Genomic DNA, 57,671 nt, shown 5'->3' on the forward strand with positions numbered 1-57,671 from the left:
CATTTCCTGTTGTGTCCCATTCCATTCCGGCAGACCTCCCCAAGATGAATTACTAAATTCTTCAAGCCCATCTTGCACAAATTCCTTTAAGCTGGCAAATTCATTTAAAACGTGATTATTATTTAATATGGCGGCCAGTTTTTTCTGCGCTTCCTCCTGAACCTCCCAATCTTCTGCATATCCTCCCACACATCCCCAAATATAAGTCTGAACAACTGCATAGCACACAGGATCCCGAAGATTAGCAATACGCTGGATCCACTCATACGCAAGGGTTATTGGAACAAACTTGTCAGAATCACCAACTCCTGGAATCGTTTCATCTCCTGTAGCGGTGTAGATCCTATATGTCGCCTTAGACCCGTCCGGGAGTTTTTTCCCGGGTTCCAGGCAAAATGTCGGCTGCGCATTCGAGCTTACCCCCTCTTGATAGTAACTCATCATATGATGCGTTTTTCCAAAAACTGTAAAATTTTTATTTGCGAATATTATTTGGCGCGGCCAAATTTCAATCGTACCATCATCCGCATATGATGGTATATAAAATACAGAGGCTGAAAATATAATCATCGCCAACAAAAATGAAATTGACCGTTTAAATCGTCGTAAATATTGCATGCGTTCCCCCTTTCTGAAAGTCAAGACCACCGGCTTAGCCGGTGGCTTGTTCTGCCCCTATAAGGGGCTGTTACCTGCTTGCGCCCGGAAGGCGCACTGAAAAGTCTGCCAGCTGCACCACATTCTCAGCTGCCCTTAAAAGGGCATATTCAGTGCTTCCTTACTCCGGCTTTGCCCCAAAAGGGGCTTGCTGGTTTGCTTTGACTCCCTACTGACTCTTAAGAGTCCTACTTCTTGTTTTTCTTCACCGGCTCACCCGTAAACGGGTCTATGTACTCTACTAACGACATCTGGTCATATTCCAAGTCCTCTTTTATCTGATTTTGGATGTATGCCTTTATTGCCGCCGTATTCTTTCCTACTGTGTCCACGTAATATCCACGGCACCAGAAATGACGGTTTCCGTACTTATACTTTAGGTTCGCATGCTTCTCGAATATCATGAGTGAACTTTTTCCTTTGAGATATCCCACCACCTCTGATACTGAATATTTGGGTGGAATGCTTACCAGCATATGAATATGATCTGGCATGCATTGTGCCTCGATTATCTCGATTCCTTTTCTTCGGCATAATGTCCCAAGGATTTGTCCTACATCTGCCTTGATATCTTTATAGATTACCTGTCTACGATATTTTGGTGCAAAAACCAGATGATACTTGCAATCCCATTTTGTGTGCGCTAAACTATTATTGTCCATTTTGGACCTCCTGTGCTTTTTATTTGTGGTTTGCAGACCTACATCTAGTTTAGCACAGGAGTTGCTTTTATCTGAAGATATTCCCTCCACCTGCAGAGCAGGTGGTTTATTTTTACTGTGACACAACAAAAAGAACTATCGGCGTATCTTTATCTGATTCGCCAATAGTCCCTTGATTCTTAATCCAATTACTTGTTCTTTATAAACAGCTGGACAACGCTTACTTGTGTACCATTTACATAAACTCCTACTCCAGTTTCCTCCCATTTTGACTGTATCATCGCTACATGATGACCCGGAGACTTTATCCAAGCCTCCACCGCATTCTGGGCTACATCTTCCATCGTATATCCATATATATGCGCAGCATTCTCCGAAGCCGCCGCATACTCCAAATTAATCGCAGTCAAACAACTCGTCCCATCCGGCCGCGTATGCGAGAAGTTCTCGCTCACCTCCTCTGCCCTCACCCGCGCGCTCTCCATCAATTCATCATTGATTTCCAGCTCCGCCTTTCCTTTTCGAACCCGTTCCTCATTGACCAGCTCTATGATCCGCAGAGCCAGCTCGGAGGGATCGATGTCCTCGCGTTCATTCGCCGCTCTCTCCCGGGCCTCACGCTCCGCCGCCAGCGCGGCCTCCACGGCGTTGACTTCCGAGCGGTCGGCTTCTGCCACAAACATTTTCCCATTGACCGCGACGCCCGGGTACCAGTCTCCGCCGCCGGGAATCTGCGCAGTGCACACCGCTCCGTTTATCAGCAGAGCACCGTTTTCATTTACCTGCAATCCCTGACTGGCGGTGTCTGTGGAGAGATATCCATTCTCATCAAAATAGTAGTTTTCCGCAATCCCATCATGGTTGCCGTCGATCCAGGCCCACATCCAGTATGGATAACTGCCGTCGTCATTCTGCCACCACCAGCCGTTCCCGTCCTGCTGCCACTGGCCCGCATAGGATGGTACCGCAGCCAGCGCTGCCAGCGCGCCGGCTGCAGCAATGGCCATCACTGCTTTTCGATACGTTCTCATAGCTCCTCTTTTCTTTGGCCGGGCTTCGCGCTGCCCGGCCATATTCCGACATTCATAAACACATTATACTACATAATCTTCTCCCTTACAATTTATTTAATAACCCCCGTCAAACTATGGCGTTTCTTATTCAATTTCCAAGGTACATCCCCTTCCGGGGCCATCCCCGCGGGCCCGGAATACCGGTGGGGCCCAGCGCCAGGCATAAGCCCCGTTCCTCTCTTATCTTCCGGTATCTCTTGCAATTCCATTTTCATCCAACTGGTAACGTTTTCCCTCCCAGACGATGGACTCCCGCACCATCCGTCCTTCCCCATCCAGGAAATACCAATTTCCATCTACTTCGTTCCACTGATTCCGCAAAATCCAGCCGCCGGCGCCGGCGTAATACCGCGCTCCGCCCCGGTCTACCCAGCACCCGGTCATCACCCGTCTGCGTTCGTCCAGACAATAGGTGTAAATCCCTACATTGACCCAGCTGTCGGCGTCCGGTCCCACATAGACCAGATCCCGGCCGCTCAGCCGGAAGCCGTCCCGCGCCTCAACATCCGGAAGGCTTTGCCCATTCTGATCAAAATAGCGCCACTGGCCGTCCACATGACCCCAGCAGCCCCGAATCATGGCCCCGTTGTCGCTCAGATAATACTGTTTCTCACCATCACGGAACCAGCTGTTATTTAACATCACACCGTCCGCTCCCAGCCGGTACCATTGATCCAGGTACAGAACCCAGCTGTCCGCGGCCATGGTTCCATCTGCCCTGTAGTAGTACCATTTTCCGTCCCTCAGCCGCCAGAATGTGAAGACTTCCGCGCTGCTTCCACGTGAAGCCCCGCCATACCCTCCGGCTGAAGTTTTGTCGCTGCGGTCTGCCTCGCTGCCGCCATTTCCGTCAGTTTCCCCGCTGTCGCCATCTCCGTCCGGCACTGTTTCTTCCTTCTTTTTCACGATTACTTCCACCGTGTCCTCACACGCCCGGTTGTCCTCCGAAATAACCGTCAGGGTAACCTTTCCAGGTCTGCGGGCGTAAAACCACCCATCCCGAAACGCTCCGGCCTCCGGGTTGGACACCAGCATTTGGTACTCCTTGTTGCCGGCATTCTCCGGCAGCACGATCACCTCCACCGGCAGCCGCTCTCCCTCCATAACTTCCCCGGCGCAGCTGATGTGTATCTCCGACACTCCGATCACCTGACCGGATACCAGGATCGTACAGTTTTGGGAAATGTACTCCCGTCCGGATTTCCGGTCCAAAACAGCGCATTTCACTGTCACCAAACCGTCCGCCGTCCCCTTTGCCGCCAGGAGCCCGTCGCCGTTTATCTCCGCAATATCCCGGCCGGATTCCACCGACCACACGATCTCGTCCTCCTCCCGCAGCTGCGGCACAAGCCGGTAACGCAGCCTTACATTCCCCGCCTGTTCCGTGATCTGGTACGCATCCTGTTCCGGCCAAATCTCCAAAAATTGGTAGTAATTTCCGTCCATCACCGTTACCTGTACGGTATCACGGACGGCAAACCCTTCCACCTCCCGGCTTACCTCCACGGAATAATCACCTGCCAAAAGTCCATGGACACAGCCCGCTCCGTCGATTTTCAGCCCGCCTGCATCCGGTTTGACCAGCAGGACGCAGTGATTTTGTTCCAGGTAAGAACCGGTGGCGCGGTTTCCGTTCACATACAGATAGGCCGGATCCCCGCTGCCCTGTATTTCCCCCTTGACCGCACCGTCCGCTCCGCGGATCTCCGCTCTCAGCTCCGGCAGTTCCCTTCCAAGCGCGAGCTCCCGCTCTGCGCTGATATCCGTTCCATCGATCACAGCGCGCACCCGCGCCTTTCCGATCCCCTCCTTACACGTCAACAGACCGTTACCGGATATCTCAGCCAGGTCCCCGCCTTCAATCAGCTCCCAGGTAATTCCCTGGTATACCGCATCGGATGGAAAAACAACGGTCCAGAGCTGGGCGGGACAGTCCTCAGTGGCACAGGACGGCCCCAAAATCTCAAGGCGCTCGGACCGTACCTCCACATGGACCACAGCGGTTCCACAGACAGCGGGGTCCTCCGCCAGGGAGCAGCGCACAGTGTAATCTCCGGTCCTCATCCCCTGGAAAACGCCCGAGCGGCTGATAGAACACGCGCGGCCATCCGCCTCAACCTCCCACACCACTTCCCGGTCCCCGGCTTCTTCCGGCCGGACAAGCGCCGTAAACTGCACGTTTTCCCCGCCTCCGGCCTGCGCGCTGGCGGGACTCACCTCAACCGCCTCCGCCTTCACCTGCGCCTCTTCCACATGGAACGAATACTCCGCGCTCAGACTCCGCTCCGGCAGGTCCCGGAGCACAACCGTGTAATCTCCGGCCGCCTCAGCCGTTACAGTCCCATTCTGGTCGACCTGAGCCCCTTGCGCGTCTCCTTTCATTTCCCAGGCGTAGCCCAGGACATTTCCGGCGTCCGCCGGGCTGTACCCCGGAACCAGATAAAGCTTCTCTCCCACCGCACAGCCGGTGCGGCCGTTCCGCTCGGCCACGGTCAGCTCTTGGGCGGGATTGCGGGCCGTCACCCGGAACTGGCAGACCACATCATAATACGCCAGATTGTAAAAACGGACCGTAGCCTGCATCAGCCATTCTCCGGCTTCCAGAGCCATAATCCGGGTATGATTGATCCGCACCGGCTGACTGCCCGCGGGAGCGTTCAGCACCTTGTACGCGATGATTTCTCCCTCGGATGCCTCGTCCCCCAGGCCGCAGTGAATCACCAAAGAGGCGGTTTCCCCCACGTCCAATACCACATTCTCCACCTCCCCGCGGGCTTTACCCAACACATGCAGCCTGCACGCGGCCTCCACCGGCTGTTCGCCGCGGTAGGACGGATCGCCGGTATTCTGAAAAATCTGCTCGCCGTCCACATAAACCCTCAGCTCCACTTCCCCCGCCGGTTCCCGTTGGCAGATCAGCCCCAGCTCGCCGTCCCGCAGACCGGTAATCACAAAATCTCCGCATTCGCCGGTCCCGGTCACAGGCCGTCCGTCCAGAGTCAGTTTAACCGTCCCCTCCTCAATGTCCCTGAGCTCCACAATACCGCGCTCATTCCTGTATTGGCTCTGATAATACAATGGAATTCTACACTCCCTCCCCACCGCCAGATACCACTCCTTCGGCAGTTCCAACGTGGGCAGCTGCCACTGTACCTGATACCTTCCGTACAGAACAGCCACGGTCTCCCCCTCCCGTTTCACCGTTACCCTGATATTCTCCGAAGGCGGCGCGGTTTGGGTATCCGAGGTGTATCCCCTGGCGGTGACCGCATGATCAGAATACTCCGCCCGCAGTCCCCCATCCGGGTCGGTCATCAGTTCATATGTCAACTCATAGCCGGGGACATCGTCCAACCGGACGGCATTTCCGTACTGCACCCCATATCTCACGGTGACCGGATCACTCTCCCGGGAAAACGGCGCCTTATAGGTATAAATACTCCGGCTGCCCCGGAACTGTTGAAGGGTGCAGATCTGATCCACAAGCTGAAATTCCGCAGCAGGGCATTCCAAAAACAGATTGTAGAAACTTCCCGCATTCTCTGCCGTCACCTGCCGGACTGCCGCAGCGCCTGTATTCACGCCTGATACGATGATCGTGAAAACGCCCTGGTCCATCAGCAGAACCTGCGGCCTGCCCTGTCCGTCCACCTGCTTCAACATTCGGCCGGTTACGTTTTCCTCTCCACAGTAAATCAGGATGTCGTACCGTTTTTCACAGGCTTCCAGGGATGGAAACGTCTCTCCGTTGATGTCCAGATATACCTCCCCCTGCTCGCTGTTGGCGGCCGTATAAAAAATCTGATCCCCGCCGCCGCAGTGAAACTCCGGTATCCCGCCCTCATACAGGCTCAGATCATACCGGTAGCGTTCATTTCCCGCCCGGTCCAGACAGCGCAGATTCACAGTTTCAGGCAGCGGCCAGTCCGAGCAGATCCGGTACTCTTTTCTGGACAACTCGCCGCCCTCCACCGCCCAACGAGGCCCGGAACTCAGAAAATGGATATCGGTGAACGTGCCGGACAGGCTGTTCAGCTGGTCCTCGGCCTGCGCCCTCAACTGCAAAAGCCCATCCGCTTCATCGGCCACCCGTATCGGCAGCTGGTCCTCCTCCCCATAGCCCCCGCAGCGTTCAAAGACCGCGGGCCAGGAGATTCCGCTTCGCTCCCCGCTCTTCAGATATCTCCCCCGCTCCTTGTCATAAATGCGCAGTGAAAAACCATTTTGATCGTCCAAATCCGACGTATATACCGTATAAAGCTCCTCCGCGTGGGAGCTGTGCAGCTCATACCGCCGCTCTACCTCCTGGGACTGGAAGATTCCCGTCCGTCTGCTCACATCCTCCACGGTCGGCTGCCCCGTACAGGTGGAAAACTCCAACAGGTGTTCAATCCGCTCCAGCGTATATTCCCTGCCCGTGATGTCATGAAACGCCTCCCCGGCGCTTTGATCCCGGCAATAAATCCGGTCCGGGCTGGCATCCTCCGGCCATACCGACGCTGTCAGCACATACTGCCCCCAATTCCGCTCCACCGCCCTGTAGCGGATCTCGGTCGCCACCGTGCGGATCTCCACCTGATACCCGGCCGCCGCCTGGGGATAGGCGCAGCTGGCCGCCGTCACCACCACCATGCCGTTGCCCAGCGGTCTCAAAACACCGTTCTCGTCGATTTCCGCCAAGTCCGCCCGGTCCACGCTCCAGCGCACCGATTGGTCGGCGGCGTCGGTAAGAATCCGGCAGGCGAATTCAACCTCCCTTCCCCCCGGAAGGTTCTTGTAAATCACCGGTTCCCCGTTCCGCTCCCAGAGCGGACCGGCCGGATATACCTCCAAAACCGCCGTCTGATTGGGGATCACCGTGACGTTCCGTTCATCCTCCGCCAGGTCCTTGCCGTCCGGGTCTACGGTTTCCCGGGCCGTTACCTTTGCCGTCCCCGGAGCCACGGCCTTTATTTTCCCACCGTCCAGAACCTCCAGCACCCCGGGATCGGACGATGTGACGGACCAGGTGCCGGAGGTGTACTCCGGCTCCACCAGAACCTGGTATCCGCAGACCTCCCCCTCATGAAGCACATCCCGATCCAGCGTCAGCCGGATATTGAAAATATCCTTCTCCTCCGGTTCCGACACCCGCACGGAAATACTTCCGGACGCTCCCCCATAACCGGCCGTCACAGTGATCACCGCCTCCCCAGCCTTTTTCGCCGTCAGCTCCCCGTCCTGGGAAACTTCCAAAATATCCGGGGCCGACGAGGTGTAGCGCAGCGCTTCATCCGACTCCACATCCTTCACCACCTGGGTCTTTGCCTGGCTTCCGGCCGCCATCTGCTCCGGGCCGGTCAATTTGATGGAGCGGATATAGGGCTTCCATGTAATTGTGCACTGTCCGCGCACCTCATGGTTGGACTTGGCTCGGAGCGTCAGTTTTGTGGTTCCCCACGCCCCCTCCTCACGGAGCCTGACTTCCCCGCGGATCAAACCCACCCCCTGTTCCACGATGCGCCAGTCCACCGGAATCCCCTCCTGTACGACCTCCGGTTCCGCCGTCCCAGGCGGCCCCCAGTTACAGGTCACATGAAGCGTCTCCCCGCTGTACAGTTCAGCGTTCCCCGGTTCCAGTTTAATCCAGCCCGGATCCCCCCTCACCTGAACGGTTATCTGCCCCGCCGCTGATGGATCCACGATAGACCTCGCCTCCAACACCGCCGTCCCCTGCCGCAGCCCGGTGACAGTTCCTTCCCGGTCATCCAGCCGCAGAACCGTGGCATCCGATACAGAAAGCTGGTACCCCTCCCGGTCCGCCGGTATAATGGAAACCAGCGCCCGATCGGTTTCACCGATTCCCAGAATTCCGTCCGGGTGTGTTTCCAGCGCCACGGAAACCGACTGCACCGGACTGACAAAGGAAAATGTGTGTTCCGCCGCAGCTCCGCCTTTGTCATTGGCGGTTACACGGATCGTAACCTGGCCGTAGCCGCTGTTGCCTATGCTCCAATTCCCGCCCTTCTCCTGCCATACCCGGGCAATTCCGTCCGGATCGCCAGTGATTTCCACCCGGTAGGTTTTGTCCCCGGCATCCGCCTCAGACAGCCGGCAGACAATGGGAATGCATTCATGAATTCCCGTATAGTCAACCGGATTCTCTACCTCAATTCGCTTTACATAATCCGGCAGACGCAGAAGTGCTGCGTCCGACACCGCGCCCCAGTCCGCAACAGCGCTCACCGTCTGTCCACAGTGGGCGCGCAGGTGCCCAAAATTCTCAATGGATTTCCACGGTCCACCGTCGATCCGGTAGTTCAACTCCAAGCGCTCAAGACTGCGCAGCCAGGGCCGATACATAACGGTGACGTCATACTCGCCGCCTCCCATATAGTTCCAGTCCAAAACCGGTACGTCCGGCTGCTGCACGCGCACCGTTTTTTCCCGCACATCCGTGACAATGGTTTCCGTCCCGTTGTAAGTCCGAATACTGCGGATTTTCCTTGCCTCCACCAGGGCGTCCTCATACAGATACACCGGATTTCCATCCCAGTCCTGAAACTCCCCGGCTCCCCCGATCCGGTATTGGATCACATCCTCGGGATAATAGTCCGGCGGAGCTTTGTAGCGTCCCAAAATCCCCCGGAAGGTAACGGCCTGCGCGCGCTTTCCGCCCTCAAGAACCTGCTCACTGTCAATATAGGGTCCTATTGTCACAAGCTCCATGGCGCTCAACCCAATGGGTTCCCTGAACAGGTTGTAGTCGCCGTACGCGTCCCGCGACTCCTCCCCAGGCTCCTGGTCAAACGCGTTTTGGTAAATGATCTCCCACTGGCTCTCATCCCACAGGTACAACAGCTCGCTGTCCCTCCCGTAAGCATCCGGGCTGCCCGCGGTGCGATACGCACCGGCAAACATTCGGTCCGCGTTGGCCAGCGACTTCGGAGCCGCTACACTGACATTTTCCCCGTCCCCGAACCGCAGACCCGTACAGTGGTCAAAGGCCTGGTTGGCCGACTCGATGCTGTCCGGCAGAAGTGGAACCTGGACCAGGCCGGTACACCTCATAAAACAGCGGTCAATAGTTTTCACCGCCTCCGGCAGTCTGGGTGAAACCGCCAGATTCGAGTCGAAAAAGGTGTCCTCCATCTCCGTCACGGAATCCGGCAGCTCTGCCTCCCCCAGGTCCGCGCCCGCTGCCAGCGCGCCCCAGAACGTTCCTTCCAGATTCTGCGCCTGCTCCGGCAGCGATCCCAGCCGCTCCAGCCAAATGCAGTCCCTGAACGTAAACCGCAGCTTCCGAATACGGCTCCCCTGGGCAAACTCCGGCGTCTCCCGGATTCCTGAACCGCTGAATCCATAATCGATGTTTTCCACCGACTGGGGGATCCGGACAGTTTCCTCCAGCTCCGAACAGCCGGCAAACATGTATTCCATGCTCCGCAGCCCTTCCGGCAGTTCCGGCATGGCGGTGATTTCCGAGTTCTCATAGCAGTGGTTTGCGCTCACCACCGTGTCCGGAATGGTTCCGGGACTTCGCAGCGGCATAGCCCAGGCAGAGAAACAGCCGTCCATGGATACCACGGGCTTCCGGTCAATCATTGCGGGAACTTCCGTGGTCAGCGCGCCCTCCTCATCCAGAATAAAGTACCGGTATTCCTCATGGTCCAGAGAATACTGGGTCGGCTTCGCCTGGATGCGCCAGCCTCCCAACTCCTCGTCCCACCAATAGTTCCACCACGTCTGATCCACTTTTTCACCGGATTGGTCCAGAACCTCATAAGCGTAGCTTTTGTCCGGCGAGTCCTTGATGTAGTTCAGATACCAAACCGATTCCCCGTCCACCTCCAGCTTCCCTCGGGTATTTGCCCGGGGATTCCGGACAAAAAAACGGCTGATTCCCTGCGCCTCCATATCCGGCGCATACCATTCCGCCTCGCCGGGCGTCCCGTTCCCGGGTCTTTCTCCCCCGAACGCCTCTCCTCCGGCTGTCTCTCCTCCGACTGTCCCACCTCCGGGTCTCTCTCCTCCGGCCGTCTCTCCCCAGCCCGGACGCTCCCGTTCCGCCTCATTCTCCCCCGCCGCCTGCTCCGCCTCCGATTGGGTGGCGCGGGCAGCGGGCATTCCTGCCACGGTCCCGGCTTCCCGGTCCGGCTCAGCCGCCCATCCCTTCATCTCCGGCCACTGCACAGCATTTAACATAAGCACTACGGCCAACACCAGCGAACATCCCCGTTTCCACTCCATATAACCTCCTGTTCCGCACCCTTTTCCTGATTTTTGGGTACACAAAGCAATCGCCCGCAGGCTACGCCAGCGGCCCATTACATCCAGCAATCGCCCGCAGGCTGCGCCAACGGCCCATTACATCCAGCAATCGCCCGCAGGCTATGCCAGCGGCCCATTACATTCAGCAATCGCCCGCAGGCTGCGCCAACGGCCCATTACATCCAGCAATCATCCGCCGGTCCTGCCGGCGAATCACCGTATCCAATCAAACACTCCAACTGTCAACCCGCAATATCCAAATTTGCGGTACGCAAAAAAGACTGTGGCAATCCCACCGCCGCCGGACAGCATTCCATTTTCAAGGTACACTTTTTCCAATTTAATACAAAAAATCGGGAAATCCATGATCCAGAACCGATACATGGAGCTGTGCAAACGCACAGACAGAACACAGAACTGTGTTTCTGTAGAACATATTATATAGGACCCTTGACAAATAATCAAGGGCAAATTTAAAATTTATAGTTTATTGATCCATAACGTCCCGCATCTGCTCCGTAACCGGCTTGTAGCCGTCCTTGTTCAAAAGACCGTTGAACACAGAGTCATACAGGGCCAGCAGCATCGCAGCCGCGGCCACGGCCGCCAGACATTTCAGCCAAAATTTCATCTTTCCGCCTCCTCGCGCAAATCCGCCGGATCCTGATCCATTATCGTGCTACTATAGAGTATGGACGAAAATCACAGCAAGCATTAAGAAAATTTGTAACGTCCTATCTCAACCGCCCGCCGCCTTTTCCGGATTCTCTTAAATTTCAGTATATCACAAAAATCCCGGAGCCGATACCCTCAATCGCAGCGGCCCATAGCACTCAAACAAAAAATGAGGGCGCAGCCATCGCTTTACGCCCTCACAATCTCATTTACATTAACGCAGCTTTCTATGGCCTGAACTGGCTGTAGCTGTGCCCCGGCTGCATTCCGCCCCGGTAGGAGGCCAGCTCGCTCACCGTCACCAGCTGATATCCCCTGGCCGTCAGTTCGGGGATCAGGGTCACCGCGGCATCCGCGGTGGGATCGTAGATATCGTGCATCAGAATGATATCTCCGTCCTTCACCTGGCTCAGGACCGTCTCGATGGTCTTCTGCGAGTTCTTGTGCTGCCAGTCCCGGGTATCGATGGACCACATCACCGCGGGCATCCCCATGGAACCCAACACCGCCAAAGACGCGGCATCCTTATAGCCGCCCGGCGGACGCAGAAGCGTCGGAGCCACGCCGCAGACCGCCTGGATCTTCTGGTTGGTGGAACCCACCTGGCTGCGGATCCCATCCGCCCCGATCTTGGTAATATATTTGTGGTCGTAGGTGTGGTTCGCCACCTCACAGCCCTGGGCCGCCATCCGCCTGATCACATCGGCGTTGGAGTCCACCCGGGAGCCGACCATAAAGAACGTCGCCCTGCCGCCGTTGGCCTGCAGGCTGTCCAAAATCCGGCTGGTCACCGAGGTTCTGGGGCCGTCGTCAAAGGTCAGCGCAATCATCGGCCTGGAGGGATCGATCCCGGAAGCAGGCGCCGCCGCGTCGGCGGGAGGCTCCGCTCCCTTGGCCACGATGCCCACGCGAATTCCATCCACGCGAAGCCCCGCGCCTTCCTGTCCGGCTGTTGCCTCGTTCGCCGCCCAGTCGGTCCAGGACCCGTTTTGCAGGACCCGGTAATAAATATCATAGCCGGAGGCGGAATCTCCGTAAAGGCCGAAGCGCACAGCTTCCAGGGGCATCTCGCCGCCCGCGCCGCCGGTCTCCGCTCCGTCCTCAGCCCAGTCGAGCCAGCCGGAACCGCTTAAATTCACCTGATAACGCACGCCCACCTGCGCCCCTGCGGGGATGTTGATCAGGTTCGCCTTCAAGGCCGTCACCCAGCTGCCGCCGGGGGCCTGAAGCGCCGTGTTGTCCGGCTTTGTATCCGTCCATCCCTGAGGATGGAAAAAAACGCTGTAATTGATCTGAAGCGGCTGCCCCGAATCTCCCGCCGGAGGCTGTTCCGGCGTCTGAGGCTGTGCGCCCCCGTCGGTCTGAGCCTGTCCCGCGTCTCCGGCCTGAACCTGACCGCCGTCCCCGGGCTGCTCCGGCGTCTGAGCCGCCCCTCCGCCACCTGTCTGATCCTGAGACGGAGCCTGCTCCTTTACAACACCCGGACCACCCTGCTCCGCAGCCGTCTTGGCCGCTCCCACTCCGGTGGAACCCGCCAGGGCGCTCATGCCCGGCAGAGAACACATCAGCCCGGCCGTCAGCAGAACCGCCAACAGCTTTCGTTTCCGATTCGATAAAACCATTCCCACATTCTCCTTCTACTTCCAATATTTTCCAACCGGTCTCAATGTTTTCCAAAGACCTTCCGGCAAAGCAGCACATATTCATCGTAATAAAAATGTGTGCTCAGTTCTTCCAATGCATCTGCGATGCCGCAGTAATACCAGGCATGCATTTTTTTCTCCTTAACGTTAAAACGCTCCCACACAGCGTCTCCGATCACCATGTAGTCGCGCGCCGTGCTGCGCATATTGCTCAGCTTGTCCCCCAGGGCCAGAATCTTCACGTCCCGGCTGGAATCCGCCAGATGGCTCAGCGTAAATGCCTTGCGCTGTTCCCAGGACTTGCTTTTGTCCTCGCTCTCCGCCAGAACCAGCTCCTTCACGCGGTTTCCAAACCGCGCCTCCAGCTCTTCTCCCGTCACGCCCGCATCCTCCACCACATCATGGAGCAACGCCGCCGCGATCATCTCCTCCTCGTCGGTAAAGCCGGATACGATCACCGCCGTCTCCATGGGATGTACAATGTAGGGGATTGTGGTTCCCTTCCGAAAGGTTCCCCTGTGTACCCGCTCCGCAAATGCGGCCGCCTCTTCAATCATAACAATAGCTCCTTTTGCCTTGGCATGTCCTTTTGGGGTTCTCTTCCATTCTACCACAAACCGGGGGCATTTAGTAGTCCCATCTTAAACTTTGGCGCTTGCCGGGAAAAACCGCGGCGCGCCCCCGTGCGGCAACAACCCTGGCTGAGGAACAGTTACATTCTATCACAATTACATTAAGAATCACCGCAGGATTACTTTAGATTTTCTTACAATATCTGAAAGGTCAACGAATTTGCGTCATTTCCAGCAGTTTCTGGGACAGGCGGGCAATTTAATTACTTGTAAGAAGAAACATTTTCTGATATGCTATAGGAGTATTTTTACGATTACCACAGGAGGTTTTTATGAATCACCATTCATCATACAGCGCACCGCGCAGCGAGCGTTCCCTTTCCGGCGGCAGCTCCTACTCTCCGCGCGGCGGCCGCAATAAAAAGCGCAACTCTTATCCCAAACGAAGCTGGAAGGACAACCGTGTTCTGTTCACAATGGTCTGCATCGTCCTCCCATTGGTTGTGCTCAACCTGTTCATTTTCTTCCTGGCCACCTCCACGCCCAGAGTGGAACTGACCGTAGGCGACACCAAGGATTACAAGTCCCTGGACATCTCCATCAAGGTCAAGTCCCTGCTGCCCGTCAAGTCCCTGAAGGTCACGCTGGAGTCCAACGAGGTGGAGCTGGAGCGCAATAAAAATACATACACCGCAACGCTCACCAGCAACGGCGTGCTGGAGATCCAGGCGACCGGCTGGAACGGCATGAGCGCGGCTCCCATCTACGAGGCCATCTCTCCCCTGGACGATTCCTTTCCCACGGTGGACGAGAACTATACCATTGAAAACGACGTGCTCACCATTGTGGTGGACGACAGCCAGTCCGGCGTGGACTACGCGGGAATCTATGGCGTGGACGCCAACAAGCAGAATGTAAAGCCCCTCTCCGCCGACGCGGAAAGCGGGATTGTCACCCTGCCCATGACCACCGACAGCCTGACCGTATACATTCAGGACTACGCGGGCAACCAGATCTCCCCGGTCTACAGCAGACGGGTGGAGGGAATGGAGAACAGCACCTCCGGGTCCGGGGAAACCTCCGGGGATAGCGGCTCCAAGTCCCAGGAGGAATCCAACAGCAGCTCCGCTGCCAAGGAGACCACCAAAGCCAAGGAGACCACAAAGGCTAAGGAAACCACCAAAGCCAAGGAGACCACCAAAGCCAAAGAAACCACAAAGGCCAAGGAAACCACAAAGGCCAAGGAAACCACCAAAGCCAAAGAAACTACCAAGGCCAAGGAAACCACAAAGGCTCCGGAAACCACCAAAGCCCCGGAGACGACGAAGGCCCCGGAGACCACCTCCGCACCGGAAAACGGCGGTCCCCAGCCCGGCACCCTGGCCCCGGTTCAGGATCCCGCCTCCGCTCCCACCACGGCGGCCTCCGACTCCCCGGTCGAGCCCACGGGCGGCGGCGAAGAGATCATCGTCCCCGTACTTTAATTCACCAAACGCAGAGGCAAAAGCGCCCGGCGGTTCCAACACCATGGAACCCGCCGGGCGCTTTTTTCGCTCTGGTTTTATCAAATCTGGCTTCTATTTTCCGGCCGCCACAATCTGGTCGATAATGTCCACATAATCCGCGCAGTACAGCTCGTACATCGGGGAAACCGCATCCTGGAACCGCGCCTTTTCCTCCGCGGACAGCTCCGTGATCACGCAGCCCGCTTCCCGGATCTTCTGCTCCGAGATCTTTTCCCGCTCCTGCCACAGCTTCCGCTCATAGACCGCGGATTCCTGCGCGCATTCCCGGATGATGTTCTGGTATTCCGGGGACAGCTTATCCCAGGTGGACTGGGCCACCAGCTGCAGCTCCGGCACTCTGGTATGCTCGTCAATGGTATAATATCCGGCCACCTCGTAGTGCCTGGTGGACTCGTAGGAGGGCCAGTTGTTCTCGGCCCCGTCGATTTTCCCGGTCTGCAGGCCGGAGTAGACGTCCCCGTAAGCCATGGGAACCGGGTTGGCCCCCAGCGCCTTGATGGTGTCCACCATCAGCTCCGATTCCTGAACCCGGATATTCATCCCCCGAATGTCCTCCAACGTCTCGATGGGGCGCACCGAATTGTAAAAATTCCGGGCCCCCGCGTCGTACCAGGACAGCGGAATGAGGTTGGAATCCCCGAAGGAATTCATAAAGTCGTCGCCGATTTTCCCCTCCAGGACGCGCCACATGTGCTCCGGCCCGGTGTAGAGGTAAGGCATCTGCAGCACGTTCAGCTTGGGCACGAACTCCGCAAGGGGCGACAGGGACACCCGGGCGAAGTCCACGCCGCCGAACATAAGCTGCTCGATCACCGAGCGCTCGTCCCCCAGCGTGCCCCCGGCGTTGACCTGGATTTCGATCTTCCCATTGGTCCGCTGGTTCACCAGCTCAGCGAACTTGTAAGCCCCCTGGGTGGTGGGATAGTCCTCCGCCTGGTTCTCAGCGTAGGTGAGCACAAATTCCGGAACCACGGAATCCGCCTTTCCTCCCCTTGCCCCTGCGCATGCGGTCAAAAGCGCTGCGCCGCACAGGAGAAACACCGCCATTTTCATTTTCACCGCGCCTCTCCCCCCTTCTCCTGCCCCAGCCAGTCCGCCCTCTGCCTCAATATCCCCTGATCCATCCCTCGTTCCTCCAAATTCATCAGACCTCCTCACAAACCGGAATCCCGGGCAGTCTCACCCGGGCCCGGCTGCTCCGGCAAGAAACATAAAGCCGGACCCGCCGGGGTCCAGCCATTATCTCTTTACCTTTGAGGCAATATAGCTGTAAAATGCCGCCCGGTCCGATCCCAGCACCCGGTTGCTCAGCACAAATCCGTGGGTGGTGTCCGAAAAAATGACAATCATGGTAGGCTTTTTGGAAATTTTCTTCACCTTGCTCCACGCCAAAACAGCGTCCTTGTCCCCTGTCAACACATGCAGCCCTGCGTCGTCGAATCCCACCCGGGTGTCCGCCGTGATCCCCGCCGCCTGCTTCTGCGCCTTGCGGTACACCGCTATGGGCTGGATCACCGTAAACAGAAGGCTGCACAGCAGAACAAGCCCTCGCATGAGATTGCTCAGCTCCGGCCATCTGGAAATGCCCATGACGATGATCGCCACGGTGAAAATAATGTTGCAGAGTCCCACCAAGGAACCATAGGTGTAATACATGGACAGCTGCCACAGTTCGGCAGCCGTGTTCCGGTAAGTGTACTGGTATTTCATAACCGGTTCCCCTTTCGCCAATCACAGTTTCGGCCTTCAACGCCCGCCCCGGGCCGGCGTAAAAACCGTTTCTTATATAATCAGGCATTAACTCACGTTAATGCCTGATTATAAAATCATAGCGTAATTTTGCGGATTATGCAAGCCCCGCAGCCTTTATTGATAGCGTCACTTTACTTTCGGAAACAAAAGGATAGAATTCACCCATATGGCAGAACTTAGATTTGTTCTTTCTAGGTTATCATATCTTGCCCATTTTTTCTACCGCCTCTTTTCTGCTTTTTGATTTTACGTTCAGCAAACACACAACTCAAGGGTTCCTTTCAGCTTTCTGCCCTTGACTTGTGTGTTTGCTTCCCTGTACGATTGTAGTCAAGCAGAAAAAAGCCGCATTCTAGGCGCCCAGTTCCTGGTTAATCCATACGCGCATCCATTTCATACTATGCTGCTCAAGTCCGGGGAGACGCCCCCGGAGACGCTCCTGATATCTCCATCCGGCCTGCTTTTTACACACCTCCTTTTTCATCTCTATTTCTTCCTCCGACAGCGGCTTCTCTCTCCGGCGTTCTTTCTGATATGCCAGAAGATCTATGATTTTACCACCATTTTTCGTATATGCCCGTAGCCTTGACATCCGGCCACACCCCTGCTCGCTCCAGCCCATCGGACGACTGCTCATCCTCGCGCTTAGCACATGACTCACCTGGCCTTCCGCACAGCATTTCCAGTTGGCCCCTGCCTCTTCCGTCCGGATCTGAATCCCATCCCATTGGTTCAGAAAATAGCCAAGGGCACCCTCTACATCCCGATACTTCCCGCCTTCCTCTGTTATCTTCAGTATTTCAGCATAGACCTTCTGCAGCCGTTTCTTGTAGCGGCCGTTCAAGCATTCCCAAATCTCACTCTTTACTTCTTGCGCGCTGTCCAGCAGATGGGATACGGAGATATTCACATATTTCATCATATGGAACTTGTCCAGCACAAACCTCCCCTTCCCCAGCACTTCACAGCCCGCGCGAATCCAGCCAGCACCGTCTCCTGCTATGTAAACGCATTTCAAATATTCAGTATCATAATAGGTGTCTATATAGTCCCTTACCTCCTCCCATAACCTTTTGTTTGCTTCCTGTCCCTTGTAGATACCGCAGAAGTAGTGTTTCCCGGTTAGTTTGTGTCTTGGGCTCTTTGAGGTTTCCCCCGCCTCATCTACCACATCCTCATACAGGCAGATGAGTTTCGGCATGATGGTGTTGATCTTATTCCCGCGGCTGTCCTTCCCCAGGTCCCCCTTTTGGTTCCAGAACTGGGCCGCCACATGGTCCTCGTCCGCTACGATATGCAGGTATTCCAACCGCTTCTTTTCTGCCGGTGGTGCGACAGGGAGCTGGGCCTCTGTGTCATGAACCAGACGTTTTACAGTCTGTTTACTGACCTGTCCCATAAGGGGGATGGTCTGGCCTCCCTTAGCGTAACTGGTCTGTACCGCCTCTTCCAGAATGCATGCGGCTGCCCCAAGCGTGATCCTCTGATGTCCTTCAATTCCAAGGATTTCATCCAGGAGGTAGACGAATTTCCCGGTTTTCTTATCCCTGTAGCCAGTCCTGCGGAACCGGATCGGTCCCAGGATATCCAACAGTTCCTTCGATTCATTGCGCTGTTCAATGTTCCATTTTTTCTTTCGTATCAGACTTTCTCTAATCTCATCATCTATTTTTTCATACAGTTCTGCAATCAGCCTGGCCCCGAGCCCCAGCATCCGGTCATGGATATCCTGTGACAGGTCATGAGGCTCTTTATTACCTTTCAGCATGGCCGCTACGAGATTTTCAATTTCCTTGATGTCATTTTCGATAAAATGTAGTATACTATTATACATAGAAAGCACCGTCCTTTGTTGTGATCGTTTTTCGCAAATCCAATCATACCACAAAGCGGTGCTTTCTTTTTTTGTTTTTATTAGTTTACATAATTTTCCATCAACTAATTACCCGAAAGTAATGTTACGCTATTCCGTAAAACCGGCGGGGTGCGGGGCCGTTTCCGTTACTGACCACGGGTAATATCCCGCGAGGCGTTTTTTGTGAGTGGAGCGCAGCAAAAGTCACAGAAAACCCGAGGGTGGCAGCGCGAAACGGCGTTTTTTGCCGTTTCTGTGCATCGCGATGCATGTTACTGGGAACGGAGTGTACAGTAATCCGTTTCCCTATCAGTCCTGGGAATCCTTATCGTTCTCCTCCTTGGGGGCGGCCAGCTTCTTCAACTCCTCCTTCACCGTGGCCAGCTTCTTCTGGGCACGCTTGGCGGTGGAAAGTTTTTTCGGCTCTTCTTTTGCGGTGGAGAGCTTTTTCTGCTCTTCCTTCGCGGTAGAAAGCTTTTTCTGCTCCTCTTTCGCGGTGGACAGCTTTTTCTGCTCCTCCTTCGCGGTAGATAGCTTTTTCTGTTCCTCTTTTGCGGTGGAAAGCTTTTTCTGCTCTTCCTTCGCAGTGGATAGCTTTTTCTGCTCCTCCTTCGCGGTAGATAGCTTTTTCTGTTCTTCCTTCGCGGTAGAAAGCTTTTTCTGCTCCTCTTTCGCGGTAGTCAGCTTCTTCTGCTCTTCCTTCGCAGTCGTCAGCCGCTTCTGCCCCTCTTTGGCGGCGTCAGGCTTTGTCACTTTTTCGATAGCCGGCTTCTCTTGACCACCCGCGGCGTCATGCAGCTTTCCTTCCGCATTTACAGTCTCCGGCCTGGCCGCAGCCGGTTCCCCGGCTTTCGCCTTGGACGCAGCTGCTTTCTTCGGTTTCTCCGCCGTCGCAGGCTTTTCAACCTTAACCGCCCCGTCCACGGGCTCCTGCGCGGTTTTGGCCGCTGCGGGTTTACCGGTTTTTGCAGCCTTTGGCGCGGACTTTACCGCAGCCCCGGCCGCTCCGGGTTTCTTCTCCCCTTCCGCCTGGTCTGCCGCCTTGGCAGCCGCTTTCCCGGCCTTACCGGCGGCCGTTCCCGCTTCCGCCCTGGTTCCGGCTTTTTTCGTCTTTCCGGTCTCTGCCTTGCGCGCTTTCTTGGGCGCGGCCTCAGGCGTGCAGGTGAAAATGCTGACGCTCATGGGAGCCACATTGATCTCAATGGAGTTTTCCAGATCGTCCCACTCCAGCTTCCTGGACGTTTTCACCCGCGGATTGGGAGCGCCGCTGCCGCCGAACTCTGCGGCGTTACTGCTCAAAATTTCCTTGTATTTGCCCTCAAAGGGCACGCCCACGCGGAATTTCTCGTGAGCCATATTGTCGAAGTTGCAGACGAACAGCAGACTTTCCTCCGGCTTCTTCGTCTTGCGCACAAAGATGATCATGCTCTCCTGCTGGTAACTGCAGTTGATCCACTGGAAGCCCTCCGGGTCGTAATCCATGGCGTACATGGCCGGATATTTGCGGTAAAGCTCGTTGAGCGCCTTCATATAATCCTGAATCTGCCGGTGCGTATCCGTCTCCAACAGCTCCCAGTCCAGAGAGGCGTTCTCGTTCCACTCCCTCACCTGGGCGAAATCCTGGCCCATAAACAGCAGCTTTTTGCCGGGATGGCCCATCATAAACCCGTAAGCCGCCCGCAGATTCTCCGCCTTCTGTTCCAGGTCCGCGCCCGGCATCTTTCCGATCATGGACCCCTTGCCGTGCACCACCTCGTCGTGGGAGAACACCAGAATAAAGTTCTCGCTGTAAGCGTACAGCATGGAGAACGTCAGCTCGCCGTAATTATTTTTGCGGAACAGCGGGTCGCAGCGCATGTAGTTGGTAAAGTCGTTCATCCAGCCCATGTTCCACTTGAAGTCAAAGCCCAGCCCGCCCTTCTTCGGCTCCCCGGTGACCATGGGCCATGCGGTGGATTCCTCGGCGATCAGCACCGCGCCGTCCTTGCGGCCCTTGAATACAGAGCTTAAATGCTTCAGGAACTCCACTGCCTCCAGGTTCTCATTGCCGCCGTAGATGTTCGGCACCCACTCTCCGTCGTTCTTGCCATAGTCCAGGTACAGCATGGAGGCCACCGCATCCATGCGGATGCCGTCGGCGTGATACTTGTCCGCCCAGAACAGGGCGTTGGCGATCAGGAAATTGGAAACGCCCGGCCTGCCGTAGTTGTAAATCAGCGTGCCCCAGTGGGGGTGCGCGCCCTGGCGCGGGTCCTTATGCTCATACACGCAGGTCCCGTCAAAACAAGCCATGCCGTGGGCATCCCGCGGGAAATGGGCCGGAACCCAGTCCAGAATCACGCCGATCCCCTGGCGGTGCATATAGTCCATGAAATACATAAAATCATCCGGAGTGCCGTAACGGCTGGTGGGCGCGTAATAGCCCGTCACCTGATAGCCCCAGGATGCATCCAGAGGATGCTCCATCACCGGCATCAGCTCCACATGGGTGTAACCCATCTCCTTCACGTAATCCGCCAGCGGACCCGCGATTTCCCGGTAATTGTAAAATTCCGAGCCGGTGATCTCCTTGCCTTCCGCGTCCAGCTCCAGCTCCTTGCGTTTCCAGGAGCCCAGATGAACCTCGTAAATGGACACCGGGCCGGTAAACAGCTCGTCCTTCGCCCGTTTCTCCATCCAATCCCGGTCCTGCCACTGATACCGTCCGATATCCCAGACCACGGAGGCCGTGTCAGGGCGCAGCTCCGCGTAATTGGCGTACGGATCGGCCTTCAGCATGGGGAGTCCCGCCTTGGTCTTGATCTCATACTTGTAAATCTGCCCCGGCTTCAGGCCGGGAATAAACAGCTCGAAAATGCCGGAGTCCCCCAGGAGACGCATGGGATGGCGGCGTCCGTCCCAGAGGTTAAAATCGCCCACCACGCTGACCCGCATGGCGCAGGGCGCCCAGACTGAGAAATAAACGCCTTCCACACCCTTGACAGTCATGGGGTGCGCGCCCATTTTCTCGTAAATCCCATAGTGGATGCCCGCGTTGAATTTCTTCAAATCCTCGTCCGTGTACTGCGGCCCATAGGAGTACGGGTCATGGATTTCCTCGGTGGAGCCGTTGTCATAGGTCACAATCAGCGTGTAAGCCGCCATGCTCTTGCGCGGGATCAGCGCCGCGTAAAATCCGGCCTCGTCCGCCAGCTCCATGGGGTACTTGCGGCCCGTGCTGGTGATCTTAACTGTGATAGCCTGTGCGGTGGGAATCAGCGCCTGCACCAGCAGACCGGAATCCGTCAAATGGGGACCCAAAAGCCCGTGGGGATTGTTTCCTTCCGAATATACCAATTCCTCAATCCCAGCCCAATCCATCAAATCATATAAAGTTTGTTCCATAATTGGAGCCCCCTTTTCTTTTTTTATTCTCGCGATCAATCAAAATGCGTCCGGCCCTCAAAGGGTGTCGGCCCTGTCCTTTATATTCTGCTGAAAATTAATAATATCATGCTCGTACTCCTGATCCATGTAGGAGGAGGTGATCATGAAATCCGCGCTGGCCTTGTTGTTGGCGATGGGAATGTCGTAGACCTGCGCGATGCGCAGCAGCGCCTTCACATCCGGGTCGTGGGGCTGCGCGGTCAGCGGATCGGAGAAAAAGATCACGAAATCGATCTTACCCTCCACAATCTTGGCGCCGATCTGCTGGTCTCCGCCCAGGGGGCCGCTGTTGTAGCCCTTCACCGGAAGTCCGGTGCTGTCCGTGATCATTCTGGCCGTCGTCCCTGTACCGCAGAGAAAATGCTTTGCCAGCACCTCCCTGTGCTCCTGGCACCAGTCGATCAGCTCCCGTTTCTTTTGGTCATGGGCAATCAGCGCTATATTTTTCTGTTTTCCAATCGTCATGGTTAAATAGTCCATAGGTCCATCCTTTCTGTCTGCAGGTCCTCTACTCCGTCACTGTGTTGGTGATGCTGCCGATGCCCTCGATGCTGCACTCCACCACGTCCCCGGGCTTTAAGAATCGGGGCGGGTCAAAGCCCATTCCCACCCCTGCGGGCGTGCCGGTGGCGATCACCGTGCCCGGCTTCAGGGTCATGCCCTGGGAGAGCTCGCTGACAATGTGGTCGATTCCGAAAATGAGCAGGTCCGTGTTACTGTCCTGGCGCAGCTCGCCGTTCACTCTGGACTGTACCTGTACCTTAGGCGGATAGGGAAGGCTGTTCACCGTGGCGATGCAGGGACCCATGGGTAAAAATCCGTCCAGGCTCTTTCCGAAATACCACTGTTTGTGCCGTGTCTGAAGGGTTCTGGCGCTGACATCATTGATGATGGTGTAACCGAACAGGTAGTCCTTCACCTGTTCCAGCGCCACATTTTTCGCCTCCTTGCGGATGATGACCGCCAGCTCCGCCTCATAATCCAGGTCGGCGACGATATCGCGATGGCTGGGAATCCCTTCCCCCGTGGCCACCGCCCGGTCCACCCGTTTGGAAAAATAGATCGCGTAAGGGCGCTCGCCGCCGAAGGCCTCCTTCTTGAAGCGGGCCGATTCCTCCGCGTGGGCCATGTAGTTGATTCCCAGGCAGATCACGTCCTGAATCGGATTGGGGATGGGGGCCAGAACCTTCACCTCGCTCCAGGGCGCGGCCCCTTCGATCCGGCTATTCTCCAGGCCGGAGGCGTGCTCTAAAAGCTGCAGTTCCGAATCGCTGATATGCTCGATCACCTCCTGCATGGTGGTGTAATCCATGCCGAGGGACTGCAACGGATAGATCCACTTCTCATCCTGGCTCACCACGCCCAGCTTCACCTTACGTTCAATTTCATATGTTACCAGTCTCATGCTGTCCTCCTGCTTTTTGTCCGGCTTCGTCCGCTTCCGGCCTGCCGCCACTTCCAATTATGATTTTTTGTATTTTCTACTTTATCACATTTTTCCGAATTTTTCTATGTTTTTGGCCCTCTTTCTTGAAACAATACAGCTTGCGCTTGTGTGAGAAGTATTGTAGTGGGAATAGTTGAATTTATCAGACAGATCGGTCTGGAGACGAATCGCGGAATACGCTTCGGTGTGAACGCCCGGTTTTTCCCGGCGGAACCACGGCCCCGCCGGAGTATCAAACGGCAAATGAAAAACTCATCGGTTACTTCGGTTTTACCCTTTATTCCACGCTCTCGCGGAACATTTTAAAGGACTGGATCACCAGTGTGGGGGCAAATGCGGCAAAGCCGATGGTCAGAAGCTGGTACAGCCCCAGGTCGGCGGCTGCAAACATGACCTGCAGGCCCGGCACAAACAGCACGGCGGCCAGCAGGACCACACCTAGCTCAAAGGCCATCAGGCTGTACAGATTACTGCCAAAGCCCAGGTGCAGAATCGAATGACGGCTGCGGCAGTTGAAGCCGTGGAACAGCCGGGCCAGGGTCAGGGTGGAAAACGCCATGGTGCTGGCCTGGGCCGCGCCGCCGGTGGATAGCCCTGTTCGGTAGGACCACATGGTGGCAAGGGCGATCAGGCCGCCCTGCAGCAGAATATCCCGCACAAAGGTGCGCGTCAGTATGCCCTCCCTGGGATTTCTGGGCGGTTCCTTTAACAGCCCTTCCTCCGGCGGCTCCATGCCGATGGCGATGGCGGGCAGGGAGTCCGTCAGCAGGTTGATAAACAGCAGGTGCACCGGCGCAAAAGGCATGGGCAGGGCGCTGAGGGAGGTGTAGAGCACGCAGAGGATTCCGGCCATATTTCCGGACAGCAGGAACTGGATGGCGTTCTTGATGTTGCGGTACACGTTGCGTCCGTTGGCCACCGCTTTGATGATGGTGGCGAAATTGTCGTCCGCCAGAATCATGGAGGCCGCGTCCTTGGATACCTCAGTGCCGGTGATGCCCATGGCCACGCCGATATCCGCCTTTTTTAAGGCCGGAGCGTCGTTGACCCCGTCCCCGGTCATGGCCACAATGGAGCCGCGCTTCTGCCAGGCGTCCACGATACGGATTTTATGCTCCGGGGAAACCCGTGCGTACACGGAAATGGAATCCAGACGGCGGGACAGCTCCCCGTCGTCCATGGCGTTTAACTCCGCGCCGGTGAGCGCCTGCGCTGTTTCATCCATAATCCCGATGCGCCGGGCAATGGCCATGGCCGTTACCTTGTGGTCCCCGGTAATCATCACGGTGCGGATTCCGGCCCGGCGGGCGTTCTGCACCGCGGCCCGGGACTCGCTGCGGGGCGGGTCCATCATCGCTACCATGCCTAAGAAAATCAGATTTTCCTCCGCCCGCGCCTTTTCCCCCGGAATCTCCTGGGCGGGCTTGCAGGCAAAGGCCAGGACCCGCAGGCCCTGGGACGACCAATTCATATTCTGGTCCACGATCCGCCGCCGGTCCTGGGCGGTCAGCGCGCGGGAAGCCAGAGCAGCGCTCTCCCCACCGGAGCCGGGCCTGACGGCGGATTTGGCGCTTCCCGGGTTGGCGATGCGGTCGCAGCGGTCCAGCAGCACATCCAGCGCGCCCTTCACGAAAATGATCTGGCCGTCCTCCACCTGGTTTTTGGTGGACATCAGCTTGCGGCGTGGGTCAAAGGGCAGCTCCCCCAGCCTGGGACAACGGGCGCGCACCAGTTCCGGCGCCACCCCAGCCTGGACCGCCATATGTAACAGCGCCAGCTCCATGGGTTCCCCCACGTCCCTCGCCGTCTGGCCATCGGGGTCCGCCGAGGCGTCGTTGTTTAACACCGCGCCGTAAAGCAGCAGGCGCACGTCGGGGCGGAAGGCATTTTCCCGCAGCCAATCCATATCCCGCTCCCGGTGATTGAAACAGGCGTATTCCACCTCCATTCGGTTCTGGGTCAGGGTTCCCGTTTTGTCGGAGCAGATCACGGACACGCAGCCCAGGCTCTCCACTGCCTTTAAGTCCTTGATAATGGCGTGCTCCCGGGCCATTTTCTGGGTACCCATCGCCTGGACAATGGTGACGATGGAGCTGAGGGCCTCCGGGATGGCGGCCACCGCCAGGGCCACCGCGAACATCAGGGCGTCCAATACCTGGGCCTTCCGGTAAAGGCTCAGGGCAAATACCACCGCAGAGATGGCGATAATCGCAGCCGCCAGCCGTCCGCTGAACCGGTCCAGGCTGATCTGCAGGGGGGTCTTATGCTCCTCGGTCCCGTTCATCATGGAAGCAATTTTGCCGATCTCCGTGTCCATCCCTGTGGCCGTGACCACCGCCACGCCGCGCCCGCCCGTGACCAGGGAGCCGGAAAATACCATGTTCACCCGGTCCGCCAGCGGCACGTCGTCCGCCGGACCGCCTTTATCCACAGCCCCCCGTCCGTTCCGGCGCGTTTTCCCCAAAACCGTGTCCTGTTTATCCACGTTCAGTGACTCTCCGGTCAGGGAGCTCTCGTTGACCTGCAGGCCGTACACCTCGATCAGACGGGCGTCCGCGGCCACCAAATCTCCGGCCTCCAGGAGCAGAATATCTCCCGGCACCACCTGGGAGGAGGGAATGTCGGCCTGCCTGCCGTCCCGCCGCACCCGTGCCTCCGGCGAGGACAGGGATTTCAGGCTGTCCAGGGACTTTTCCGCCTTCTGGTGCTGCACGGTTCCCAACACCGCGTTCAGCAGCAGCACCGCAAAGATCACGCCCGCGCTGCCCGGGTCCCCCGTCACCATGGAGATTCCGGCGGCCACGATCAGGATAATGACCAGCAGATCCTTAAACTGTTCCAGAAACACCTGCCACCACTGTTTGCGCCCGGCCTCCTCAATCACATTTTCCCCATATTGCTTCAGCCGCTCCTTCGCCTCGCGGCTGTCTAATCCCTGTCCGCCGGTTGTAAGCTGCGACATTGTTTCCTGTTTTGACAGCCTGAACCAATCCGCCATGTCGGTCTCCCCTTTTCTCTTATTCTCGCGGAAATGTTGAGCCAAAGTCAGCTTTCCCTGACTCCGGCCTCTGCCCGCGGGGTCAAATACTCTGCCAAACGCCGCCGTCCGCCTGATTTCCGGCGTCCCCCGGCGCAAAAATGCCCCCGGACATACTCACCGTATGGCCGGGGGCACTCGTTTGGATGCACCGGTCCTCTGGCGGCGCCAGCGGACCGGTGTTCCGAGTACCCACTCTAGTTTATGTGGGGTGGGGATTCATTATGACAGGGGGGAGGGACGGGGACCCGGGTGGACCGCAGTGAACGCTCCGTTCCCGGTGCCTCCGTTTCCGCTCTCACCCCTTAGCCGCCATCAGCTCCGACAGCTGCTCCAGGACGTTGGTTCCGCCGTTTAGGGTGATGCCGCCCACCTTGTCGCAAATCCTCTCCAGATACTCCATCTCCTTCAGCTTGAACAGGGTGCGGTTCTCATCCATCAGCCGGGCGGTATTCAACAGGCTCCTGGTGGACGCCACCTCCTCCCGGCGCATGATCACATTGGCCTGGGCCTTCTTCTCAGCCACCAGCACCGTGTTCATAATCTCCCTGATCTCGCCGGGCAGGATGATATCCTTGATACCCGCGCCCGTCACCTCCACGCAGAACTCCTCCTGCCGCTCCCGCAGCTTTTGCAGCACATACTGTCCGATCTCCTCCTTCTGTGCCAGCAGCTCATCCAGGCGGAACCGGCCCACATACTCCCTGAGCACCAGCTGGGCGCAGGTATAGAGCTGTCCCGAGGCCCCGTCCACCATCTTCACCAGCCGCTCCGGGTCCGTGATGCGGTAGCTGCACACCACATTCAACCGCACCCCCACCTTATCGGCGGTCAGAATCTCCTGACCGGTGATATCCAGCTGCTGGATCTTCATATTAAAGATCTTGCCGGTCACCTCACGTCCATAGTTCCAGAAATAATAGCTGCCCGTCTCCAGACGCTTCTCCAGCCTGTTATCAAAATACAGCAGGCCCACCTCGCCGTCTTTTACCACAATCTTCTTATAATACTTCATGGGCATCAGATCGATGTACATCCGCGGCAGAACCTTCTCCATACAAGGCTCCGTCATATCCACCATCTGAAAGGTATTTTTCTCAAACACGTTCCAGAACAACGCCTCCGGCCCGGTCAGCACCTCCTTGAACGCCTGATTCACGAACCGGATCGCCAGGCAGGTATCCGGCACCTCCACCTTCACCACCCGCGCGGAAAACTCCTGATCCCCCATCAGAATATCCTCCGGGATACCACAGGTTTTCACCAGCCCCGTCATGGGCACCACCTGGACCTCATAGCCCAGCTCCTTCATAAACCGATACTTACCGGCCGTCAGCAGGCGCACAAACCGGCCGTTCTTCATCAAATATCCGCACTCCTGCTCCTTGATCAAATACTTCATTTCCATTTCCCCTTTATTCCTAAAACTCCACAGCGGCAAATTCCCATCTCACCGGCGCGCCCGGCGTCTCCCGCCGTCCCGCGCCTGGCCGCTGCGATCCATTTCCTGTTTACAATTCACAACCATTTCTATAAATATGTTGGAAAATATCCCTGCCCCGCCCCATCCGCAGGCCGGGGGCCGGCACTTCAGGCTCCGTTTCCGGGTAGAGGGAGGAGAATTGAGGGAGCAATTCCGGCGGTTTCCCCGCCCAGAGAGCCCCGTCCAGGGCCCCGGGCAGTTTCCCGCCCACAAGCTCCATCCGGTCCCCCGGGCGTTTTCCCGCCCTGCACTCCTGTCCTCACAATTCCCCCACCCATTCCGCCTCGATTCGGCAGCCGGTATCCGTACCGGCGCTGGCCGTCCCGCGGACCGCTCTCCCCAGGTCCCCGCAGAGCAAATGCTTTGCGGCTGCCGGGTCTAAGCCGGAGCGAAGGCAGTTCCATTTCCCTGGTTGTCGGCATTTACGCAATGCCAGCGTTTTGTTAGATGATTGCTATACCACTTAGCTACATGTCCTCAAACATGGTGGGATTTGAACCCACGACAAATCATTATCTTGGCCCGGACCACCGGTATACCGCCCGGCAAACGCCTGCGGCACCGCAAGGGCTCCGCCAACCGGAAAACCCTACGCCTCAAGAGCAGCCCGCCCGCGGCAGCTGGAAACGTTCGTCTCAGCCACCATTTATATAAAGTTTCCTTTATATCACCTCAAACCGCAGCCTTCCGGCCGCCTAGTACATCGTAAATTAAATAACTGCACTATTCGCTGAGAATGATTTTTCGAGAGTGCAGGTGCAAAAACGTAGGCGTAGCGGGCTACGTTGAGGCTTTTGCACCTGTGCTATCGGAAAATCAGGCCAGCGAAGAGGGTAGTTATTTAATGGACGATGTACTAGCCCTTGACCACACCGATGGTCTTTAACCGTTTCACCGGCACCACCAAATCCGTCTGATCCTTCATCACCGTCTCAATGTCCTTATAGGCGAACCGGCTCTCCTCCGCCACGTCGCTCTTATTCTTCTTTCCAAGAACCACGCCCTGGGTATTCAAATCCTGGATCACCTGTTCACAGCTGAACGCAGACATCGCGCCCTTGCGGGAATACCGTCTGCCCGCCCCATGAGAAGAAGAACAGAAGCTCTCCGGGTTTCCCTTCCCCATCACCACATAGCTGTAGGAGCCCATGGCCCCGGGGATCACGGCCAATTCGCCGTTTCTCGCCCGTACCGCCCCTTTCCGGTGCACCCACACATTCTTATCATAGTGGTTCTCCAGCGCCGCATAATTGTGGTGGCAGTTGATATCCCCGGAAAATGTCAGCTCAAAATCCGTATACTTCCCGATCCATTTCTCAAGAATCGCCTTCACCGCCAACATCATCTTCTCCCGGTTCTCCTTGGCAAAATCCATGGACAAATTCATCCAGTCCAGATACCGTTTCCCCTCGCTGCTGTCCGTAGGCAGAAACGCCAGCCGGTACTCATCCGGCACCTGGCTGTACCACCGTTTATTCAGCTCCCTTGCCTTAAAATGGAAATAATCGCAAACCGATTTCCCAAAATGCCGGGACCCCGAATGAACCATCACCGTCAAAAACCCGTCATCGCTCTCCTGCAGCTCAATAAAATGATTCCCGCCGCCCAGCGTCCCGATCTGATAATACCCCGCCTCCAGCTGTCCCAAAAGCTCGGCGTCCTGCTCATACCGATCCATCTCCTCAAAAGCGCAGTCCATCGTATAAGACGGCATCATCATCTTGTGATGTGCAAATCCCACCGGCACATTCCGCATAATATCGCCGATCATAGCCTGCACCAGATTCCCGTTCCCGGTCATCACCTGCCGAATCTCCTTTACCGGAATATTCGTCTCCGTATAAGCCATCCCGCAGCCGATATCCACGCCCACCGCATTGGGAATCACCACATCCTCCGTGGCAATCACCCCGCCGATAGGCATCCCCATCCCCGCATGGGTATCCGGCATCAAGCAAACCCACTTATGCAAAAAAGGAAGCTTAGCCAAATGGCGCGCCTGTTCCAGACAACTCTCCTCCAACACCCCCGGTCCCTCCAGCCAAACCCTGACCGGAACCTTAAACTCTTCCTTCTCAAACATGACAAACATGCCATTCACTTCCTTTCTCTCTCTCAAATCTGTTATGCCTACATCATAGCGGATCAAACTGGTAAAATCATCTAAAAAAAGTTGCGAACTCAAAAAAGTCCCCGCTTCCAGAAAACTCCCGGAAGCAGAGACTCTTATTTCTTCATAAACCATAAACACCAGCAATTTCGTCCCAATCCCCACCGGCCCTCTCCACCCCCCAGCGGGTGAGAGCCAGAAAAGCGGGGCTGGAGGCGACATTTGGAGCGGTTTGGATAGACTTAGGCGGCGGGGGCCGGAAAAGGCGGGATTTCGCAGGGCGTACAACGCCCGGAGAAAGCGGAGGCGGAGGGGCAGGCATCAGGCCTGCGCCGGAGCTCGGAGCAGTGCCCGTCTTTTCCGGCCCCCGGCGCCTTAGTCTATCCTAGCCGCGGAAACCAGGAGCCTCCGGCTCCGCTTTTCTGGCTCTCACGAACGGATGCATCACGCCGCCCTCTGCGCCTCCTTCTCCTCCAACGCCTCGCTCTCACTATCATCCACCCGCTTTGCCGTAACCGTTTTCCACGCATGCAGCGCCAGCGCCACCGCGATAACCGCATAACACGCAAACACCCTGAAATACTCTCCCAGCTGCGCATTATCAAACAGATTCTTACCCGCAATCGGCGAAATAATAAACATGGTATGGAACAGCAGCGCCCCCAGCACCGCCTGCCCGATGGTCGCCTTTTTAATCGAAGCTCCGCCCACCAGCAGCGCCGCAATCGCAAACGTGCCCACGTTCTCATGTGCCGTATACGTCGTAAAATTGCCGATATCCTGAATAAAAGTCAACTGCCCCAATCCGGCCAGCAGCGTGGAAATCATAATCGCCGTCACCACCGGCACATCCGTAAACTGCAGCGCAAACAGCACCGTCTTCGACGCAGCGCATAGAACCTTAAACGCGGCCAGAAGCGCCGCGGTCAAATACAGCTTGTACTGCCCCGCCCAGCGTATTTTCTCACGCTTCACGCCAATCTTATACGCCAGCACCGCCGCCTGAACCGCCAGCAGGACAATCAAGCCCCACCCAATCGCCTGATCCAGCGACATGGACCACATCTTATTAATAGCCCCTTTCGTATCCGCCTCCAGGTTAATGGGCGTCGTCAGACCGATCCCATTGGTCAGAAGCAGCGTCTGGTTTTTAATCGGAATCACCGGCCCGCACAAAAACATAAACACCAGGTCATAAATCCCCTTGGCAAAAAATCCCAGAATCATACCGGTGATCATCTCCTGCCCCTTGGTCTGATTGAACAGACGCCCGGTCAGATTGCCGAACAGCAGCGACAGCGGAATGCTCACGATAAAGGACACCATCAGGCAGGCGAACCCGGATACCGAGAAATTGGTGGCCACAATGATCCCGATCTGCGCCGACATCGCCCCCAGCACAATGCTGAAGTTCAGTCCCATGCCCGCCCACACCGGCACCAGCAGAGCCAGAATCAGAATCAGATTGCGGAACAGACGCGTGGAAATCTCCCCCACAATAAAGGACAAGGGCTGTTTTGCCAAAATAATGCCCGCCACGCAGATGATGCAGAACAGGATGGTCACGGCGTTGTTGATCAGGAGCTTTTCCAGAAAGACCCCTGCTTTGTGTTTTTTCTCATTCCCCATTATCGTTTCCCTCCTTGCATACGGGATAAGGCATATAAAATGATGCCGTTGCTGACGATGGTGCGCACCACCTCGGACAGGTTGCCCTCAGGAATCAGGCTGTTGGCCACCGGTGTAGCGATGGTCAGCATACTCTGAAACATAATGGTTCCCAGCACCACGTTGAAGATAGAGATACGGCTGGGAGTCGCCCCTCCGATCAGCACCGCCGCGATGGCCGGAAACGCCATCATCAAAGGCGCGTTGTAGAGCTGGTAAAATCCGAAGCCCTGGGCGTAAATGATGATGCCGATACCGCCGAGCACAGTGGAGAGAATGGTCGCCATCGTGCGCATATTGTCCACCTTCACGCCGTTGCTGCGGGCGAAATTGGGATTGGAGCCCGCCGCCTTCATCATCAGCCCCAGGTGGCTTCTCATAAACAGCCAGATGAGGAAACAGAACAGTCCGATCACCAGGATCAGCCCCACCGGAATCTCCACCCCAAACACCTTAAAGGCGAACAGATTGTTCAGCGCCCGGTCATACCAGGCTTCCAGGGTGATGGTGGTCCGCAGCCCGTCACCGATGGGCCAGACGATGGAAGGATGATTAAATGGCAGGATCAGCCATCCGATACACATCAGAGCCACCACCGAAAATCCGATGTAGGTGGACACCATCATCTCGCTTCCCTTCACCCGGTTCACCAGCTGGCTGTAGGCCCAGCCCGCCGCCACGCTGAAGGGCACGGAGATAGCCATTGCGATAAAAATGCCGCCCACGCCCGTCATGTTGTATTGCAGACTGATCATACCGGCCAACAGCCCGCACTCGATCCCCAGGGGCAGCGCGAAGTTCATGCCCGTGCCCGCCATGATGCCCGGCACCATAGCCAGGGACAGGATCATATTGATGCCCACCCGGACGATGCACTGGGAAAATGTCAACGGCGCCGGAATTCCCAGCACAAACATCATCATAATCAGAAGAAGCAGGAACGCCATGATGATCAGGCGCGGAAATCCGAAGGATTTCAGTGAATTCTTAACAGCGGTCATGATGGGTCTCCTCCTTTTTCTCCCGACATCAGCAGCGCAAAGTCCACATTCGGGGCGTCGGGTTTCAGTATTCCCTGAACCACACCGGAGCCGATGATGGCGATCCGGTCGCAGATGGTGCGCAGCTCATTTAACTCGCTGGAGGTCATCACAATGGTGATCCCCAGCTCCTTGTTGATCTTCACCAGGTAATTCAGCAGAATCTGCTTGGCCCCGATGTCGATTCCCCTGGTGGGCTCGGACACGAACAGCAGATCCGGCTTGGTGATCAGCGCCCGGGCCATGCAGACCTTCTGCTGGTTGCCGCCCGAGAGCCGCCCCACCAGCTGTTTGGAGCCGGTGCAGCGGATATCCAGCTCCCCGATCATCTCCTCCACGGTCTTCTCCGCGCTCTTACCGTCAAACAGGCTGAAAAATCCATACTTTTTCAGAAACCTCCGGTTCACCTTCATATCTGTATAGACCATATTGAGGGCGATCGATTCGTCCAACAGCAGGCCCACTCCCTTGCGGTCCTCGGACACAAAGGCCATGCCCTTGTTCAATGCCTCGCCCACCCGGGTAAAGGCCAGCTCCTGCCCGTTATAGCGCACCTTGCCCCTGGCCGGATACATGCCGAAAATACCATTGGAAATACTGGTCTTGCCGTGGCCCGCCAGACCGCCGATGCCCAGTATTTCCCCTCTGCGCACCTTTAAGGACACGTCCTTCGTCCGCTCCCCGGGCATACTCACGCTCAGGTGCTCAATGTCCAGGATAATATCGCTGTTCTCAAAGCTGCGGTTCACATTGATCATGCTGTCCGCCTCCAGCTTGCGGCCCACCATCAGCTCCGCGATCTGGTTCTTGCTGGTATTCTTCGTTTTCTCGTCAAATACCATCTGCCCGTCCCGCAGAATCACCACGGAGTCCGCCAGGGTCATCACCTCGTCCAGCCGGTGGCTGATGAAAATGACCGCGATGCCCTCGTCCGCCACCTGGCGGATACATTTGAGGAACCGCTCCGCCTCGCTCTCCGTCAACACGGCGGTGGGCTCATCCAGAACCAGAAGCTTTAAATTGCTCTTGTCGATCTCCCTGGCAATTTCCACAAATTGCATATGTCCCACCGGAAGCTTGTCAACCGTCACTTCCGGATTGATTTCCATTCCAAGTTTGTGAAGGGCTCCGGACGCCTCCTCCACAATGCGGGGATTGTCCAGAAGCTCGAACCGTTTTCCCGCCACCCGGCTCACCAGGTTGGGTCTAACGTTCTCCCGGTTCAGCTTAATGTTGCGCGCCACCGTAAAACCCGGCAGCAGCATAAATTCCTGGTGTACCATGCCGATTCCCAGCGCCATGGCGTCCTCCGGGGACTGGACTTTCACGGGTTTCCCCTCAAAAATGATCTCCCCCTCGTAACCGCCGGTCTCCTGTATCACATTCATTCCAAATAAAATATTCATCAGCGTGGACTTGCCGGCCCCGTTTTCACCTGCCAGCGCCACGATTTGTCCCGGGAAGATCTCAAAATCCACGCCGGACAGCACTACATTTCCCGAGAAGCTTTTCTTTACATTTTTAAAATGGAGGAGCGCCTGCTTGGCCATATAAAACCCTCTTTCTTTTCCGATTCGTACATTAACTGCCTCAAACGCGGAGACTGCCTTCCGGCCGGAAGGCAATCTCCTGTTTTTACTCTGTTGCCGTTTTATTACAGGGTGATGAACTTACCCAGCACCACGAAGAAGTTGTCATAGGTCTTTCCGCTCTCGATGTCCTCGTACACCCGCACGCTCACGTCGCCGCCTGCGAAGTCAGAGAAAATCTGCGTGAAATGCTCCATGTCCGCGCGCTCGGTAAAGGTGCCGTTGCAGTAATCCATGGCGTACTGAACCGCGCAGTTGATGAACATGGTGTGCATGGGAGCGCTCCATGCGCCCATGCGGCCCGTCATGTTGTTTTCAGCCAGCTTGGCGCTGATCTGATCTCTCATGTAGTCCACATCGCCCTTGTGATCCTCCGGCACCTCGATTCCCAGTGCACCGGGGAAGGCGTAGAACACGCTGGGGTTGTCGGGCATGGGGTAAATGGCTCCGGCCTCGAACACGGCCTTACACATGGGCTCCTGCTGCCCCGCATTGGTTCCGAAGAACGCGGTGTCGGCTCCGTACTCCTCCACCTTACGCGGCACATCCTCCAGGATATACTGCTGGGTTGCAGCGATTCCGGCGTCGCTCATGGGGTCGGGGGAGGTTCCGTCCACAAACTTCAGTCCCAGCTCCTCACATTTTGCCTTCATGTTGTCGTGACGGGCAATGTTTAAGGGCTGCGCCATATGGCGGGGGAAGGAATAGTGCACCACCGTGGTAGCGCCCATCTCAGCGGCTGCTTCCGCAACCGCGGTGCCCATGTTGGCAACGTCGGGATGGAACACAAGGTCAGCAGCCGCACAGATCACGTCCGGGGACTCGCTGGGAACGCCTGCTAACAGCAGGATGTCCGGGCGTTTCTCGCGCACCTTTTCCATTGCCGCCGCAGTTCCTTCCATAGCGGTGTTGCAGATAATGGCCTTCACATCCGGGTCGGCCGCCAGGGACAGGGCGATGGAGATGGTGGTCTCCTGCTCGCTGGCCGCCTTGTCCGGGAAGGTCTGGTGGATAATCATATCGCCGTATTTTTCCTTTACGGCCTCGGCCGCGCGGTACTCCTCCTCGGCCTGGGAGACCGTGGAGGTCAGGATGCCGATCTTAAAGTTGGCCGCCGGAGCCTCGGTTGCCGCTTCGCTTCCCGCCTGGCTCTCTCCGCCTTCAGCCTTGGAGCCGGCCTCGGTCTGGGCCGGTGTGGTCGCAGGCGCCTGTGTGCTGCCGCCCGAGGAGCCGCAGGCTGCCAGAGACAGTGTCATTGCTGCAGCTAATACCAGTGATAATGCTTTTTTCATGTTTTTTCCTCCGTTTTTTCTTCTTTTTATCAAAACGGCCTTTCGCCGCTTTAAACTGTTCTACTTCCGGCGGCTGCAACGCTGCCCGGCCGCCGGCCTTCGCCTAATACTCCAGCATCCCCTTCAGGGTCAGGCAGAGCATCTCCCACTCCTTCTGCACGATGCTGACCAGCACGCTCTCATCCGGCGTGTGGGCTCCTATGATCTGAGTTCCCGTGCAGACGATGTCCGCGTCCGGAAACGCCTTGAAAAACGCGCCGCACTCGTTGCCCCCGTGGGACACCTCCACCGCCAGCTTTTTACCAAACCGTTTCTCATAGATTCTCTGGATCAGGGCGCTTAATCGGCTGTCCGCCTTGTACTCCCACTCTGGCGAGCTGGATTCCACGGAAAATTCCGCTCCCAGCAGGCGGGCCAGACGGCGGTTCTTGTCCACCACGTACTGCTTTTTGCTGTCGTAGCAGCTGCGGTACAGGGTGCGGATCACCACATTCCCGCTTTCCGTGGTCACCACGCCGATGTTGCCGCTGGTCTCAGGGACTCCCGGAACCTCCGCGTTCATGGCGATCACGCCGCAGTCAATATTCAACATGGCGTCCAACAGCTTCTCCTGGCTCTCCAGCGTCAGCATACCCCAGCCCCCGGCCGGTTCCGCCAGTACGACCCGCACGTCCGGGTCGCTGATCTTAAACTCCTTTTTCAGAATGCGCTCCCACTCCTCAAGGCAGGTTTCCACCTCCCCCCGGCGTTCCGCCGGAAATGCGATCTTCGCCTCCGCCTCCCGGCAGATGGCGTTGGTCTGAAGTCCGCCGTGAAAGCCGCCCATCCGCACCCGGCAGGTCTCCGCCAGTGAGGAAAGGATTCTGGCCAGCAGCACGTTGGCATTTCCCCGCTCCTTGGTGATATCCAGGCCGCTGTGGCCGCCTTTTAAGCCGCGGATCTGAAGCTCCCCGCACTCCCAGTTGCCCGGGACCGCCTCGCGCTCCACCGGCAGCTCCAGGCGGATTACCGCGGAACCGGCGCAGCCCACCACGATGCCCTGGTCGCTGCAATCCAGATTAACGATCACCCGGCCCGTAATCTTCGAAAAGTCGATGGCCTTGATTCCGCTCATCCCTGCTTCCTCGTCCGCGGTCAGCACCACCTCCAGGCGTGGGTGGGGAATGTCGTCCGCCTCCAGCACCGCCATGGCGAAGGCCACGCCCGTGCCGTCGTCCGCTCCCAGAGTGGTTCCATCCGCGTAGATGCGGTCGCCGTCCCGTAGAACCGGGATGGGGTCCTTGGTAAAATCATGATCCGTTCCGGCATTTTTCTCGCACACCATGTCCAGGTGGGCCTGGAGAATGACCGTGGGGGCATTTTCATAACCCGGTGTGGCGTCCTTTTTGATGATCAGGTTGTACGCCTCGTCCTGCCAGACCTCCAGCCCCCGGTCCTCGCAGAACCGGCAGATATAATCGCTGATCGCCTTCTCGTTTTTAGAACCGTGGGGAATCCGGCACAGCTCCCCGAACAGCTCAAACACCCTCGCAGGCTCCAGCCCTTTTAAACACTCGTACATTGGCTCTTATCCTCCTGTCTCTCATAATCCTTCATCGCTCTCAGCGCGCCCAGCAGCAGACGGTATTCCTTCTGAATCACATCGATGCCCACCCATTCCCTGGGCGAGTGGGCGTGGTGGATCTTCGTCCCCATGCACACGATATCCGCCCCGGGAAGCCGTTTGCTGAATGTGCCGCACTCGTTGCCCCCGTGGGAGCGCTCCACCAGCAGGGGCTCCCCCGTCTGCGCCCGGTACTCCCGGCAGATCAGCCGGGCCAGACGGCTGTCCGGGTTAAACTCCCACTCCGGGTAATCGGTCAGCACCGAATACGCCGTCCGCCCGTGGCAGGCGGCAAGGAGGCGGCATTTCTCCTGCAGCCAGCGCTTCTTGCTGCCGTAGCTGCTGCGGCAGTTGCAGTGAATGCAGATCCGGCTCCCTTCCATATAAACCATACCGATGTTGCAGGAGGTTTCCGGGAGACGGTTCATGGTGAGACGCAGGGCGGACGGTTCTTCCGCTTCCCCCTCATCGTCCCGCTCCATTTCCAGCACGCCCGACGGCAGCAAATTGATCAGGCTCACGTAAGCCGCGCTGTCCTCCTGGGATAATACGGCGGTTTCTCTGGGTATTTTTTCTAGTTCAATCTCCAATCCCGGGTCAATACCCGCCAGCTCATGCTTTAGCTCCTGTGTGCATTCCGCCACAGCCTGTTCCACCGCTGTCATGTCCCCCTGTTCCACCGCGAACACAGCCTTTGCCTCCCGGCAGATGGCCCCGTTCTGGGTTCCGCCCTCCACCCGGGCCAGGCAGAAACCGCCTGTGCGGGACGCCGCGTCCAGCGCCCGCCCGAGAATCACGTTGGCGTTGCCTCGTCCCAGGCCGATGTGCAGCCCGCAGTGCCCGCCCAAAAGCCCGGACACCCGCAACTCGTAGAATTGCTGCTCTCTGCGGGTGCGCTCAAACTCTCCCGCAAGCTCCAGCCGGACCACCGAGGCTCCGGCGCAGCCCACCACGATTCCCTCGTCGCTGCAATCCAGATTCATCACCACCCGGCCCTTTAGGGAGTCGAAATCCAGCTGCTTCACCCCGGTCAGCCCGGCCTCCTCGCCGGTGGTCAGCACCACCTCCAGCGCAGGATGGACCGCTGTCTCCGACTCCAGAATGCTGAGCGCAAAGGCCACGCCCGTGGCGTTGTCCGCCCCCAGGGTGGTTCCGTCCGCATACAACCGGTCGCCGTCCCGCAGGACGCGGATCGGATCTCTGTCGAAATCGTATCCGCTGTCCGCCTCCTTCTCGCACACCATGTCCAGATGAGCCTCCAGGATCACGGCCGGGGCCTGTTCATACCCCGCCGTGGCGGGCTTGCGGATGACTAAATTCCAGTGCTGGTCCTGAGTCACGAGAAACCCCAGTTTTTGGAAATATTCCTTTATGTAATCGCTCAATACCTGTTCCCGCCCCGAGCTATGTGGAATCTGGGCAATCCGGTCAAACCACCAGAATACCCGCTCCGGCTCCAATCCTCTTAGAACTTCCTGCATACTGTACCTCCTGATCCATCCATACCGCGCCTTTCCCGCTCCGGGCGGCAAGACGCCTGTGGCTGTTATGCCGTTCCTCTCCTTCGCCATTCTACTGTTCCGGCGATACTGTAAATTACATGTTTCCCTGTCACGTAAAGTCAATCATCACCTTTAACATCCGTCCCGCGTTCTCGTTCAGCTCCTGAAACGCCCTGGGCGCCTGGTCGAACTTGTAGACGTCGGTGATGATCTTTTTCAGCGGTATCTTCCCCTCCTTCACCAGATCGATCAGCTCCAGGAAATCCGGCTTCAATGCGTTGCGGGAACCGAACACGTTCAGCTCCTTTTTCTGGATCATGGTAAAGTTGAAATCCAGGTTTTCCTTGCCCACACCGATGAGCACCATCCGTCCTCCGAACGCCGCCGCATCGATGCAGTTCTGGAAGGTGGAGGGAAGCCCCACGGCCTCAATAGTCACGTCGAATCCATTTCCCCCGTGATCTCCTTCACCGCCCGCTCATAGGTCTCCGGCCCGTCTGCCAGCACCACGCCGTCCACGCCGAATTCCCTGGCGTAATCCAGCTTCACCCGGGACACATCTGCGATGTATACTTCAGCCCCCTTCTGCTTCGCCGCCACCGCGGCCAGGATTCCGATGGTTCCCGCGCCCACGATCAGCACCTTGTCCCCGCCCTTCACACCGGCCCGCTTTACGCCGTGGTAGCTGATGCAGAGCGGCTCGATGATGGCCAGCACCATGGGTTCCAGCCCTTTTCCGTCGTAAATACGTTCCAGCGGCATGGTAATGTATTCCGAAAACGCCCCCTCGCGCTGCACGCCCATGGTCTGGTTGCTCATACAGGCGTTCACAAGGCCGTGTTTGCAGGAATAACACTCCCCGCAATTAAAATATGGGTTGCATACAACAACCATGCCCGGTTTTAGCCCCCGGTCGTTCTCGTCGATCTCCACAATCTCCGCGGAAAATTCATGTCCCGGCGTTCTGGGATAGGAAAAATATGCAAACGTCCCCCGGTACGAGCCCAGATCGCTTCCGCAAATCCCCCCGTAAAGCAGCTTTAACAGGGCTTCTCCGGGCTTTCTGGCCGGGCGCGGGATGTCCCTTATCACCGCCTTGCCGGGGTTCTCAATAAACACAGCTTTCATAGTGGCATTAGCTCCTTCTTCTACTACAATATATTTATGGTTAATATCCCTTACAGCCAGTAAGGAATTATCCATCTTGTTGCTTAAGCTGTTACAATGTTGGAGCAATCGGTATATCGGCTTCCTTTCTTGGACTTCGCGTCCGTATTTGAGACTGATAACCAGCTCCTCATTTGCAGCGTTCGTTTTATGCAGGTTGAACTGCCTTTGGTACGTTCGTGTCACACCACAGTAGATTGAATAGGCAATGAGTAAAACTGGTACTTATCTATTGCAATATTCTTTAGGAGTGACAAATTTATGAACATGAACGCTGTTGGTATTGATGTTTCCAAAGGGAAAAGTATGGTCGCCATTCTACGACCTTATGGAGAAATCGTTTCTTCTCCCTTTGAAATCAAGCACACTTCCAGTAACATCCAATCCTTAATTGCGCAGATCCGATCAATCGATGGTGAATCACGCATCGTTATGGAACATACTGGCCGTTACTACGAACCACTGGCTCGTGAGCTTTCTCTGGCAGGTCTTTTTGTAACTGCCGTAAATCCTAAGCTCATTAAAGATTTTGGAGCTCATTCCCTCCGCAAAGTAAAATCTGATAAAGCTGACTCTGTAAAAATAGCTCGTTACACCCTTGACAGTTGGACGGAATTGAAACAGTATAGTCTTATGGACGAACTACGCAATCAATTAAAGACCATGAACCGTCAGTTTGGCTTCTACATGAAACACAAAACAGCTATGAAGAATAACCTCATCGGTATCCTCGATCAGACTTACCCTGGTGTTAATACTTACTTTGATAGCCCTGCCCGTGAGGACGGCAGCCAGAAGTGGGTTGATTTTGCTACTACATACTGGCATGTGGACTGTGTTCGTAAACTTTCATTAAATGCATTTGTCGACCATTATCAGAAGTGGTGCAAACGCAGGAAGTACAACTTCAGCAAAGACAAGGCTGAAGAAATCTATGGGGCCGCAAAGGAGCTTGTTCCTATACTTCCAAAAGATGATCTAACCAAGCTGATCGTGAAACAGTCCATAGAACAATTAAACACTGCTTCCAGAACCGTGGAAGAACTCCGTACCCTGATGAATGACACAGCCGCCAAGCTGCCTGAATATCCCGTTGTTATGGGGATGAAGGGTGTTGGCCCGTCTCTTGGTCCTCAGCTTATGGCTGAAATCGGAGATGTCACACGCTTTACCCACAAGGGCGCTATCACTGCATTTGCTGGTGTAGACCCAGGTGTCAATGAATCCGGAACCTATGAACAAAAAAGCGTTCCAACCTCCAAACGCGGCTCATCTTCCCTCCGAAAAACCTTATTTCAGGTCATGGACTGTCTCATCAAAACAAAACCGCAGGACGACCCTGTATATGCGTTTATTGATAAGAAACGTGCTCAGGGAAAGCCTTACTATGTCTACATGACTGCAGGCGCTAATAAGTTTCTGCGTATCTATTACGGAAGGGTAAAAGAATATCTAATGTCTCTTCCAGAATAGAGAATACCGCATCCTTTCAGACCAGCGGATAACGGTGGTCTATTTGTTGTACCTGAAATTTAATCAACAATAAATCTTGAAAATTTCTCATTTTCCTATTGACTTTTTATTTGCAGGCTCAAATTCACAATACTTCCAACCGGCGGTTCCGCCTGTTGTATACATCATAATTTATAATATTTGCAGTTCTTTGTCAATATTGTATTTAAATATTATCCTATTTTCCGGTTTTGTCTTTGTTATTTTTATAACTTTTTACTAATTTTTACGTTTTTCCCCAATTACAATCAGGCATATCGTTGTTTTTCCTGTCAAATGCGTTATTTTATTGTATTCATCACCATTTCCAATCTGGCGCCCACATACATTTTTCTCGCTCCGCCCTTGGCTTTTACCAATTTTTTTACTATAATGGAACTATAGATGTATCCAATATTTTGGAAGGAGACGTTATCCAATATGACGAAAAAAAGCTTGAAGTCCCAGGCATACAATAACATTAAGGAGAAAATCATCAGCTGTGAATACTCCCCCGGTATGCTGCTCAACGAGGAGATACTTTGTGAAACATTTAACGTGAGTCGGACGCCCATCCGCGACGCATTAAGCCGGCTGGAGCAGGAGGGGCTGATTACCATACGGCCCAAAAAGGGGATTATTGTATCCAGCCTGTCCATCAGCGAGGTGAACAACCTCTTCGAACTGCGACTGCTGCTCGAACCCTACAGCATTCAGAACTACGGATACACTCTGGACGAAAACGTACTGATGGATTACTATCAGAAATTCCTGCGCATGGATCTGACCCGGGACTCCAAGAACTTTTTTGTCATCGACGACAATTTCCACGACTTTTTAAACAACGCAGTGCCCAATCACTACATCCAGGAAAATTTTAAAATTATCAACAACCAGAACCAGCGCATCCGAATCATCACCGGCCAGCGGGCGGTACAGCGGCTGGAGGACACCCGCAGCGAACACCTGGCCATCGTCAAGGCCTGCGTAAAAAAGGACTGGAAAGCCGCCGCCGAGGCCATGTACGAGCACCTGCTCCAATCCAAAAACGCCACCTTCGAGATGCTGCTCAGCCGGGACGATCTGCTCCTCAACACGTAAGGCGTTGAGGCGTTCCCCGCAGGCAGCGCCGGCGGCCGGTCCATTGCAGCCATCAACAAAGCGCGTTTGAACCTCCCGCTCCGCCTTCAGGCGGAACACATTTCAGACACGTGTCGGATAAAGAGAGAGGATTATGGCAGAATTTCAGGAATTGATCAAGAATTTTGACCGCATACGCGACTATATGCGGCAGTTTTACATATACGGTTTCAAGGCGCGCACGGAATTTGACGGCAAAAGCGCCCGCACCTACGACAATGAGCGCCGCCGCATCGAGAGCTGGCTGGCGGATTACACCCGGGCGGACTACACGTCCAAGGGCAAGCATGTGTACATCAACGTGGACAGCAAGGAAATCCCCCAGAATCCCCTCTACACGGCCTGGAAATCCAAGAGCTTCACGGACAACGATCTGATGCTGCATTTTTTCCTGCTGGACCAGATGATCGAGGACGGGAACGAGAACGCCGGGATGGCACAGACTGGGGCAGTACAGACTGGGGCGGCACAGACCGGGGCGGCACAGACCGGCTCCCCACCCCCCGGCGGTCTCACGGCCGGGGAGCTCTGCGACCGCATCTGCGCGGACTACGGCGTGGTCTTCGACAGTCAGACGGTGCGGCTCAAGCTAAAGGAATACGAGTCCCTGGGTCTGCTGTCGGCCGTGAAGGACAAAAAGCAGCTCCGTTACCGGCTGGCCCCTCTGCTCCCGCTGGAAACGGCCGCTCCTTCCCCTGTCTGGGACCGTTTGATGATGGCTGTTAAATTTTTCCAGGGAGTCGCCCCCTTCGGCGTGGTCGGCAGCACCATCCTCGACCGCGAGGAGACAGACAATGAATATTTCCAGTTCAAACACCATTTCATCGTCCACACACTGGAAGATGGGGTACTTTCAGATGTGCTGGCAGCCATGAAGCAGGGGCGCGCCATCGCCTTCACCAACCGCAGCGGCAGAACCGGAAACGTTTTCCAGAGCCGGGGCCTGCCCCTCAAAATCTTCGTAAGCACCCGCACCGGCAGGCGCTACGTGTGTCTGTACCAGGAAAATACCCGGCGTTTTACCAATATGCGCCTGGACTCCATGAGCGATGTGACGCCCCTGGAAATCCACTCCGACTACAGCCGGAAGCAGGACCTCCTGAAGCGCAATCTGGACCGGCTCTGGGGCGTCTCCTTTTCCGGCAGTGGGCGTCTGGAGGAAATCTGTATTAAATTTTATGTAAATGAATCCACGGAAACCTATGTGCTGGACCGTCTGTACCGGGAGGGCAGGGGCGGGGAAATCCAGCGGATCCGGGAAAATGAATACCTCTACAGCGGTGCATTTTTTGACACCAACGAGATGCTCTCCTGGGTCAAAACCTTTACCGGCCGCATTTTGGACATCCAGGGAAGCAACCACTTCGCAGTGGCCAAGATCACATATGACTGGGAAAAAATGTATGAAATGTATTGCCGGAACGGCGAAGAGAGCGGGGAGGAGATCTGATGGCGGCTGAATTGTTTGATAAGATATACGGGCGCTACTATTATGTGGTGCGACGAATGCTGGAGGCGGGCGTCCGCGCTCCTCTGACGCGCCGGGACATGGACGCGGTCTGCGGCGCCTACAGCTACCGCGAAAGCGCGCTCACCATCGTTCCCAAGCTCACCGATGGCGGCTGGGCGCTGTTTGAGCAGCGGGAGGACAAAACCTACGCCCCTGTTTTGCATTATCCCGACCAGCTGAAACCGCCCCTCACCGGGCTGCAGAAATCCTGGCTCAAATCCCTTCTGGCCGATCCGCGGGTCCGGCTGTTTTTCACGGACAGCCAGCTGGAGAAGGTGTCGGAAGCCCTTGGGGACACAGAAGCCCTCTATGATCCAGAGGATTTCCATTATTTTGACCGCTATCTGGACGGGGACGACTACGCGTCGGAGCTTTACCGGAAGAATTTCCAAGCGGTGCTGGAAGCGCTGGAACAAAACAGGACTCTGAAAATTCTCTATCAGGGTCCCAAAAACGGCAGGTCCTCCTTTGAGGCGGCTCCCTGCCAGCTGCAATATTCTTCCAAAGACGACAAGTTCCGCCTGATCTGCCTGCGGCGCTCCCACGGCCGTTTCTCCCGCTCCATCCTTTTAAACATGGCCCGAATCCAGGTCTGTGTGCCGGGCAGCGGGGCGGTGCCGCCCGAGGCTGCCGCGCTGCGCTTTTCCAGTTCCTGTAAGGCCGTGGAACCGGTACGGTTAAAAATCAGCGGGGAGCGCAACTCTCTGGAGCGCTGTATGCTGCATTTTTCCAACTATGAAAAGCACACAGAGTACGACGAGGAGGAAAAAGCCTGGATCTGCTCCATCTATTACGACATGGCCGACGAGACGGAGCTACTCATCGAGGTGCTCTCCTTCGGGCCCGTGGTCCAGGTGTTGGGGCCGGAATCCTTCCTGCGCCAGATCCGGGCGCGGGTGAAACGGCAGCACCAGCTGTTCTACGAGATGACCGAATAACGGCAGGGGGAGTCACGCTTTCGCCCGCTCCCCCGCGCCAACTACGCTTCCGCTTTCGAATCCCCCTCATCTTCCGGCCGAAGCAACGACCAGACCTCCTCGCCATCATCATCCCGACAGTAGCCCAGCACCAGGTCCAGGGCGATCCCAAGTCCGCTCTTTAAGGAATCCGCGCGCAGATACTCCTGGCGGGTATGCGCGCCGCCGCCCATAAAGGAGCCGACGCAAACGCTGGGAATCCCCAGAGACATGGGAATATTACAATCCGTGGAGGCTTTTCTGGGCTTTGGGAAATATCCCAGCGTCCGATATACCGCCCACAATGCACGGTGTTCCAGCATCTTCTGGCGCTCCGGGTCTCCCCCTCCCGCGCAGGGGCGGATTCCCACCACCTCGTATTCCACCTGCACGCCTTCCCTCTGTGCAGCTTCCTCCATCACCTTGCAAAACGCCTTTTCCATGATTTCCAGATCTTCACGGCAGTCCGAGCGGAATTCGTACAGCGCTTCCGCCTCCTGGGCGATGGTGTTCACCGAAGTTCCGCCGGAGATCATACCCACGTTGAAGGTGGTCTTTCCGCCGTGGGGCACCTCAATCTTATAGAGCCTGCCGATGATCTCCGCCAGCTCGGCGATTGCATTCTTCTCCCCAAAGGCATAGTAAGAGTGGCCGCCTTTTGTGCGCACGCGCAGACGGTAGCGCTGGGACCCCACCGCGCGGTGGATGAACTCATCCAGCTTGCAGTCAAAGCTGATAAACGCCTGGATACGCCCCTCATAATCCTTGCAGATCTGCCTGGTGCCCTTCAGATTGCCCAATCCCTCCTCGCCGGAGTTGCACACAAACAGAATTCCAGCGCCCTGAGGCCGGATCTTCTGTTCCGCCACATACCGGGCGGCCGTCAGAAGCGCTGTCACACAAGCGGTGTCGTCCCCCACACCCGGGCAGCGGATCACTCCGTCCTCCTCTGCCAGCGGCAGCGGTTCCTCATCAGGAAACACCACGTCCGTGTGGGCCGCGAAAACCACCACCGGATTCGTTTCCTCCACCCCGACCGGGTAAACCACATTCAGGGCCTCATCGATAAAAACTCCTTCCGCTCCGTGGGCCGTCAGCCAGTCCCTGCAAAACACTGCCCGCCGCTCCTCTTTGCCCGAGGGCGCCGGTATCTGCGCCAGCTCCTTTAACAGCTCCAGCGCCTCCTGTTCCATACCGTTGACGTAATTCAATGCATGACGATCCAGCATAGTGCTCCTCCTTTGTATCACGATCTGTCTTTTTTATAAACATTATTTTACCACATTAACAAATAAAAGCAAAATATAATGTATTTCTTTTTATTGTAACCGCCCCGTATCCGCACTTCACACGGGCCCGGCGCATATCCACCGCACAAATCAATCGAAAAAATCCGCGGTTTGCCACTTGCCAAATCTGAAATTTGTGATACAATAAAAAAACATATCCTGTATCATACTCCGGCGGAAGCAACCTGCCGGATCCATTTTCTGTTTTTCTTTGATCCTTGCGGACCTTCCCGCAGCCCTACGCATTCAGAACCAATCCAAAAATCCCGAACCCCATGGGAGGTAATTGATTTATGGCGGAACAAAATCTACATCTGAACAAGCTGCTGTCTGACCCGGTCTATTTTTCCGACCTGTGCAACGGCGTATTATTTCGCGGAAGATTGTATCTGCGGCCCGAAGATCTGATGCCCGTGAAGGGAAGTCAGGGCGTGTTGTACGCGGACCGCAAGGGTTTTAAAAAAGTGCTGGAGCGCCGGCGCGACGTTGCCATGCGCGTCAAAAACGGCATCCGGTACGCCGTGATCGCGGTGGAAAACCAGGCCAATATTCACTATGCCATGGTGATCCGCTCCCTGCTCTACGATGCGTTGGATTACGCGGACCAGGTCCAGATTCAGGAGAAGGAGCTCCGACAGGCGGGCAGACGTCCCTCCGGCGACGGATTTCTCTCCGGAGTCGGCCCCAGACTCCGGCTGGAGCCGGTGGTCACTCTGGTGCTCTACTGGGGAAGCGGCCGTTGGGACGGCGGTACAAGCCTGCACGAGCTCCTGGGGTGTGTTTGAAAATTGCTTTCCGCCAGATGTGCGTCACACTTTGTGGGAGATTTGGTCCCGATGAGGGAGGCGTAGCGGGCTACGTTGACCGAATTGGGACCAAATATGCCGCGAAGTGGGGCGTGCATATGGTGGAAATGAATTTTCAAACACACCCTGGGGCTTAAGGACGGCGGGGAGGAAGCGCAGGAGCTGGCCGGTTACATACCGGACTACCGCTTAAACCTGGTAAACGCGGCCAATATGGACGATCCCTCCATTTTCCGGACCCATTTACAACAGATATTCAGTATGCTAAAATATAAGTCAGATAAGGCCGCCCTGTACCGCTACGCCCAGGAAAACCGCACCGAGCTGCGGGATATGGACGGCACCGCAAAGCTGGCGCTGTTATCCATGATGGGCGAGCAGAAGCGCCTTCAGAAGATGATGGAGGAAGCCGGAGGAGAGGAGGAGTTTGACATGTGTAAAGCGATAGACGATCTGATTGCGGATGGGGAATCCCGTGGATTTGAGCGCGGCGATAAATCAGGCTTTGAGCGCGGAAACCGGCAGGGCTTTGAGCGCGGGGAACGGCAGCTCTCCTCCCTGATCAGCCGCCTTCTGGCCGAGAACCGTCCCGATCTCATTGCGTTGGCTGTGTCCGACCCGGACGTCAGGGCCCGGCTTTACAAGTCCTACAACCTGTAGTCCGCGGCAGCTAAAACCGCAACAGGCCGGGATTCCATCCCGGCCTGCCTCTGTCTGAATAAATGAGCCGCCGGCACAGCTTGCGGGCGCTCGTTATTGTTTCTCTGTTTTCACGTTCTTTCCGCCCCGCTTCTCTTTCTCCTTCTCTTTCTCCCCCGGCTTCCCCATCACCACCGCGATGGATCTGGGCTGCATGGTCAGCCTGCGCTGGTCCTCCAAAAGCGGCTCCCGGCCCTCGGGCATAAACCCGTTTTGCTCTGCGTCATCCGTATCCGCAGCCAGATGCCACACCAGGCCCCCCGGAAGGCTGGGGAGCGCGAATTCCTGCGGCGTCCAGTGCATATTGTAAGCCACGTAGAAATAATTGTCATGGCCTCCGCCCGGAAGTTCTCCGTATTCTCCGCAGTACAGCACCCCCAGCTGACGCCTGGAAGCGTCGAAATCCGGATACCAGGCCTTCACGCCGTGGTAGGAGACGTCCGGCATCCCACAGGACTTATAGTCCATCAACGCCGGTTCCCGTTTCATGTGAAAGACCGGATGTCTCCTGCGGAACGCGATTGCCGCCTTCGCAAACGCATGGATATCCCCGTTGTGTTTCAAAAGTCCCCAGTTGAGCCAGGAAATCTCATTGTCCTGGCAGTAGGAGTTGTTGTTTCCTTTTTTCGTCTGCCCAAACTCGTCGCCGGACAGAAGCATGGGCGCTCCCTGACTCAAAAACAGCATGAGAAGCGCGTTTCGCAGCTGCTTTCTGCGCAGGGCCAGAACCTTCTTCTTCCGGGTCGCACCCTCCGCCCCGCAGTTCCAGGACTGGTTGTAATCGGTGCCGTCCTGATTGCCCTCTCCGTTGGCCTCGTTGTGCTTGCCGTTGTAGGAAACCATATCCATCAGCGTAAAACCGTTGATGTCCGCCATGTAGTTGACAACCGCTATGTTCGCCGGATTGTGCCGGATGCAGAAAGCGGCGCTGTCCAGCTTACCCTCGTCTCCCTTCAGAAAACCGCGCATCTCCAGCATAAATCCTTCGCCGCACTCCGCCAGGTGCCTTGCGTTTCCACTGTCCGCGCCGTCCCATCCGGCAGCCAGAAGCTTCAATCTCCTCAGATAGGGGTCTGCGCCCAAAAGCTTCAGCGGCGCATAGCCTACCAGCCGGATTCCATCCACGTGGAATTCCCGCGCCCAGAAGCGGACCGCTTCCAGCACATACGCAGGGGACTCCGTTCCGTCAAAAAACAGTTCAATTACCAGCTCCAGCCCGGCCCGGTGCAGACCCTTCACCAGCTCTTTAAACTCCCTCACAGGCGCTTTCCCGCCCCCGGAGCTGTAGGCCGCCTTGGGAGCCATCATCTGACCGGGGGTATATCCCCAATAGTTCAGCTTGTCCGCCTGTTGCTGTACCCCGTAAGGGTTCCGGTCCACACACTCCGGCCGCAGCACCTCCTCAAACTCCACCGGCGGCTGAAGCACCAGAGTGGTCACGCCCAGCTCCCGTAAATAGGGAATCTTTTCCATAATCCCCCGAAAGGTCCCACGCTGAACGGGTTCCACCCCCGAGCTGGCATGGCGGGTAAAGCCCCTGGCGTGAATGTGATAGAAAATACATTCCTCATAGGGAATTTCCAGGGGGCGGTCCCCCTCCCAGTCAAACGCTTCCGGCTCCGGCAAGGCCATTGCCCGCAGGGGCGCTGCCGTACGTTTCAAATCCCCCCACCGCTCCCGCCCGGAAAACTGCCGCCCGCAGGGGTCGGTCTTCAACTCGCCGTCCACCTCATAGAGGTACTCAACTCCGGCGAAATCTCCGGCCACCGCCGCGCTCCACACATCCCCCATGCGCTGCTCCCGGGGAAACGGCAGTTTCACCAGGGGAGTTTTCCCGCCGGATCGGTAAAGCACCAACACGCAGCTCTCCCCCGGATGCGCAAACGAAAAATGCATCCCGTTCCTTGTCGCCCACGCCCCCAGTGGGTATTCCCCTTTTTCACTCTGATCAATCTCAAACCTGCTCTTCATTCCGGCCTCCATCTTCCATCCGCTGACCCAGGCCTGCGGTCACTGCTTCTGGGCCTCTATCTGCTCCACAAGGCCGCTTAAATACACCCAACGGTCCATGGTTTCCTCCAATTTTGTCTCTGTCTTCTCTTTCTCAGCCATCAGCTCATTGAGTCTGGTATAATTGCTGGCCGAAGCCTCAATTTCCTGATCCAGCCCGGCAATCCGATCCTCCAGCGCCGCGATATCGTCCTCAATGGTATCCCACTCCCGCTGCTCCTTGAAGGAGAGCTTCAGCTTCTTCTCGCCGCCGGAGCGCTGTTTCCAGTTGGACTTGTTTACCTGCTGGCCGGAGTCCGATGACTGCCCGTCCGCGGCGCTTCCCGCCGCACCCGCCGGGCTCTTTGCCGCGCCTCCCGCTTTGCCGGCCCCGGCTGATCCGCCGCTGCGTTCCGTCGCATCCGAACCTTCCTCCAATCCCCGGCGGGCCAAAGCGATCTGATAATCCGTAAATCCGCCCTCATACCGCCGGATCGTCCCATTTCCCTCAAAGGCGAATATCCGGTTCACCACCCGGTCCAGAAAATACCGGTCATGGGACACAGTGACCACAATCCCAGGAAATGTGTCCAGATAATCCTCCAGGATGGTAAGCGTCGCGATATCCAGGTCATTGGTGGGCTCGTCCAGCAAAATCACATTGGGGGCGTCCATGAGAATCCGCAGCAGGTAAAGCCTGCGCTTCTCTCCCCCGGAAAGCCGGTCCACCGTGGTGTACTGCATGCTGGAGGGGAACAGGAAACGCTCCAGCATCTGGCTGGCGCTGATGCTCCCGTCCTTGGTCTTCACATACTCCGCCACATCCCGGATATAGTCGATCACCCGGCAGCTCCCGTCCATGTCCTCGCTCTCCTGGGAAAAATAACCCAGCTTCACCGTCTGCCCGATCTCCACGGTCCCCGCATCCGGCTGCACCCAGCCCGCGATCATCTTCATCAGCGTGGATTTTCCGCTGCCGTTGGGGCCAACGATGCCGATGCGATCGTTTTTCAGGAAAATGTACGTGAAATCCTGAATCAGCACCTTGTCTCCGTAAGCCTTGCACAGGCCGTTCAGCTCCACCGTAGTCCGCCCCAGCCGGGAGGCGATGGATTCCAGCTGGACATTGCGGTCAAATTCCGGCCCCTTCTGGTCCCGCAGGGTCTCAAAACGCTGGATATGAGCCTTCTGCTTGGTGGAACGGGCCCTCGCCCCCCGCTGCATCCAGGCCAGCTCCGTGCGCAGCAGGGTCTGGCGCTTGCGCTCCGTGGCCTGGGCCATGTCCATACGCTCCGCTTTCAGCTGGAGATATCCCTCATAGTTGGTCTGATAGCTGTAGAGCTTGCCCTTGTCCAGCTCCACGATGCGGTTAGTCACGCTGTCCAGGAAATACCGATCATGGGTGATCATCAGCAGCGCTCCCCGGAAGCTTTTCAGATATTCCTCCAGCCAGTCCGCCATCTGGCTGTCCAAGTGGTTGGTGGGCTCGTCCAGGATCAGCAGGTCCGCGGTGCTGAGGAGCACGCTGGCCAGGGCCACGCGCTTTCTCTGTCCGCCGGACAGCGTGCCGATTTTGGCTTCGTGGTCCGTAATTCCCAGCTTGTTGAGAATATTTTTGGCAGTGGCCAGCAGCTCGTCCCGGGAGGTAAAATGGGGTTCCGAGGCATTTTCCCGCTCCACGCTCTCCAGCACGGTGTCGCTCTCCACAAACTCCGGGATCTGGGGCAGGTAGCGGATATACAGGCTTCTCCCCCGCACCACGGTGCCGCCGTCCGGCTCCACCAGCCCGGCCACAATTTTGAGCAGCGTGGACTTTCCGGTGCCGTTTACGCCGATCAGCCCCACCTTCTCCCCCTCGTTCAGGGAAAACGCCGTGTCGTCAAAGAGCAGACGCTCCGTATATGATTTCGTCAAATGTTCAATGGTTACCAGATTCATAGGTTTTTCCTTTTTTCCGAATATAGTTTAAATTGTGTGTATGGTTAGTATAACATTTCGCGGCGGGGGATGTAAAGGTAAATGCGGAAAAGGGGCGGGGATTCTTGGAACCCCGCCCCGGATTCGCCGGGTATTCAGACATTCTTCAACTCAAATCCATCCCCGCAAAGTCAATCTCCAACCCCGGGAATAAATTCACCCTCACCTTATCCCCAAACGTATAACTGCCCACCTTATTCTCCGCAAAGTCATACACCGTCACCGTCTCCCGCTCCGGGTCCACGATCCAGTATTCACGCACCCCGGCTTCCCGGTAGCGGATCAGCTTCAGCAGGCAGTCCCGGCTCCGGCTGCTGGGCGATAGGATTTCCGCCACAAAATCCGGCGCTCCGTGGCAGCCCTTGTCATCCAGTTTGTCACGGTTGCAGACGACGGTTATGTCAGGTTCCAGATAGGTCCGGTTATCCTCGTTTAAGTATACGGCAAACGGGGCCGGATACACCGCGCACTTCCCTTTATTCTGGTTCAAATATGCAAATATTTCTCCAAACAAATTTCCAACCAGCCCCTGATGCTTCCGCGACGGCGTTGCCATATAAAACATCTGCCCGTCGATCAGCTCCGCTCGCACGCCCTCAGGCAGCTCCTCGATATCTTCCACTGTGTACACCTTTTCCTGTGCCAGTGCCATATTCTTTTGTATTACCTCTTCCTCTCCCATGTACACGGCCATTGCGTACCCCTCCTGTTCCCGGTTTGTCTCAACATCAGTATACCCAATACCCGCGTCCATGTCCAATTTTTCTTGTGCAATAAACTCTTTTGACTCCCTAAATCACAGACAAAGACATCACTCCCCGCTTCTAAAACTTTAATCTCTAAAAATGGATTCCCTGGCGAAACGCCGCGAACCAGCAGGAGAAGAACTCTCCCGAATCAATTTCCCCCTCCTTCTCCGAGGGGTAACCTTATTTTATCACGCTGCCCCATACATGACAACCGGATTTCATCCCAGCTAAGCTCCCATAACATCAAACAGAAAAAGCGGTCCGTCAGCCCAACTCCATGGTATTCAAATACCCTGTTGCCGTTACCGCGTTCCGCCTTTTTCTTCATACTCTCATGCAACTAGTTCCATTACCATTTTCCAACTACCGCGTTTTCCCTGCCTTCACCTCAAATCCATCCCCGCAAAGTCAATCTCCAACCCCGGGAATAAATTCACCCTCACCTTATCCCCAAACGTATAACTGCCCACCTTATTCTCCACAAAGTCATACACCGTCACCGTCTCCCGCTCCGGGTCCACGATCCAGTATTCGCACACTCCGGCTTCCCGGTAGCGGATCAGTTTCAGCAGGCAGTCCCGGCTCCGGCTGCTGGGCGATAGGATTTCCGCCACAAAATCCGGCGCTCCGTGGCAGCCCTTGTCGTCCAGTTTGTCACGGTCGCAGACGACGGTTATGTCAGGTTCCAAATAGGTCCGGTTGTCCTCATTCAGATATACGGAAAACGGGGCCGGATACACCGCACATTTCCCTTTGTTCTGATTCAAATGAGCGAATAGCATGCCGGATAACGCGATGACCAGCCCCTGATGCTTCCGCGACGGCGTCGCCATATAAAACATCTGCCCGTCAATCAGCTCCGCACGCACGCCCTCAGGCAGCTCCTCGATATCTTCCACTGTGTACACCTTTTCCTGTGCCAGTGCCATATTCTTTTGTATTACCTCTTCCTCTCCCATGTACACGGCCATTGCGTACCCCTCCTGCTGTTTTTCTCTTTAACATCAGTATACCGAATGACCGCGGACATGTCCAATTTTTCTTCTGTAATATACTGCTTTGCCACCCTAAAACACAATCAAAGGCACCACTCCCCGTTTTCTGAAATTAAAATTCTTACAAATGGATTCTCCGGCGAAATGCCGCAAAACAACGGGAGCAGAATTCTCCCGGATCAATAAGTCCCCTCTCATCGAAGGTTATCTCCATACTATCACATTGTCGTGCACACAGCAACCAGCTTCAGCCATAAACATACCATAAGCGCCTCGAAAGCAGCCCCGTTCCCACACACCTGAACGGCGCAAAAAAGGCGGCCCGGAACCCAGCCCCCGGGGGTATCTCAATCCCCCGGCCAGCCGCCGTCCCGTTCCGCCTTCTCTCATGTTTCTCTCAAACGTCTCTCAACTTCTACTCAATCACCAACTCCACCGGACAATGGTCGGACCCCATCACCTCCGTATGGATATCCGCGCTGACCAGCCGGTCCTTCAAACTCTCTGAAGTACAGAAGTAGTCGATGCGCCACCCCGCGTTTTTCGCCCGGGCGGAGAAGCGGTAGGACCACCAGGAGTAAATCCCCTCCCGGTCCGGATAAAAATACCGGAAGGTATCAATAAATCCCGCTCCTAAAAGATCCGTGAACTTCCCGCGCTCCTCGTCTGTAAATCCCGCGTTTTTCCGGTTGCTCTTGGGGTTCTTCAGATCGATCTCCTTGTGGGCCACATTCAGGTCCCCGCAGAAGATCACCGGCTTCTCCTCCTCCAGCTTTTTCAAATACGCCAAAAACGCATTTTCCCACTCCATCCGGTAGTCCAGACGGGCCAGCCCGTCCTGGGAGTTGGGCGTGTAGCAGGTTACCACGAAATACTCCGGAAACTCCGCCGCGATCACCCGGCCCTCCATGTCGTGCTCCTCGATCCCAAGGCCGTAGCGCACGCTGACCGGCTCCTCCTTCGTAAACATGGCAGTGCCGGAATACCCCTTCTTCTGGGCGTAATTCCAATACTGGTGATACCCCGGCAGGTCCAGATCGATCTGCCCTTCCTGTAGCTTGGTCTCCTGCAGGCAGAACACATCCGCGTCCGCTTCCTTAAAATAGTCCAGGAATCCCTTACCCACACAGGCCCGCAGGCCGTTGACATTCCACGAAATCAGTTTTTTCATCCCGTCTTTCCTCCTATTCCGGGTAAACCAGCCTGGACTGCGGGAACTCGTCAATGTGCTCCAGCACGTTTAAATACTTCCCAGCCAGGTAATTGGCCATCCCCAGGTTCATGTCCAGATAGTTGCCGCAGTCCTTAGCCGCCGCGCCCGGCACCTCGCCCCGGAAATCCCGGATAAACCGGTACATTTCCGTCACAAGAGGCAGCGCCTCCCGGGAATCATAGTCCCCGGCCAGCAGCAGGTAAAACCCGGTCCGGCAGCCCATTGGGCCGAAATACAGGGTCTTATCCCCGAAATCCTCCCGGTTCCGCAAAAATGTGGCCCCCAGATGCTCGATGGTGTGCATCTCCGCCGTGTTCATCACCGGCTCCTCGTTGGGGGAGGTCATGCGCAGGTCAAAGGTGGTCACAACGTTTTCACCCACCTTGTCCTTGCGGGACACGTACAGTCCCGGCTGCAGCCGGATGTGGTCGATGGTAAAACTCGCAATCTTCTCCATATTATTTTCCTCCAAATCAATCGTCCGTATGCAGGGGTCTCACGCCGTCACGCCGCGCAGCCGCTTAAAGTGCCTCCCGTTCCATCCGTTCACCGCCCGCCGCAGCCAGCTCCCATCCGCCCCGCATCTCATCTACTCAAAAGCAGCGGGAAACAAAGCCCCCGCTGCCAAAAATTCATCAATCGTCCGCTTCTTCACTTTCGGTAACGGTAAAGGTAAAGCGCTTACGAGCCATCTCGTCGCTCTCCAGATACTCGTCATAGGTGGTGATCTTGTCGATCAGCTTGCCGTTTATGATCTCCATGATCCGGTTGGCCGTGGTCTGCACGATCTGGTGGTCACGGGAGGAGAAGATCATCACGCCCGGAAACTTGATCATACCGCGGTTCAGAGCGTCGATGCTTTCCATGTCCAGGTGATCCGTGGGCTCATCCAACAGCAGCACGTTTGCGCCGGAAATCATCAGCTTGGACAGCATGCAGCGAACCTTCTCGCCTCCGGACAAAACGCGCACCTTCTTCACGCCGTCCTCGCCGGCAAACAGCATACGGCCCAGGAAGCCGCGCACATAGGTCACATCCTTCTCCGGGGAATACTGGGTCAGCCAGTCCGCGATGGTGTCGTCGTTGTCGAACTCCGCGCTGTTGTCCTTGGGGAAATACGCCTGGCTGGTGGTCAGACCCCACTTGTAATTGCCCTCGTCCGGCTCCATCTCCCCGGACAGAATCTTGAACAGCACCGTCTTGGCCCGCTCGTTGGGGCCCACCAGGGCCACCTTGTCCTCGCGGCCCAGGATGAAGGAAATGTCGTCCAGAACCTTCTCGCCGTCGATGGTCTTGCTCAGATGCTCCACGGTCAGAACCTCGTTTCCGATCTCTCTGGCCGGGCGGAAGTCGATATAGGGGTATTTACGGCTGGAGGGACGGATGTCGTCCAGCTCGATTTTCTCCAGGGCGCGCTTACGGGAAGTGGCCTGCTTGGACTTGGAAGCGTTGGCGGAGAATCGCTGGATGAACTCCTGCAGCTCCTTGATCTTCTCCTCCTTCTTGCGGTTGGCCTCCTTCATCTGCTTCACGATCAGCTGGCTGGACTCCACCCAGAAGTCGTAGTTTCCAGCGTACAGCTGGATCTTGCCATAGTCGATGTCCGCGATCTGCGTACACACCTTGTTCAGGAAATAACGGTCATGGGATACCACGATCACCGTATTCTCAAAATTGATCAGGAACTCCTCAAGCCAGGCGATGGCGTCCAAATCCAGATGGTTGGTCGGCTCGTCGAGCAGCAGGATGTCCGGGTTGCCGAACAAAGCCTGGGCCAGCAGCACCTTTACCTTCTGGGCACCGGTCAGCGTATTCATCTGGGCGTAGTGCAGGTCCGTCTCGATGCCAAGGCCGTTTAACAGGTTCTCGGCGTCGGACTCCGCCTCCCAGCCGTTCATGGTAGCGAACTCGCCCTCCAGCTCGGCGGCCTTCACGCCGTCCTCCTCGGTGAAGTCCTCCTTCATATAGATGGCTTCCTTTTCATTCATGATCTGGTACAGCCGGGCGTTGCCCATGATCACCGTGTCCAGAACCGTGTACTCGTCGTATTTAAAGTGATCCTGCTGAAGGAAGGAGAGACGCTGTCCCGGCGTGATGGCGATCTCGCCGCTGGTCGGCTCCAGCTTGCCGGACAGGATTCTCAAAAATGTAGACTTACCGGCGCCGTTGGCTCCGATCAGGCCGTAGCAGTTGCCCTCGGTGAACTTGATGTTCACATCCTCAAACAATGCCTTTTTCCCCACCCTGAGGGATATGTTGTTTGCACTAATCATAATACTTACCTTTCCTTTTGTCTGTTCTTCAACCGTTTCCCCGCGCACGTACAAAAGTGCCCTGCGGTCCCGTCCCATCCGGGCGGTCCGGCCGGCCATTTTCAGGTGCGCGCCTGTGCTCTCATGAAAAAAGGGGTCTGCCGGCCCCTCTTCTCGTCAATATCAGATTGTACAGGGAAAACGCTTATTTTGCAAGGGTTTTTCGGAAATTTCCCATTCCGGTTTCACACACGTGAAACGTATCCCCAATCTCACTCCCCTTTTCGCACCTCAACGGGGTAATTGGTCCCCCCGGAAGTCACATAAGCCACCATCACGCGGTCCCCGCTGTCCTTCGTCAGGGCGCCCTCCTCCATGGGGCAGTTGTCCTTTAACAGGCTCAGCTCCCGGTTGTCGTCGGTCTTAACCGTAAAGCTGCTCATGGCGTTAAACATCGTGGTTCCGGTCTCCCGGTAGACGGTCCACTCCTCCTGTTCCGGCAGGGCCACCACCAGATCCGTGTCCTCCGGCTTCACGCCGCCCTTGCCGATCTCCTTGCCGATGTAGGCGATCGCG

Annotated in this window: 38 protein-coding genes and 2 pseudogenes (1 of these 40 only partly in view); 8 read left to right on the forward strand and 32 right to left on the reverse strand. The window is 56.4% G+C overall.

Annotated elements, in window-relative coordinates:
* Window positions 1–845: 845 nt before the first annotated feature.
* The 6 genes from tnpA to ACK2JC_RS11010 form a co-directional block, all read right to left on the reverse strand.
* Window positions 846–1,319, reverse strand: coding sequence for an IS200/IS605 family transposase (tnpA, locus tag ACK2JC_RS10985; protein ID WP_048931400.1), 474 nt, complete (start codon window positions 1,317–1,319; stop codon window positions 846–848).
* A gap of 188 nt (window positions 1,320–1,507) precedes the next feature.
* A complete protein-coding gene (locus tag ACK2JC_RS10990; RefSeq protein ID WP_320938606.1) occupies window positions 1,508–2,350 on the reverse strand; it encodes a CAP domain-containing protein in 843 nt (280 codons plus the stop codon).
* A 222-nt stretch (window positions 2,351–2,572) separates the two neighbouring features.
* Window positions 2,573–10,621, reverse strand: a complete 8,049-nt coding sequence (locus ACK2JC_RS10995) for an Ig-like domain-containing protein (RefSeq protein ID WP_368272045.1) — start codon at window positions 10,619–10,621, stop codon at window positions 2,573–2,575.
* 508 nt (window positions 10,622–11,129) lie between these two features.
* Window positions 11,130–11,273, reverse strand: coding sequence for a hypothetical protein (locus tag ACK2JC_RS11000; protein WP_166434572.1), 144 nt, complete (start codon window positions 11,271–11,273; stop codon window positions 11,130–11,132).
* A gap of 271 nt (window positions 11,274–11,544) precedes the next feature.
* Window positions 11,545–12,939: a polysaccharide deacetylase family protein gene (locus ACK2JC_RS11005; RefSeq protein WP_107435625.1), complete on the reverse strand. Its 1,395-nt coding sequence runs from the start codon at window positions 12,937–12,939 to the stop codon at window positions 11,545–11,547.
* 41 nt (window positions 12,940–12,980) lie between these two features.
* On the reverse strand, window positions 12,981–13,517 hold the full coding sequence (locus tag ACK2JC_RS11010) for an HD domain-containing protein (protein WP_092369684.1): 537 nt from the start codon (window positions 13,515–13,517) through the stop codon (window positions 12,981–12,983).
* Between the two features lie 347 nt (window positions 13,518–13,864).
* Between ACK2JC_RS11010 and ACK2JC_RS11015 the strand changes: the two genes are divergently transcribed.
* Window positions 13,865–15,016 (forward strand): hypothetical protein, encoded by a 1,152-nt coding sequence (locus tag ACK2JC_RS11015; protein ID WP_166434571.1) that lies wholly within the window; start codon window positions 13,865–13,867, stop codon window positions 15,014–15,016.
* 93 nt (window positions 15,017–15,109) lie between these two features.
* Here ACK2JC_RS11015 and ACK2JC_RS11020 read toward each other — a convergent pair whose 3' ends face one another.
* The 16 genes and pseudogenes from ACK2JC_RS11020 to ACK2JC_RS11095 all read right to left on the reverse strand — a co-directional run bounded on the left by ACK2JC_RS11020 (window position 15,110) and on the right by ACK2JC_RS11095 (window position 39,990).
* A complete protein-coding gene (locus ACK2JC_RS11020) occupies window positions 15,110–16,111 on the reverse strand; it encodes a TRAP transporter substrate-binding protein (RefSeq protein ID WP_276949387.1) in 1,002 nt (333 codons plus the stop codon).
* Between the two features lie 186 nt (window positions 16,112–16,297).
* Window positions 16,298–16,768, reverse strand: a complete 471-nt coding sequence (locus ACK2JC_RS11025; RefSeq protein ID WP_118755112.1) for a YcxB family protein — start codon at window positions 16,766–16,768, stop codon at window positions 16,298–16,300.
* A 394-nt stretch (window positions 16,769–17,162) separates the two neighbouring features.
* A complete protein-coding gene (locus ACK2JC_RS11030) occupies window positions 17,163–18,644 on the reverse strand; it encodes an ISLre2 family transposase (RefSeq protein ID WP_411337599.1) in 1,482 nt (493 codons plus the stop codon).
* Window positions 18,645–18,974: 330 nt separating this feature from the next.
* On the reverse strand, window positions 18,975–22,049 hold the full coding sequence (gene glgB, locus ACK2JC_RS11035; protein ID WP_320936540.1) for a 1,4-alpha-glucan branching protein GlgB: 3,075 nt from the start codon (window positions 22,047–22,049) through the stop codon (window positions 18,975–18,977).
* A gap of 57 nt (window positions 22,050–22,106) precedes the next feature.
* Window positions 22,107–22,571, reverse strand: a complete 465-nt coding sequence (locus ACK2JC_RS11040) for a methylglyoxal synthase (protein ID WP_007719333.1) — start codon at window positions 22,569–22,571, stop codon at window positions 22,107–22,109.
* Between the two features lie 28 nt (window positions 22,572–22,599).
* Window positions 22,600–23,496, reverse strand: coding sequence for a fumarylacetoacetate hydrolase family protein (locus ACK2JC_RS11045; protein WP_368272041.1), 897 nt, complete (start codon window positions 23,494–23,496; stop codon window positions 22,600–22,602).
* A 319-nt stretch (window positions 23,497–23,815) separates the two neighbouring features.
* On the reverse strand, window positions 23,816–26,536 hold the full coding sequence (locus ACK2JC_RS11050) for a cation-translocating P-type ATPase (protein ID WP_227167779.1): 2,721 nt from the start codon (window positions 26,534–26,536) through the stop codon (window positions 23,816–23,818).
* A 337-nt stretch (window positions 26,537–26,873) separates the two neighbouring features.
* Window positions 26,874–27,977, reverse strand: coding sequence for a slipin family protein (locus tag ACK2JC_RS11055; protein WP_320936542.1), 1,104 nt, complete (start codon window positions 27,975–27,977; stop codon window positions 26,874–26,876).
* 937 nt (window positions 27,978–28,914) lie between these two features.
* Window positions 28,915–30,150: an RtcB family protein gene (locus ACK2JC_RS11060; RefSeq protein WP_107435616.1), complete on the reverse strand. Its 1,236-nt coding sequence runs from the start codon at window positions 30,148–30,150 to the stop codon at window positions 28,915–28,917.
* Between the two features lie 462 nt (window positions 30,151–30,612).
* Entirely contained in the window at window positions 30,613–31,797 is a 1,185-nt protein-coding gene (locus ACK2JC_RS11065) for an ABC transporter permease (RefSeq protein ID WP_368272040.1), read from the reverse strand.
* Window positions 31,797–32,837: an ABC transporter permease subunit gene (locus tag ACK2JC_RS11070; RefSeq protein WP_092371884.1), complete on the reverse strand. Its 1,041-nt coding sequence runs from the start codon at window positions 32,835–32,837 to the stop codon at window positions 31,797–31,799. The genes ACK2JC_RS11065 and ACK2JC_RS11070 overlap by 1 nt, the downstream gene beginning before the upstream one ends.
* Entirely contained in the window at window positions 32,834–34,426 is a 1,593-nt protein-coding gene (locus ACK2JC_RS11075) for a sugar ABC transporter ATP-binding protein (protein WP_320936544.1), read from the reverse strand. The genes ACK2JC_RS11070 and ACK2JC_RS11075 overlap by 4 nt, the downstream gene beginning before the upstream one ends.
* Window positions 34,427–34,530: 104 nt before the next feature.
* Complete coding sequence (locus ACK2JC_RS11080; RefSeq protein ID WP_092371882.1) at window positions 34,531–35,757, reverse strand: DUF3798 domain-containing protein; 1,227 nt, start codon at window positions 35,755–35,757, stop codon at window positions 34,531–34,533.
* A 103-nt stretch (window positions 35,758–35,860) separates the two neighbouring features.
* Window positions 35,861–37,318 carry a beta-Ala-His dipeptidase gene (gene pepD, locus ACK2JC_RS11085; protein WP_227167776.1) on the reverse strand — a complete coding sequence of 486 codons (1,458 nt, stop codon included), beginning with the start codon at window positions 37,316–37,318 and terminating at the stop codon, window positions 35,861–35,863.
* Window positions 37,303–38,841 (reverse strand): beta-Ala-His dipeptidase, encoded by a 1,539-nt coding sequence (gene pepD, locus ACK2JC_RS11090; RefSeq protein WP_320936545.1) that lies wholly within the window; start codon window positions 38,839–38,841, stop codon window positions 37,303–37,305. The genes pepD (ACK2JC_RS11085) and pepD (ACK2JC_RS11090) overlap by 16 nt, the downstream gene beginning before the upstream one ends.
* 130 nt (window positions 38,842–38,971) lie before the next feature.
* A pseudogene (locus tag ACK2JC_RS11095) lies at window positions 38,972–39,990 on the reverse strand (zinc-binding alcohol dehydrogenase family protein).
* 306 nt (window positions 39,991–40,296) lie between these two features.
* Here ACK2JC_RS11095 and ACK2JC_RS11100 point away from each other — a divergent pair.
* From ACK2JC_RS11100 to ACK2JC_RS11115, 4 genes are all read left to right on the forward strand, one after another.
* Window positions 40,297–41,502, forward strand: a complete 1,206-nt coding sequence (locus ACK2JC_RS11100) for an IS110 family transposase (protein ID WP_368282939.1) — start codon at window positions 40,297–40,299, stop codon at window positions 41,500–41,502.
* A 459-nt stretch (window positions 41,503–41,961) separates the two neighbouring features.
* On the forward strand, window positions 41,962–42,621 hold the full coding sequence (locus ACK2JC_RS11105; RefSeq protein ID WP_166434569.1) for a GntR family transcriptional regulator: 660 nt from the start codon (window positions 41,962–41,964) through the stop codon (window positions 42,619–42,621).
* Window positions 42,622–42,754: 133 nt separating this feature from the next.
* A complete protein-coding gene (locus ACK2JC_RS11110) occupies window positions 42,755–44,110 on the forward strand; it encodes a WYL domain-containing protein (protein ID WP_320936547.1) in 1,356 nt (451 codons plus the stop codon).
* Window positions 44,110–45,108 (forward strand): WYL domain-containing protein, encoded by a 999-nt coding sequence (locus tag ACK2JC_RS11115; protein ID WP_320936548.1) that lies wholly within the window; start codon window positions 44,110–44,112, stop codon window positions 45,106–45,108. The genes ACK2JC_RS11110 and ACK2JC_RS11115 overlap by 1 nt, the downstream gene beginning before the upstream one ends.
* A 41-nt stretch (window positions 45,109–45,149) precedes the next feature.
* Here the strand turns inward: ACK2JC_RS11115 and ACK2JC_RS11120 are convergent, their stop codons facing one another.
* Window positions 45,150–46,355 carry a M20/M25/M40 family metallo-hydrolase gene (locus tag ACK2JC_RS11120; RefSeq protein WP_331681218.1) on the reverse strand — a complete coding sequence of 402 codons (1,206 nt, stop codon included), beginning with the start codon at window positions 46,353–46,355 and terminating at the stop codon, window positions 45,150–45,152.
* Between the two features lie 353 nt (window positions 46,356–46,708).
* Here ACK2JC_RS11120 and ACK2JC_RS11125 point away from each other — a divergent pair, with 353 nt between their 5' ends.
* Complete coding sequence (locus tag ACK2JC_RS11125; RefSeq protein WP_320936549.1) at window positions 46,709–47,200, forward strand: hypothetical protein; 492 nt, start codon at window positions 46,709–46,711, stop codon at window positions 47,198–47,200.
* Here the strand turns inward: ACK2JC_RS11125 and ACK2JC_RS11130 are convergent.
* A pseudogene (locus ACK2JC_RS11130) lies at window positions 47,137–47,280 on the reverse strand (DUF6783 domain-containing protein); the annotation flags it as partial. The gene ACK2JC_RS11125 and the pseudogene ACK2JC_RS11130 sit on opposite strands and share 64 nt — an antisense overlap.
* On the opposite strand from ACK2JC_RS11130, the gene ACK2JC_RS11135 reads away from it, so the two are divergent.
* Together ACK2JC_RS11135 and ACK2JC_RS11140 are read left to right on the forward strand one after the other, a co-directional pair.
* Window positions 47,218–47,358: a DUF6783 domain-containing protein gene (locus ACK2JC_RS11135; RefSeq protein ID WP_308053817.1), complete on the forward strand. Its 141-nt coding sequence runs from the start codon at window positions 47,218–47,220 to the stop codon at window positions 47,356–47,358. The pseudogene ACK2JC_RS11130 and the gene ACK2JC_RS11135 sit on opposite strands and share 63 nt — an antisense overlap.
* A gap of 124 nt (window positions 47,359–47,482) precedes the next feature.
* Window positions 47,483–47,881, forward strand: a complete 399-nt coding sequence (locus ACK2JC_RS11140) for a hypothetical protein (protein ID WP_227167771.1) — start codon at window positions 47,483–47,485, stop codon at window positions 47,879–47,881.
* 93 nt (window positions 47,882–47,974) lie between these two features.
* Here the strand turns inward: ACK2JC_RS11140 and ACK2JC_RS11145 are convergent, their stop codons facing one another.
* From ACK2JC_RS11145 to ACK2JC_RS11180, 8 genes are all read right to left on the reverse strand, one after another.
* Complete coding sequence (locus ACK2JC_RS11145; protein WP_320936550.1) at window positions 47,975–49,891, reverse strand: alpha-amylase; 1,917 nt, start codon at window positions 49,889–49,891, stop codon at window positions 47,975–47,977.
* A gap of 39 nt (window positions 49,892–49,930) precedes the next feature.
* Window positions 49,931–51,847 carry an ABC-F family ATP-binding cassette domain-containing protein gene (locus ACK2JC_RS11150; RefSeq protein WP_320936551.1) on the reverse strand — a complete coding sequence of 639 codons (1,917 nt, stop codon included), beginning with the start codon at window positions 51,845–51,847 and terminating at the stop codon, window positions 49,931–49,933.
* Between the two features lie 145 nt (window positions 51,848–51,992).
* On the reverse strand, window positions 51,993–52,580 hold the full coding sequence (locus ACK2JC_RS11155; protein WP_368274774.1) for a Uma2 family endonuclease: 588 nt from the start codon (window positions 52,578–52,580) through the stop codon (window positions 51,993–51,995).
* Between the two features lie 438 nt (window positions 52,581–53,018).
* A complete protein-coding gene (locus tag ACK2JC_RS11160) occupies window positions 53,019–53,606 on the reverse strand; it encodes a Uma2 family endonuclease (RefSeq protein ID WP_368272162.1) in 588 nt (195 codons plus the stop codon).
* 439 nt (window positions 53,607–54,045) lie between these two features.
* Window positions 54,046–54,801, reverse strand: a complete 756-nt coding sequence (locus tag ACK2JC_RS11165; RefSeq protein WP_276951920.1) for an exodeoxyribonuclease III — start codon at window positions 54,799–54,801, stop codon at window positions 54,046–54,048.
* Between the two features lie 13 nt (window positions 54,802–54,814).
* Window positions 54,815–55,300, reverse strand: coding sequence for an S-ribosylhomocysteine lyase (locus tag ACK2JC_RS11170; RefSeq protein ID WP_092370511.1), 486 nt, complete (start codon window positions 55,298–55,300; stop codon window positions 54,815–54,817).
* 178 nt (window positions 55,301–55,478) lie between these two features.
* A complete protein-coding gene (locus tag ACK2JC_RS11175; protein WP_320936555.1) occupies window positions 55,479–57,116 on the reverse strand; it encodes an ABC-F family ATP-binding cassette domain-containing protein in 1,638 nt (545 codons plus the stop codon).
* A 251-nt stretch (window positions 57,117–57,367) separates the two neighbouring features.
* On the reverse strand, window positions 57,368–57,671 hold the 3' end of the coding sequence (locus ACK2JC_RS11180) for a hypothetical protein (protein WP_118755093.1). The gene runs 350 nt beyond the window's last position; 304 of the gene's 654 nt are visible here — the last part of the coding sequence; its start codon lies off the right edge, out of view; the stop codon is at window positions 57,368–57,370.

Origin of the sequence: Enterocloster lavalensis (assembly GCF_046603895.1) — a bacterium.
GTDB classification, from domain to species: Bacteria; Bacillota; Clostridia; order Lachnospirales; family Lachnospiraceae; genus Enterocloster; species Enterocloster lavalensis.

Excerpts from the sequence above, each read along its gene's own strand:
- tnpA (WP_048931400.1), bottom strand. The coding sequence starts at position 1,319 with ATGGACAATAATAGTTTAGCGCACACAAAATGGGATTGCAAGTATCAT.
- ACK2JC_RS10990 (WP_320938606.1), bottom strand. The coding sequence starts at position 2,350 with ATGAGAACGTATCGAAAAGCAGTGATGGCCATTGCTGCAGCCGGCGCG.
- ACK2JC_RS10995 (WP_368272045.1), bottom strand. The coding sequence starts at position 10,621 with ATGGAGTGGAAACGGGGATGTTCGCTGGTGTTGGCCGTAGTGCTTATG.
- ACK2JC_RS11000 (WP_166434572.1), bottom strand. The coding sequence starts at position 11,273 with ATGAAATTTTGGCTGAAATGTCTGGCGGCCGTGGCCGCGGCTGCGATG.
- ACK2JC_RS11005 (WP_107435625.1), bottom strand. The coding sequence starts at position 12,939 with ATGGTTTTATCGAATCGGAAACGAAAGCTGTTGGCGGTTCTGCTGACG.
- ACK2JC_RS11010 (WP_092369684.1), bottom strand. The coding sequence starts at position 13,517 with ATGATTGAAGAGGCGGCCGCATTTGCGGAGCGGGTACACAGGGGAACC.
- ACK2JC_RS11015 (WP_166434571.1), top strand. The coding sequence starts at position 13,865 with ATGAATCACCATTCATCATACAGCGCACCGCGCAGCGAGCGTTCCCTT.
- ACK2JC_RS11020 (WP_276949387.1), bottom strand. The coding sequence starts at position 16,111 with ATGAAAATGGCGGTGTTTCTCCTGTGCGGCGCAGCGCTTTTGACCGCA.
- ACK2JC_RS11025 (WP_118755112.1), bottom strand. The coding sequence starts at position 16,768 with ATGAAATACCAGTACACTTACCGGAACACGGCTGCCGAACTGTGGCAG.
- ACK2JC_RS11030 (WP_411337599.1), bottom strand. The coding sequence starts at position 18,644 with ATGTATAATAGTATACTACATTTTATCGAAAATGACATCAAGGAAATT.
- glgB (WP_320936540.1), bottom strand. The coding sequence starts at position 22,049 with ATGGAACAAACTTTATATGATTTGATGGATTGGGCTGGGATTGAGGAA.
- ACK2JC_RS11040 (WP_007719333.1), bottom strand. The coding sequence starts at position 22,571 with ATGGACTATTTAACCATGACGATTGGAAAACAGAAAAATATAGCGCTG.
- ACK2JC_RS11045 (WP_368272041.1), bottom strand. The coding sequence starts at position 23,496 with ATGAGACTGGTAACATATGAAATTGAACGTAAGGTGAAGCTGGGCGTG.
- ACK2JC_RS11050 (WP_227167779.1), bottom strand. The coding sequence starts at position 26,536 with ATGGCGGATTGGTTCAGGCTGTCAAAACAGGAAACAATGTCGCAGCTT.
- ACK2JC_RS11055 (WP_320936542.1), bottom strand. The coding sequence starts at position 27,977 with ATGAAGTATTTGATCAAGGAGCAGGAGTGCGGATATTTGATGAAGAAC.
- ACK2JC_RS11060 (WP_107435616.1), bottom strand. The coding sequence starts at position 30,150 with ATGTTTGTCATGTTTGAGAAGGAAGAGTTTAAGGTTCCGGTCAGGGTT.
- ACK2JC_RS11065 (WP_368272040.1), bottom strand. The coding sequence starts at position 31,797 with ATGGGGAATGAGAAAAAACACAAAGCAGGGGTCTTTCTGGAAAAGCTC.
- ACK2JC_RS11070 (WP_092371884.1), bottom strand. The coding sequence starts at position 32,837 with ATGACCGCTGTTAAGAATTCACTGAAATCCTTCGGATTTCCGCGCCTG.
- ACK2JC_RS11075 (WP_320936544.1), bottom strand. The coding sequence starts at position 34,426 with ATGGCCAAGCAGGCGCTCCTCCATTTTAAAAATGTAAAGAAAAGCTTC.
- ACK2JC_RS11080 (WP_092371882.1), bottom strand. The coding sequence starts at position 35,757 with ATGAAAAAAGCATTATCACTGGTATTAGCTGCAGCAATGACACTGTCT.
- pepD (WP_227167776.1), bottom strand. The coding sequence starts at position 37,318 with ATGTACGAGTGTTTAAAAGGGCTGGAGCCTGCGAGGGTGTTTGAGCTG.
- pepD (WP_320936545.1), bottom strand. The coding sequence starts at position 38,841 with ATGCAGGAAGTTCTAAGAGGATTGGAGCCGGAGCGGGTATTCTGGTGG.
- ACK2JC_RS11100 (WP_368282939.1), top strand. The coding sequence starts at position 40,297 with ATGAACGCTGTTGGTATTGATGTTTCCAAAGGGAAAAGTATGGTCGCC.
- ACK2JC_RS11105 (WP_166434569.1), top strand. The coding sequence starts at position 41,962 with ATGACGAAAAAAAGCTTGAAGTCCCAGGCATACAATAACATTAAGGAG.
- ACK2JC_RS11110 (WP_320936547.1), top strand. The coding sequence starts at position 42,755 with ATGGCAGAATTTCAGGAATTGATCAAGAATTTTGACCGCATACGCGAC.
- ACK2JC_RS11115 (WP_320936548.1), top strand. The coding sequence starts at position 44,110 with ATGGCGGCTGAATTGTTTGATAAGATATACGGGCGCTACTATTATGTG.
- ACK2JC_RS11120 (WP_331681218.1), bottom strand. The coding sequence starts at position 46,355 with ATGCTGGATCGTCATGCATTGAATTACGTCAACGGTATGGAACAGGAG.
- ACK2JC_RS11125 (WP_320936549.1), top strand. The coding sequence starts at position 46,709 with ATGGCGGAACAAAATCTACATCTGAACAAGCTGCTGTCTGACCCGGTC.
- ACK2JC_RS11135 (WP_308053817.1), top strand. The coding sequence starts at position 47,218 with ATGTGCGTCACACTTTGTGGGAGATTTGGTCCCGATGAGGGAGGCGTA.
- ACK2JC_RS11140 (WP_227167771.1), top strand. The coding sequence starts at position 47,483 with ATGCTAAAATATAAGTCAGATAAGGCCGCCCTGTACCGCTACGCCCAG.
- ACK2JC_RS11145 (WP_320936550.1), bottom strand. The coding sequence starts at position 49,891 with ATGAAGAGCAGGTTTGAGATTGATCAGAGTGAAAAAGGGGAATACCCA.
- ACK2JC_RS11150 (WP_320936551.1), bottom strand. The coding sequence starts at position 51,847 with ATGAATCTGGTAACCATTGAACATTTGACGAAATCATATACGGAGCGT.
- ACK2JC_RS11155 (WP_368274774.1), bottom strand. The coding sequence starts at position 52,580 with ATGGCCGTGTACATGGGAGAGGAAGAGGTAATACAAAAGAATATGGCA.
- ACK2JC_RS11160 (WP_368272162.1), bottom strand. The coding sequence starts at position 53,606 with ATGGCCGTGTACATGGGAGAGGAAGAGGTAATACAAAAGAATATGGCA.
- ACK2JC_RS11165 (WP_276951920.1), bottom strand. The coding sequence starts at position 54,801 with ATGAAAAAACTGATTTCGTGGAATGTCAACGGCCTGCGGGCCTGTGTG.
- ACK2JC_RS11170 (WP_092370511.1), bottom strand. The coding sequence starts at position 55,300 with ATGGAGAAGATTGCGAGTTTTACCATCGACCACATCCGGCTGCAGCCG.
- ACK2JC_RS11175 (WP_320936555.1), bottom strand. The coding sequence starts at position 57,116 with ATGATTAGTGCAAACAACATATCCCTCAGGGTGGGGAAAAAGGCATTG.